This is a genomic window from Janthinobacterium algoris, assembly GCF_051380935.1.
Taxonomy (GTDB): domain Bacteria; phylum Pseudomonadota; class Gammaproteobacteria; order Burkholderiales; family Burkholderiaceae_D; genus Janthinobacterium.
This window is the reverse complement of record NZ_JBNYXZ010000020.1, coordinates 1-56,638: the sequence shown is the minus strand read 5'-3', so window position 1 is coordinate 56,638 and position 56,638 is coordinate 1. Positions and strand designations below refer to the sequence as shown.

Genomic DNA, 56,638 nt, shown 5'->3' with positions numbered 1-56,638 from the left:
CGCTGACGAGCTTGAGCGTGCAAAACTGCTGCTCAAGGGACCACGTGCTAGCTTCTCCGTGCCGAACCTATCACCGGTCGAAGCGCTGGGGATCCACGCCCGCAGCGACGCCGAACGGCGCAAATATGCAGAAATGTTCGCCAAGGCTATGCATGAGGACACCGAACGTGTACTGGCCTGGGCAACGGCCTACCAAATCGCGATTCAACGCCTGTATCCGAATGAGAAGGTTATCGACTTTTCGGGCTTGCAAGCCGCCGACATGTCCACGGGTACGACTGATGCCGCAAATCTACCGCGTCATGGCACACGGCCAATCCGGCGTGGCGGCGGGGGGGCACAATGATCACCCGGCGAAACTTCTTGGCGTTGGGTTTCGCTCCTATCTTGTGCAGCGCGTACGCCAGCAACGCCATCGCCGAAGGACGATGGCCACGTCCTGCTCCGATACCGCTTGGATACCAGCACGTGGCCAAGATAAAGCGTGTTCCTGCTGCTGTGCTGTATGCCGTTGCGCTGCAGGAGTCACAAATGCGTTTCGGAAAAAACGCCCTGCCTTATCCGTGGACACTCAACATTCAGGGCGTGCCGAAGCGATTCGACAGCTACCGTGCCGCTGTCGCTGCCCTGGTCGAGTGCTTACGGATGGGGATCTTGCTCGTCGATATTGGCCTGCTCCAAATATGCTGGCGGTACCATCACATCAAGCTTCGTAACCCGGCCCGTGCGCTGGACCCCTATCTCAATATGGAAGTGGGGGCAGAACTGCTCCAGAATCATTTCAAAAAGACCGGAAACTGGTTTCGCGCCGTAGCTAACTACCATAACGCCGATCCAGCCATTGGAGATCCTTATGCCACTTCGGTATTCCGGCATCTTGGTCGAATCCCATCTAACTGGGGGGAGCTATGATGGCTCGGCTCCCCTGCAAGGCAATGCTCGCCGTCGTCTCTGCCTGTTTCGGAACTGCGATTGCCGGTCCACAGGTACTAGCTGATACTGGGCGCACAGTGAGTTCCATCCAGTACCTGATACACGTCCTTGACAGTTCGGGAAGTGACACTGAGACACCTCTCGTCTCTTTTCCCGTGCGTGCCAACGGAATGTCACCCGGAAAGCTCGAGGACATTCATCACGCCATCGACATGCCAGAATGGCTCACGCGGCCCATCTTTATCGTGGGGAATGATCCGGTCTCGTCACAATGGCTCACCGAAAACCATGCTGCGCTGTTGAGTTATGGTGCTGCTGGAATTGTGATATCTGTGGAAGATGTTTCCGCATTCAAATCATTGCGCCGCGCCAGTTCGCTTCCGATGGTGCCGCATCCAGCGCCACATCTGACGCGACTATTGCAGGCAAACGGCATTAACCGCTACCCGCTGCTGCTCCTAGAGCATGGCGAAGTGTTGCAGGACCTGGGTGGGCAGGTTCCAGCTGGCCGGGACATCGGGAGCGGACGATGAGCAACCAATCGTACGTGCTGGAGCCTTTGCTCCGCCCCAAGGTCGAGTATCAAAGCGCGGCTGTGGCGGCAGCGTGCGGCATCTTGGCATTGTGCGCGCCTTGGGCCTTGATGCTGCCAGCAAGGCTGGGCTATGCAACCGGCGCTATCGCGCTCGGCTTTGCTGCAGTGAGATTTCAGCAGGCGCGAAGTGTCGGTAAGTATCAGTACGGGTTGAAGCACTACAAGATCACACACACGCGGTTGCACCGTATCGCGCGTAGCAAAGATATGTTGTACCTGGGCGAAGGGTTTCTGTGGACCCAGAAGCACACCCAGCGCAAACTCGACGCGAACCGCCCGGAAGCAGAGCCATTCGTCAACCTGTCTCGCAAGCGCCTGTTGCTCGATCAAGCCGTGCGACGATACGAGCGCTGGGTGTTCTCTGCCAGCGACAGTCGTAGCTCCCCATCAATGCTCCAGAAGCTTGCGACGCTCACGAGGAGCGATGTGCCATGGAATCCTGTACGCCCGCTGATCGATCTCGGCGGCTCAAGCGTGTTGCATGGCGTGGAGCCGAACGAGAAACCGGTAATACTGCGTCAGTCGGCGCGAACGGGCCACTTGCTGGTCAAGGGGACGACGCGCGTCGGCAAGACGCGCCTGCTCGAATTGCTGGCTACTCAGGACATCCATGACCATTATGTTGTCATAATCATCGATCCCAAAGGGGATGCCGAATTGATGATGCGTGTATACGCTGAGGCATCAAGGGCTGGAAGGCTCGATCATCTGTACCTGTTCCACCTCGGCTATCCGGATTTTTCGGCACGCTACAATGGGATTGGCAACTTTGCGAGGATCACCGAGATCGCCACCCGGACGACCAACGGACTGCCATCCAGTGGAAACTCGGCCGCGTTCAAAGAATTCTCTTGGCGGTTCACCAACTTGGTGGCGCAAGCGCAAGTGGCACTGGGCCAGGTTCCCACCTACAACGGCATCCTGCGCAACATCACTGACATCGAGCCGCTCTTCATTGCGTACGCCAAACTGTCGTTAGACCGCGCAGAAAAGGCAGGTCGCATCAGTGGTTGGGAAAATGTAGTCGCCAATTGTGCAACCGAAATAGCGAGGAAGAAAATTCCTGTTCCGCGCTCGCTCCAGGACCGCCAGCCGATCCTCGCGGCGACGATTATCGTGGCCAGAAAGTTCCAACAGAAGAACGAAGATCCGATACTCGATGGGCTTTCCACAGCAGTCAGTTACGAGAAATCGTTCTTTGAAAAGATCATTGCCTCGCTCGGCCCGTTTCTGGAGAAACTCACGACGGGCGCTATCGGTAAGTTGATCAGCCCCGACTATTTCAACATGGAAGATCCGCGGCCGATCTTCGACTGGATGCAGGTGATCCGGCAGGGCGGCATCGTCTATGCTGGCCTCGACGCGCTATCCGATCCTGTCATCGCGGGCGCCGTTGGCAATTCGATGCTCGCGGATCTCGTCTCGATTGGCGGCAAGATCTACAAGCATGGCATCGATCCGGACAGAGCTGACGGCAAGATCCTGCTTCCGCACATTTGCGGCCATTTCGATGAGGTCGAAGCAATCCTTGGCGACGAGTTCATTCCGATGGTGAATCGAATGGGCGGCGCCGGCATGCGTGTGACCGCCTACACACAGACCGTTTCGGACCTGCAGGCAAAGTTGAAAGACGCCGCCAAGGCAAAGCAGCTGCTGGGGAACTTCAACCACGTCATTACCTTGCGCACCAAAGACCTCGACAGCGCCAAATTCATCGCCGACCAGGTACCGAAAGTGGAAGTAGCCACCCTCACGCTGGTATCCGGCGTTACCGACAAGGCAGCAGAGGGTGACGGCATCGATTTCATCTCGAACAACCAGGACCGGGTGGCGACCAAGGAGGTGCCGCTAATCGATGTCGCCGACATCATGCAGCTGCCCACCGGCCAGGCATTTGCGCTTCTCGAAGGTAACCGCCTCTACAAGCTGCGGATTCCATTGGCCGATCCGACTGACGATACGTATATTCCCGCTTCGCTGAGAGCCGTCTGTGAAGATATGCGAAGCCGCTATCGCACTTCAGAACAATGGTGGAAGGAAAATGACTGGTTTGTCGACGCGGACGTGACGCTTCCGATCGCGACTCCCATTTACGTGCCCACGGAACTCGATGCTCAGATGGGACCCGGGCAGGAAAATCCTGAGCCTAACGCAGAGCAGCCTGCGCTGGCATCGCTGCGCGATGTCGGCGCTTCCGAGTCTACCGGCATGGCTGCGCCTTGCGATACACAAAGTAACGGTGAAGGAGATCAGGCATGACAGCCCGCGCAGCAAACGCCAAGACCGCTAGCGGGCCTGTTGGGCCGGTAAGCAGAGGGCCGGTCGGCATTGTCATTGAGATCGTCTTCGGCGGCGCGCTGGCAACGATTTTTGCTTGGGTGATAGGGGTCATGATTGCCTACGGTGGCATGCAGACCTCGTGGCTATGGGCTGACAAGGGGATCGATCACGCTCGGGGGCTCGTCGAGGAAAATCTTCGGTTCATCGCCGAGTATCCTCGGTCGGTCCTGATCGAAGATACCTTGGCGTTCGAACACAAGGTCATCGAAATCGTGTCCCGCCCCTTCATCGCGCTGGGGACGTTGAAATATTACGAAGACAGTTTGAGGCCGTTACCACGCTCAGCCGACAGTCTAGGCAAGACCTCGGTGTTGCTCAAACGGGAACTCGCCAAGGTTTTCATGGTGGCGATGTACATCGCTATGGACACGGCGATGCGGCTGTTCGTTGTGGTATTCGCGTTGCCCTCGTTCTTGCTCGCCTGCTTGCTGGGAATCGTCGATGGCCTGGTGCGCCGCGACCTGCGTCGATGGGGCGGCGGCCGCGAGTCGAGCTTTGTCTACCACAGGGCGAAAAAGGCCACTGTTTGGTCGATATCAGGCGGCTTCGGGATTTACTTGGCGTGGCCTTTCGGAGGATTCAACCCGGCGTACATGGTGCTGATCTTCACTGTGCTGGTAGCAGCTTCCCTATCCATGTATGTCAGCACATTCAAAAAATATTTGTGAGCGGGAGACGTGATGAAATTTCTATCCATGTTGCTGATAAAGGGTTCCCGGCCGGCCGCGTTGCTAATCATGTCGATCGCAATGACCGCCGCCGCCACCACGTATGCCGACGACGATGCCGAGCGGGAGAATCTGGCGCGGATCAGCTATGAACTGAGCCAGCTGCAAAGGATGATCAGCGATGCAGCCGTATCGGCAGAAAACAAAGGCGGAGCACGCTTCCGATATGACTTGCTCTCGCGTGATGTGGGGCTGGTTCAGGCCGGCGTCAACGATCACCTGCAACGGCCGCGCCAGCCACAGCGTGTGCAACCACTGGCGGGCGATTACAGAAACTAGAGCGTTGAAAATTGAGAGGACACCATCATGAACGCAGCCATGCACACTGCTTTCGACGCTGCATCAGGCGGTACAGCGGGTGCCGTGGCCATGTTCATTATTCTTGCAGTCGCCGCTTCCATCGTCGTCTGGGGGGCAAACGCCGTCCGCATGCTGCTCATCGAGGTCATGCATTACCCCAAGCTGTTTGGCCGCAATTGCTGGCTCGTGATGCGGGCCCTGATGATCGTGATGGTGTTTATCTATCTTCTGACGTAAAAGTTGTGGGCCGACATGGGACGGCTCGATCAAGCGTATCCAATTGGTGCTAAACGCGGTGGCGCCGATGTTTTTGATGACCGCGATATTGTTGATGTCAATCTGGGCCAGTGGCAAAAGGCGATTCGACGCTTGGCGCTTAGTTGGTCCTTAATAAGGAGGTTCTATGTCGTACTTGAAAAAAATGGAGACGGTATCAACCGGTGCTCTTTCACTCATCACGGAAAATCGGCGTTGCATCGCAGCAATGTTGGTGCTCGCTGCGGCGTTCGTGGCAGCGCCGGCAATGGCAGAGCTGCCGGCAGCCGTACAGCCCACAGGCGGTGCTGCGGCCGGGGATTACATGACGCTCTTGCGGCAATACTGGAAGCAGGGCATTGCCGTCATTGTGCTGATGGTGGGTTCCTGGGCGTTTCTCGAAGTCGGCGGCGGCGCCATCGCCAAATTTGGCGAATGGCGCATCGGCAAGGTCGAGTTGAGCGATCTGAAATGGTTCTTCTTAATCGGCGTCGTGATGTTGGTCACAGTGATTTACCTGCTGACAACGGCCAACGGCATCCTCTGACCTGGTTAAACCACGCGACCCTGGGCCTGATCATGGACGATATTTCCGACGGCGTGCAAGCGGACAAAACCCGTGGCCATGCGCCATTGACTGACAGAGCGAATCGGGAGCCTGCCATTCTTCGCGGTTTGACGTCCTCCGAGGCGCAGCTGGCCATTTTTATTGTGATGCCGATTTATACGGTGATCGGCCTGGTGGTCGTATTCGCAACGAAGATTTGGGCGCTGGGGGTGCTCATCGCATCGCTGGCGCCCATGCTCACTGTGTGGGTAGTGGCCGGCTGGCTGGCCAAGGTGAAGCGTAACAAACCTGACTACTATTATCAGCACCGCTTCAAGTTGTGGCTCGCGAAGAACGGCCTGCAAAAGAGTCGCTTCATCGACCATGACGGCTTCTGGGAGACTGGACGGGACGTGCCTGTCCCACGCCGGTCGGGCCAATTAAAGCATCTCGTTAAGAAGGCAGGAGGCTAGTCATGGCACGCTACACGGACGCCCTGGCGCAGGCGAACTGGTTCAACAAGTGCCTCCTCGGAGTGGTTGCCGCATCGACCACGGTGGCGGTGATCGCCATGTTTGGCTGGCGCAGCGCCGAGCGGGATGTCACAGTGCATATCCCGCCAGATCTGACGACGGGAGCAGTGATCAAAGTGGGCCGGAAGGAGGTGCCGTCCCCGAACGTGTATCTGTTCGCGTTCTATATATGGCAGCAACTTAATCGGTGGAGCTTAAACGGGCAACAGGATTATGGCAACCAAATCTACAAACTGCAGGCGTTTTTCACGCCAGCGTGCCAGCAGCAGCTGATCAACGATATGACAACGCGTGCGGGTCAAGGGGAACTTGACCAGCGCACGCGCTCCGTCATGGAAATTCCCGGACTGGGATACCGCGATGGGCGGGTGCTGGTTCATGCGGACGGGTCGTGGAACGTACTGCTTGACACTCAGATCATCGAGTCGTCGCGCGGCGTGCCGGTAAAGGACGCGTACGTGCGCTACCCGCTTCATGTGGTGCGCTATGACGTCGATCGCGAGATTAATCCGTTTCAGCTGGCGATCGATTGCTATTCGGCGCAAAAAAAGCCGGAGCGGCTTGATCCTGAGGCTGTGGCTGTGGCTATGAAGGGTAATCGCGCTGTGGTGCAGAACAGCGACGAGTATGCGAATCGCAGCTTCGCGGGAGGGGGCGTTCCGCAAACGCAGGGACCGACGACCATCCAGCCTCCACCTTCAGCCATTCCCAGCGGGCAGCGAAAGCTGACTCCCCAAGACCTGGCGCCGGCGACCTTGCCGCGCGTGCCCCGTTAATCGAAGGAGAGAATGGCATGAACGGCCGACTTTATTCAATGATGGTGTTGCTGGAGGCATCCCTGATATCCGCAGCCCATTTGGTACATGCCCAGCCCGCAACTGGCCGTCTTCCTACGCTGGAGTTGGGAGAAGTGGGCACGCAACCTGTCGAACCTATCGCAGCAGTAAATGTCACTTCTAACCCGGCGGTGAGGTCCAGCGGCAGCGACATGGCGCCAGAATCACGCGATGGTATGGCGGCACCGGCACCGGCACCGGCGAAGTCGGCCGGGCCGAACTCGAATCCCCCTCCACGCAAAGCAAAGGAGGCTCGACAACGTGCAGCGACGGACGGCAGCGTCAACACAAAGCCGGAACGCATCGAATTCAAGCGTCATCCGCTGAGAATTGTACTGGGGACGGCTGAAAGGTTGGTCACGTTCCCTAATCCGGTGGCGATCTCGCTGCCATCCGGCGCGGAAACAGACGTTGATATGCAAATTATCGGGCGGACTGCGTACTTTACGATGTTGGCGCAACGGAGTGCACCTATCAGGGTGCTGGTGGATGATCTTGTTACCGGACAAACAATTCCCATGGATCTGCTGGGAATGGGAACAGTCGACGGGCTAAGCTCAGAAGTCGAGGTCCATTATGAGGATCAGCTTCCGGCAAACCAGCAGCAGGTGGACCGCGCGGATGAGCAATCGCCTGCGCTCGATATGGTTCAGCTAACGCGGTACGCTGCGCAGACCGTCTACGCACCGCGGCGCCTGAAACCCTCTTCCGACGGCGTGCGCAGCATACCAACCGATAACAAGAGTATCGAAGGACTGTTTCGGGGTGTACGTACAAGAAGCCGCCCGATCGGGCAATGGCGTTCCGGGGATCTATATGTCACGGCCGTTCAGGTAGTCAATCTGGAGGGGCGTTCCGTCTCGTTGGACCTTGAGCAGATCAGGGGGCGCTGGATCGCTGCGGCCTTGCAGCATCATCGCGTCCTGGCATCAGGATCCGATTATGACAACACCACGCTGTACCTGGTCTGTGGCCAGCCGTTCCATTCATGCAGATGAGGTGATACTGTGCCAGCGATAACCCAGAACAAGCTCACACCGATCTTCAGCATATGCGCGCTGCTGATCGTGGGATACGTGCTGTTTGCCCGGTACGGGGGCGGCCAATCAGCGCCCGTCAAGGTGGCAGATCCGCTACTGGTGGTGCCAGTGGCGCCTGGTGACGAGGCGCCTGCCCGTTCGGGTGGGCTATTTGGCGTGGAGGCGCTGTCAGCGGCACCTCGCCGTGCGGATGCGGATAGTCCAAGCGAGACCTTGAAGACAGTCACGGCAAGCAACAACGATCTACGTGACAAGGTGCAAAAGGTCATTGATGCCAACGATCTGCTGAAGCAGGAAAATGCAAAGCTGCAGAACAGCCAAGCGACTATCGTTGCCCAGGTGACCGCCCAAGTGACCGAACGGGTCCTGGCTGAACAGCGACTGCATGCGAATGTGTCGCCGGAATCTGGGGATACCGAGCAAACAGGACAATCGAAGCCAGGAAAACAATCGCCCACTGCACTCGGTGGCATTGTGGAAGCGGCCACTGGCGGCTATTCGACGATGGTGAACTCGCTGGGTTCATCCAATCCCAAGGGTATCCCGAGTGGCTTGGGCTATGACGACTCCAAGACGGCTGATGCAATTGCAGCGTCCAACGGTAGAACCATTGCTACATACACCAGGCATCTGCCGGTGGGCTATAAAGAAGCGAAGGCAGGCGACGGCACCGTTGCCATCGTGAACTCGGTGGGGCGCCCGGTGCGCCAGGGTGAGCCAACACAGGAAACCGTGCGCGGTATCTCCAGCAGTCAGGAGAAGCACACGCCGCGTCCCTTTTACACCATTCCCGAAAATGCGACCATGACCAAGGCCACGCTGATGACCGCGCTGGTGGGACGTGTGCCTATCGATGGCAAGGTCCATGACCCCATGCAATTCAAACTCCTGATAGGCAGGGATAATTTGGCCGCCAATGGTCAACGCGTGCCGGATGCGGTAGCTGGCATCGTGATGTCCGGTATCGCGATCGGTGACATGTCGTTGAGCTGCTCAGAAGGACTGATCCAGTCCCTCACGTTTGTGTTCGACGACGGCACCATTAAAACCGTGTCGATGAAAAGAGATGGCGCGACTCCGACTCTTGGCGGGGCGGGCGGCGGTCAGGCTACTCAGTCGGTAACGCAATCGAACAAGTTAGCCTGGATATCAGATGAATACGGTAACCCTTGTGTCAACGGAAAATTTGTCACGAATGCCCCATCCTATCTTGCCGACATGGTAGGGATGAAGACACTGAGCATCGCCGCCCAGGCGACTGCAATGGCACAGACCACGACGGCGGAAAACCCATTTGGATCAACCACAGCTGTGACGGGAAACAAAGGCTCTTATGTACTGGGCCAGGCAGCGGGTTCCGGTATCAATGAAGTGAGCAACTGGATCATGCGGAGACTGAACAATTCGTTCGACGCGGTGGTTACGCCCGCTGGTGGTCGCTTGGTCGTGCACTTCGAACAGGAGATAGCGATCGATAAGGCCCCGGATGGGCGCAAGCTTGATTTCGGTAACAGCCAGGCCCCTGCCGCCGCCCTTCAATTGTTGGACTGACCCGTAGGTTCCACTATGAAGCTGACTTCCATTTTGGCCCTGCCCGCGATCGCTTGCCTTGTATCACTGCAGGGTTGTTCGATGTCTGGTCCGCGTGAGAGCCCACTCCCGAGAAGTGGGCCGAAAATGATCGACATCTACGAGCGACACGTCGAGGAGAACAGTGGTCACGCCGCATCTGCTCAATCGGACTTGCCACGCCGTCCGTATGACGAACCCGCGCGCTCAACTGCTTCCAGCGATGGTCCGGTCGGCGCAATGAACAGCCGCTTTGTCCGGCTACCGAACCCGGATATTGAGATGTACGTGTACCCGCATCTCGCGAAGGGAAAGTACCCGATTCCGGGGTATGCAACGGTTTTTCCGATGTTCGAATCGGTCCAGTACGCCCTGCCGGGGGAAGTTGCGCCCAGTGTGCGGGCGGTGTCGCGCCCGCCCGGTGGCACCGTTCCTTCGGAGCAGATTCCAGACTCTTACTGAGGTTGACCGTTTTTGGGGGGTATATGTTTGCATGGCGAGAATCGAAGGCGACCCGTGGGGTGGAAGTCCGCGCGGATGGGCGGAACGGGAGTGCGCGCGACGGCGCTGGGGAACAGCCCCTGACAACCGCAAAGCGCAGGCATATGGCAAGCCGATCGCCCTCGTTTACAGAGCTGTTGCCGTGGCGCGACTACGAACCATCGACGCAGGTGTTTGTACTGAACGACGGCGTGAGCGTGGGCGCGCTTTTCGAACTGACCCCGATACCGACTGAGGCCCAGGCGGAGGAGATGCTCAAGGAGTATTGCCGCAAGGTACAAGCTGCATTGCAAACCCTCCCGGAATCCGGGACGCCAGACTGGATCGTCCAGTTTTTCGTCAACGACGACCGCAATATTGAGCAACTCAAGGACGATCTGGAAGCCTACATTGATGAGGTTCATGCCGCGAACCCTGATCGTGGGAAGGCCATCAAAAGCTCCAAGCTGACACAGGCCGTGCTGCATGAATATGCCCTGCACATTGCCAACGTTTCCCAAGATGGCGGCTTGTTCGAGGACACGCAGGTGTCCGGTCACACCTGGCGCGGCCAGATTAGGCGGGTCAGATGTTGCCTGTACCGGACCTACCCGAGTGGCTATGTCGTCGCCCCTGGCGTCGAGTCGCCGTCCGACCTGCTCAACCGAGCAGCCGACAGTCTCGTGGCCAACCTCGAGGAGGCCGGTGCGCGGATGCGTCGATGCGGGGGAATCGAACTGTATCAGTGGCTGCTCCCGTTCTTCAACCGCAGCGGAAGATATGGCACTACTGCCGAACTATTGAGGGCTTTTCCCTATCCCGGAGACGCGCCATCCCAAACTGACGGTGAGGCGCCGGTTTTTGGGCGCGACTTCGCAACCTTCCTCAATCTCAGCTTGCCGGAATCGGACCCGGCTTGGGGAGGCTTTAAGTTCGACGGCGTGTTGATGAAAGCACTCACGCTGCAGCAGATCACCTCCAACCCCGAGGTGGGTCACCTTACGGCCGAAAGGAAGCACGCAAAGCATCTGTTCGCCCGATTTGACCGGATGCCCGAGAATGCCATGTTGTCGATGACGATCGTGATCACCCCGCAGGACGTGGTTCGCGACCAAGTGGAACGGATCCGTGATCGCTCTAAGGCCAAGAGTCCCGATGCTGAAAAGACCTCGGATGAATGCAAACAAATTTTGCGGCACATGCATACGGGTGACTGGCTACTGCCCACCTTTACGGTGCTGTACCTCTCCGGCACCAGCGAGAAAGCGCTACGCAAGGATATTGCAGCAGTCAACGCCAGGATGGGCACCTCGGGTTTGCGCTTCATCGAACCGGCACATGACCTGACTTCACTCGACGCCTTTGTTCGGGGGCTGCCTATGTGCTTCGACCCGCAATTCGATGCGAAGAACATGAAGCGTACACGGTACCTCTTTGCATCGCAGATCGCGGCCATGTTGCCGGTGTATGGAAGGCAAAGGGGCACCGGCCATCCCGGTTTTCCTTTCTGGAATCGCGGCGGCGAACCTCTTTGGATAGACCCGCTGAATCCACGAGACCGGAAAAAAAACGCTCATATGCTCACCTTGGGCCCGACCGGCGCAGGCAAATCGGCCACCTTGAATTTTTTGGCACTCTTCCAAATGGCTATCCACCGACCACGGCTGACTATCGCGGATGCGGGAAAATCTTTCCAGCTGCTCAAGGACTACTTTGAATCGATGGGTTTGACCACGCATTATGTTGAGCTCACGCCCAATAATGATGTCTCGCTTCCGCCGTTTGCCATGGGCGCCAAGCTGGTCAGGGATCCGGAAATCATTGCGGCTTACACCGCTGCGCAGACCTCGGCCGCCGTCGCCAAGAAGCTCGAAGAACAAATCGAGCAAAGCTTGATGGAGGTTGCGCTGGACCAGGGGGCGGATGCTGCCGGACCCGACGCCATGGACCAAGACGACGAGAAGCGCGATTTCCTCGGGGAGATGACCATTACCGCGATCATGATGATCACCGGCGGCGAGCAGCGGGAAATTGAACGCATGACGCGTGCAGACCGGTACGTCGTCAGCCGCGCGATCATCACCGCATCGATGGACGCGCAGAAAGGTGGTAAACCGCACCCCCTCACACAAGACGTGGCCAAGGCCCTCATGGACATGAATCAGGATGAGGCGCTGCCTCACGAGCGGCGCGAGCGCGCGTACCACATGGGTGAGTCAATGATGGTCTACACGATGGACCTGAGAGGCAAGCTCTTCAACCGCTATGGGCAACAGTGGCCAGATGCTGACATGACGTTGGTTGAACTGGGCACGCTGGTCAAGGACGGGTACGAAGACGCATTGGCCGTCGCCTACACGGGCCTGCTCGACCATGTACACGCCAACGGCGAGGCCCATCAGCATGAGGGTCGTCCTCATATTTTCCTGACAGACGAAGGCCACTTAATCACTACTAATCCGCTGCTAGGGCCAAAAATTGCCAAGGGCACGAAGATGTGGCGAAAGTTGGATCTTTGGTTTTGGCTCGCGACGCAAGATATGAAGGATTTTCCGGAATCGATGAGCCGGGTGTTGAACATGTGCGAATTCTGGTTACTGTTGACCATGGAAGCGGAAGAAGTGAAGCAAGTATCGCGGTTTAAGTCGCTCACTGACGAGGAACGGTTGTTGATGTTATCGGCGCGCAAGGAGCCGCCGAAGTACACCGAAGGGGTATTACTCAGTAGCACACATAAAGCGCTGTTCCGGAACGTCCCGCCTCCTTTGGCGATCTCGCTGGCGATGACGGAGGGGCACGAGAAAGCGCGGCGCAAGCGACTGATGAATAAATTGGGTATCACGGAGATGGAGGCAGCGGTACGCATCGCGCGTGAGCTTGCCGTACGTGCTACGTGAGCATGTTAGCGCGGCGATACGTAAAGGATTATGAGATGAATAGGAACAGGTCTGATCTGTGGACCGGCATTGGCGGCGCAATCGTGAGAGCCAGGGGACACTCGCCGATTGTCATCGTGGAGCGCGAGGAATCGAGGTTCAGGGCGGCTCTGGCCGAGCATTTCATCGACAAGGCACTAGTTGATCGCGATACTCGGCGTGTATGTCAGGCCTACGTGAGCATGTATGGGCACCCGCATCTCCCTGCCGGTGTTGTCAGTGGCGGTAGACGGAGCTCGTTGGCCGACCTGGCCGGCGCTCCGATTGAAGCGTTGTATGGGGCAGAACTGATCGCCATAGATGGGCCGGAAAGTATGCTGGCCACGATGCCGGCGCGGCTCAAGCGCTTCATCAGTTGCTGTGCACAACGGGCGGAGACGGTGGTGATATTGACGGAAAGCGCAAAACGTCTTGTCGACGCCGGGATCGATGGCACTCTGATGATTATCGGGGCGAGTACCGATCAGAAACTCCTTGCCCGGTCACAAAGTAACAGCGAAATGGGGACGAGGATCCAAATGACAGCGCTAATGCGACCCTGTTATATGCAAAAAGGGAGTAGCGATGATGGCAAGTAATCTCATATCGGTTTTGTTGGCTGTAGCGACCAGCGCGGTAGTGGTGCCGGGTGCGCGACTCGCGAACACGCATCCCGCGAGTGTCGCGATTGAGCGCACATCGGTCGACACGGATACCGCCCGCCCAGCTGCATCGGTGGAAGTTTTTTCAAACTCAGCAATCTACCTGACAAATATCCGCGACGCGCGCGTGTATCTGCTCGACGCGATGGAAGTGCTCGACAGTGAGCTTTCGGTTGGATTGCCAGCGAATGAACGGGACGCACAGGCCATTTTGCGCCGGCGCCTGCATGCCCTTGGTGCCGCGGCGCTTGCCAGCCGAACCAAGTCGGCGGCCGAGGGTATCGTTCAATCTGCACGGTACGGTGTTGACCGTATTCCTGCTGTCGTTGTCAATGGTGAGGCGGTGATCTATGGGGTGACTGATATCGATGTGGCGCGCGCCATTTTTCAACATAGTAGTCGGCAATAGTTTAAGTGGGGGGAGCAGGTGAACACTCTAATACCGGTATTCCTGACGGCTTTGGCACTGCCTGGGGCATGCGCTTGGGCGCAAACCAATACCGCGGAAATCGTGACAAACACCCTGAAGGCGGTGCCCGCGTGCAGCAACTACAGGGTGGCGGGCGTTTGTTTCTGGCTAAAGTGTGAAGCATTTCCACCGCATTGCCGCGTGATAAGCAATGTGAGAATCTCCCATTTTTCACCCGAGGTCGTTGTCAGCACCTGGCATGACGCGGCGAGCCATCCCTGGGCCGATTACGGGCGCACGGTCACCAAAACGGTAGGCGGCGTCGCGTCCGGCCTCGTCGGTATGGCAATCGATTCCGCAGGTACCAGGTTCACGGGCGAGCGAACAGACCGCAATATCCTCTATCGAGATGCCGATGCCATCGGCAATCCTACGTCGCTGATTGGCCTGGGCGCATCGGCCAACCCGAGCATTGCCGGCCGTTCCGAGCCAGCAATACCGGGCGTGGACGAGTTGAGAAAATTTTTGCAGAAATCGCCCTTAAGCAATCGCGGTGATACCGCTACCGCGTCAAGATTATTGGATATCGCGGCACTTCAACACGGGGCGGACGTTTACACACGCGGTGCGGCGGCAGTAACGCAAGTGCGTCAAACATTAGCATCTGGCGCATCGACTTTCACCGCTCCTACCGGCGGCGTGGCGCGTGCTACGGGGTTTGCGGCGCCGGCCGCCGCCAGTGGTTTGATGTGCCCGTCGACGTCAAAAGCTTTGATGGTGCACTTCCATTCCTATCTCGATGCGTTGGTATGGCGCGGCGTTGTGCCGGCCGAGCTGTTATACCCGCAAACTTATCTGCCTGGGGTGCAAGAAGTTGGTAGCTCAGGCCTCAACACGTGGGGTAGCCTGTACCCCCGGGTCGGTGCGGTGACGCAGCAGATACCGATCAAGGGTGCTGCGGTATTGGCGCAACGTGTGGCAAACATCATTTCGCAATCAGCACAGCCGCATGTGTACGCCGTGCTCTCTCCGGACTCGGGCTACCGGTACTTTGGACTCGGGCCGGTGCTACCCAACGATTCCAAAAACTCGAAATGGCAGCGCCTGTATCCGCATTCCTCCGTGACCTGCGAAGTGTTTGGTACGAATGACACATTGTCGCTGACCACTTGGGGCGATGGTCAAAGTTCGGGCGAAGAGGCCTATAGCTGGAATCTATGGCGGCGCCTGGAATGCTGCAAAGTCGAAGGCGTCTTTATCGGATCAATCGCATTTTGAACAGGGGGGGCAATGAACTCATTTTGTCAGTATCGTATGTTCGCCGTGCTGGTTGCGGCGTGTGCAGGCTCGGCACCCGTGATGGCTCAGACGCAGGATGTACCGAGATCGCAATCCCAGCTTTACTACCGCATCGGTGGCAGTGCGCCTGCCTCAAGATCACTGAATCCTAGCGCGCTGGCGGTCAAGATGGGATTTGGCCTCAAGCTCAACGCCAACTACACCTGCGGCAAGTTCGACGTCGGACTTAGTTGGGCTAATTTGATGAACGGCTTCAGTAGCCTCGGCACCCAAATCACGGGAGCCGTCAAAGCCGGGATCAGTGCCCTGCCACTTTACCTTCTGCAGCGAGCCCAACCGGGGTTGTATGAACTCTTCCAGACGTATGCCAAAAAGGCTGAGATCTCCGTGAATGCGGCACTGGACAGCTGCGAACAGATGGAAGCGCAGATCAAGCAAGGGAAGGATCCCTACGCGAAGTGGGTAGGGCTGGCCAAGGGCGAAGGGTGGAACGTGGAAGCCGGCACCAATGCGGACGTTGTCTCTGCGAAAAGCAAGGTCGAAACGGACAATGGACGACGAGGGATCACCTGGATCGGTAATAAGGTCGCCGGCGGTTTCGCGCAACCGGCCATTCGTCCCGTGAACGACATCGTTGTGGCAGGCTATAACCTGACGATGATGCAGCCAGTCACCGCCTCCAACACGGCGGACTATTCGTCTGGCGGCACACCGCTAGGAAAGGCATTTCCGCGGCCGCAGGACGCTGCAGATTTTGCCGTCACGGTGCTTGGCGACCAGTTGATTGCGACGTGCGACGAGCCTTCCTGCGCCCAGAAAGGTGCCGTTACCGCGATTGGCTTGCAATCGAAATATGACGCCGAGATCCCGACCGCGCTCAACCAGGTCAAGCTCGCGATCAGTACCAGCAATCCGACGTATGCGACCCTTGTTGCGTCCGGTGCGCCCGATGTTTCGATGTCGACGGATGTGGTACGCGCAATTCGTGAGCTGCCGGCCGATATGCAGGCGATTAGTTCCCAGCGTATAGCCAAGGAGATTGCGCTTGCCCGGACCATCGAAAAGGCGCTGGCAGTGCGCGCGGTGTTGATATCTGGCATGAGCCTTCCCGAGGTGCAGAAGCATGAGCCGGCCCTGGAGATCGCCAAAACGAAGGCTGATATGTTGAGCCAATTCATCCAGGATTTGCTGTTCGAGAGCCGGGTTCGCCGGGAAATGGTCTCGGACACCGCCGGTTCTCTGCTGCAGGCGTATCAAGGGCGGCGGGCCATATCGGCCCCTCTACCGACGCAGCAGCCGGCAGATAAAAACATCATGACCAACGGTCGAGTGAAGTGAGGCTGACATGTTCAACAATATCCATTTACTCAAACAAGCATACTTTCGGCTGAAGAACACTCCGTATTTTACCGTGCTGTGTCTCGCGGGAACGTTGCTGATGGCGATGCTTGCCCTGGCCGTGCTGGGCGGATCGGGCATGGTGCTAGGTTGGCTGGCAGACGAGGCTTGGGCGCTTCTCGAATCCTTGGCCATTAATTTCGTCCGGCACGTGAGGTGGTGAGGCTGATATGTCCGACAAGATTCGCTCCATTCAACGCGCACACCCCCGGCCGAAAAAGTCGCTGTATCGCGTCCTGCTGCGTGGTGCGGGCATGTTGCTGGCGACCATGCTGGCCATGGCAGTGCTGGGCGGATTGGGCCTGCTTCTTTTGCTGGTATCAGACGAAGCCCGCGCGCTTTTTCAGTTCATTGCCCGCTACCGCGTTTATGCCTACGGCTTGCATCTGGCTGTCACGATCTGCTTCTGGCTTGGATGGGCGAAGGTCGTTGCGTGGCTGGTGTCGCGCCGTTTTGTCCCGGAATCTGCGCGCCAGGCCTTGATCGAACGCAAGGGCCGGTGGTTTGCCGCGCTGCTGATGCTACAACTCATTTTGCTGGCGTCTTCGGTTGGCCAGTCTGCTTAGCGGAGGAAATATGGGTGTCGACAGTTACCTTGAGCTGTACACCACGCTCTACGGGTGGTTCTTCAGCAGCGTGATTTGGAGCGTTTTATCGGCGAGCGGGATCATCTACCTTCCGTTTCTGGTAACAATCGTGCAAGTCTGGCGTGAGGGGCACGAGATGGACGACGATGCGCAAGGCACGGCCTGGATGATCCGACGGATGGAAGTCGAGTTGTTTTCGGCGATTGTCGTGTTTGCACTTTGCCTCGTTCCCTCGTCCATCACGTCGCTGTCGAGCATGAAACTGTATTACGCGCCCACGCCGACTTCGCTTGAGCCGGCCCCGGTGAAGGCAACGCCGGGCGCATCGGACAGCAGCTACGGCCGCCCCGAGGTATTCGGCAACACTGTGCCAGGCATTTCGGCAATTCCTCCATGGTGGTATACGGTGCTCGGCATCAGCAGCGGCATTAACGCCGCCACTCGCGCTGGCATTCAGGGAGGCATTCGGGATTTCCGACAGCTTCAGGATCTGGCCCATATCGCCACCGTCCAGGATCCACAACTTCGCTCCTCAGTGCAACGTTTTTATAGCGAGTGCTTTGTGTCGGCCAGATCCCGATTCCTGACCGCCGGAAACCCGTCGGCTGTCGCAGCTGCGCAGATCGCGAAGTACGGGCAGGCGGATACTGACTGGATCGGAAGTCACGCATTTCGTAATGATCCTATGTTGTATGCCGATTTGTATGCCAGAAGCGAAGTGGCCGGCTTTCCATTCAATCCTGCTCGCGATGTGGATGTCAATACATCTGCGGGTAGCCCTGCTTTGGGAAGGCCGAGTTGCAAGGAATGGTGGGAAGCAAGTAGTTCCGGACTACGTGACCAGTTGAGCTCTACTATTGGAGGGCTTCAGGGGCTGGGTGCGGCGGTTCGGTCGCTGACACCTGGTATATCGGAAGAAGAGCACAGAGACTGGGAGGCTCGGCTGGCGTACCAGAAGACCGCGCCTACATACGTCGACAGCGAATCGATGACAAACGGCATCGGCGGCGAGACGGGGGGGATCGGATGGCTTATGCATCTGCCGGCGAACATCGCTGGCGCGGCCGGTACCGGCTGGCAGGCGTTCCAGGCGTCGGCGTCGATGAAGCCCTTGATCTATTTCATGACAATTGCGCAGCCGCTTATTCTGATGGCGATGTACATTTTCGTGCCCATCATCTTGGTGTTCAGCAGGTACAACCTGGCCGTCATGTTCATTGGTGCCATCGGAATTTTCGCAGTGAAGTTCTGGACAGTGTTGTGGTACATCGCGCGGTGGATGGATGACAATCTGATCGCTTCGATGTATCCCGGTATGAGCGGCAACGCGTTGCTGGAGTTTGCACTCGACAATCCGACGACCGAAAACACCTATAAACGCATTGTGCTCAACATGGCACTGATGCTAATGTACATCGGCATGCCGATTCTTTTCAACGGCATGATGGCGTGGATAGGTATCAACGTCGGCCACGGAGTGCAAAGGATGCTTGGCGATGCCGTCACCGCCGGACGGGATGCCGGACGAACAGGAGCCAATATCGCGACCGGTGTGGTCAAAGGGTTCAAAAAGTGAACGCTACTTCATTTCGTCGGGACGACCTTCCCAGCTGTAGCCATCGTTGTCCCACGAGTAGCGGCTCTCACGCGCATCCCTTGGGGAGCGCTCTTCGATGCCTCCCGCGCAAAGCGCTAGTAGCTCGATCAGAATCCTGCCAGCCCAAACCAATGCAAACACCAAAAAACCCGCGCACCAAAATAGCAGTCGAGAAATCTTCTTCGTTTTCATCACGATGTACCTCCCTCGCTTTCAAGCATACATCTTCCCTAGAGGATGTAAAGCTGAGGCTTACAACTCACATGGAGCCAACATGGACGACCAGTCAGAAGCTGTTGTAACCGAACCACCCTTTGCCAGCGCCGCAAAGGCGCTTCCGGAAAGCACTCCTATCTGGAAAGCAACTGAAGGCCAGATAGTCAACGCCTGGTGGATGTTCCTTTCGCTGGTCGGGTTCTGGCTGCTGGTGCCAGTACTGTGGACGGCATGGCGAATGATGCGGACTGCCTGCCATACCTACACGCTAACCACTCAACGTCTCAGGGAGCGTTCCGGTGTACTGACGGTCCAGGTGGACGAACTTGAGTTGTATCGGGTCAAGGATATCGCCGTTCATCAGCCTTTTGGCCAGCGGCTATTGGGACGCGGCCAGATCGTTTTGCTGACATCGGATCGATCGACGCCTCGTGTCGTGTTAAACGCGATCCCCGCGCCAGCAAAGGTAGCCGATCTTATCCGGGCACATGTGGAGCAGTGCCGTGTGCAAAAAGGCGTAAGAGAAATCGACTGATACAGATCAGACAATCATCACATAGGAGGATCTATGCTGCGATCTTTTATACCATCGCTCGCATTAAGCTTGAGCTTGCTCCACGGTTTGGCGGGTGCCGAATCTGCTGGCCCCGTGACACCAGACACCGGTCTAATGAAAGCGGCGATTGAGCGCCACACGAACATGGGCGTTGTGATCGATAGAATCACCCCAGCACCGATCGCTGGACTGTACGAAGTGGTCGCCGGCTCGGATATTTTCTATACCGATACCCAAGGACGCTTCGTGATTTTGGACGGCCGGTTGATGGATCTGGTAACCAAGGAAGATCTCACTCAGAAGAGGATCGATGCACTGAGTAGTGTGGATTTCGGCGCCCTGCCCTTTCAACTTGCGCTGAAGCGGACCCAAGGCTCGGGCAAACGCGCCATCGCAATCTTCGAAGACCCCACATGTCCCGCATGCAAGGTGGTACACAAGTTCCTTTTGCAGCTGCCAGATTTGACGGTGTATACATTCCCGTTGCCGATCGCTTCCCCAGGAGCGTTGCCGCTCGTGCGATCGATATGGTGCCAAGCTGACCGTGCCAAGGCCTGGGAAGCCGCGATGGCCGGTCGACATCCTCCTGTGGACAACGCATGCGATGCATCGGCGCTTGACGAAGTGATTGAGCTCGCCGCTCGGCTCAAGATTGCCGGCACGCCCACCATTGTCTTGTCCGATGGACGTCGAATTGTCGGCGCGTTGCCACCTGGCCAGCTGGTGAAGATGATCGATCAATTAGGCGCGGCGGCGCGTTGAATGGAGGCCATGATGAAATTGGTAAGCCGCTTCCTGCTCGCCTTGCCTTTTGCGCTGTGCGCGCTGAACGGCATTGCCAGGCCATTGGATGCCACCGGCGCTTGTCCCTCTGCGGGCACGCTGGTGGTGGCCGATTCGCATGTCGATCTTCGATTGACGGCCGAGATCCTGCGCCGTGCCGCGCAGCTGCCGCCTTGGTTTTCGCGCATGGACCTGTCAAAGAGCACCTTGCGCCTATATAAGAAGGCGAACTCAACGGTTCTCGTGCTCACCCGTTGCAACCTGACAGCCTGCGACGCTGAGCGGGCATACATCGGCTTCGCGGCACGGTCTAGCACCTGGGGGGCGAGCATCTATCTGGGCGGAGGGGGAGTCGAGTTGGGGCATCCTGTGATTCCAGGTGCCGCGGAGGAGATCATGGCGGACGAGATTGCGCCAGCCGTTATCTGTGCACAAAACCTGGATTGGGGAGATTAATCATGCGACTCCCATTGAAGCCAGGTTTCAACCTTGGGCGTACAACTTGGCGCTCCGGCGTAGTAAGCTGGCTAATATTTGGAATGATCGGCTTGGCCATGGCTGCCACGGGCTTCGCTGACTTTCTAAAAGCAATTGCACAACGTGAGTCCAGCCTCAATCCTGGTATTGTTAATAGCCAAGGCTATGCTGGTCTATTCCAAATAGGCACCTTGGCGATGACAGACGCCGGCTACTATCGATCGAACGGTAGCGCGGTCAACAGCTGGAAAGGGACATTCACAGGTAAAAATGGTGTGACGTCGCTGAACACGTTCCTGGCCAATCCCGACCTGCAGGTCAAGGCAATCACGGATTACTATGGGAAACTTCAGGGTTACATCAATTATTTTGGTTTGTCCCAATACATTGGTAGAACGCTCAATGGCACCCAGATCACTGCCTCGGGTTTGATCGCAGGTGCCCACCTGGTCGGAATAGGTTCCCTCAAGCAGTATCTCGACAGTGGCGGAGCCGTTATACCCCGGGACGGCAATAATGTGCCCGTGACGCAGTACATCGCACAATTCGGGGGCTTTGCGCTCGCTACAGTGGCGCCGTCGTTTGCGGAGGTGCTCGCTGCGAACCCTACCGGTTCCGCTGGCTCATTTCCACTGCCAACGACCCCTGGCGCAGGATCGCCGTCGTCACCGATATTTCCAACGCCGCCGTCCTTCTCGAACCCGGATGCTGCGTTCGCTGCTGGCAGTGGCTACTCCATGGCTGAATTCGCTCAATTGTTCAGGTTGCTGTTCGGAGCCGTACTCTTTCTATGGGTGGCTTACACGTTTGTCGGCGCATATCGCGGATATGCATCAGGAAAGCGGCCCCCTGTTTATGTCGGCAAGACACAGGTTAGAGTTGTCATTGTGCTACTCGTGCTTTTGGTGCTGTTGCGGTGACGTATACCAATCGTCTTTCTTGGTTTCAGACTGCAATGGGATTTGCAGTAGGACGTCCATGCGCGTGGCGACTACCCCGCAGCTATTCCCATACTTGCGCATGATTAACTTTTAGGAAGAATGCCCTGCACAGCTTATATTTGAGTCGGATTAATAGTAGGAGTCGATAATGTGCAATGAGTGCTGCATGACCTTCTAACAGGTATTCAAGTCCCCAGTGATTCATCAACTGGATAAGCTGGCCGGACTGGCGGTATGGAATGAAAAACTCAACCTGATTTCGCCCAACTTGACCAAGTCTTCGCAGCTCAGCAGCAATCGCTCAGTGGTAGCTAGTTGGGCGCCTGATCCGACAGGGAACTCGATTCACAGTCTCGCTGGTATGGGTACTTCCTTTTAGCGTGGCCGTTTCGGCTTCTGCTTGGACATCATGTTCTTTTCAGTGTAGTCGATGACCTTGGAGAACTGTTCAGCTTCGCCGTGGCGGCCTTCCACGCGCATATCTCGGCTCACCTGTTGTGCCTTGGCCAGTGCCTTGCTCGTCATATCGTTGAGGCTCTTAGGCGGGTTGCGTTTGCGCTCGTCCAGCGTCGCCTGGAGCGCATCTGCCGCTTTCAAGTCTTCCGGAATGCCTGATGCACGCAAGGTTTTGATGAGGCGTGGCATCATGCCGTACCGATTGTCGTATGCCAAGAACAGTTTAAATATGATTCCCATTACGTCCTTTATGTTGGTTTTGAGAAATTTTACGTTCACTTTATACAGCACTGTAGCCGGTTACAGAAACTTTTTTTTGGTGTGACAAAGGCGCTCCACGTCATGGTCATGGGCGGCCATTGCTTGGTCGTCCGTATCATGTCCCGTTTAACGAACGCCACATGACAGTGTCGTCCGCCAAAGAAGCTGCATCGACAATCACATCGTCTCGTGGTTCACCGAAGTCGGCTTGCTGCTACAAGACGATTGAGAGGCAGATTGACATGTACTTTAGATAAGCCTAACATCGTTACATGATGATCTTTTCAGATCACCAAGTGCAAGTTGCTCCCGCTTCCTTGCACGTGCCCAGCGCACGGGAGTTTCCCTCAATCTCGAGAGCATTCCGCTCTTAGCCTTCCATTCCTATTTGCACAATGCTGCCCATCCTGGCGGATGAGTGGTTTCGTGCTTCCTTTGTTCAATCTGGCCACTTCTTGTGGCCATTTTTTTGGAGTTCAACATGAAAAAAGGATCCAACTATTGCGATGACGTCGCGAAGAAATTGACCACCCTCCTGGAGCAAGGCGCGGCTCCATGGCAAAAGCCTTGGGCACCATCTTCGCGCGGCACAGCACCGTACAACATTGCTTCCGGGCGAAGATACAAAGGTATCAATTCCTTGAACCTCATGGCCCAGCCATTTGAAGATCCCCGGTGGATGACGCTCAATCAGGCGAATTTTAAAGGAGCGCGCGTTAGAAGACACGAGCGTGGGACAGCAATTCGGCGGTGGATCTTTTCGGAGGTTGCCGCGCCCGAAGATTCGGATGATTGTGTTGCATCCGATAGTCCGCAGCCGGCCGGGCGGAAGCCTAAAATGTACTTTACAACGATTTTCAACGCTGAACAGGTAAGCGGGTTAGATCCCCTGCAGCCAGCTCAGCTTGAATTTGATCCAATCGAGAGGGCCGATCGGATACTGCAGCTCTCTGGTGCTACCGTCAAGCATGACCAGCGTGATAGAGCATTCTATGCTGTTGTCGATGATGTAATACACCTGCCGGCGCGCCGCCAGTTCAATTCCGCCGTGGAGTATTACGCCACGGCGTTACATGAACTGGGGCACTGGTCTGGGCACACGTCCAGGCTCAGCCGTGATCTTTTTCATTCATTTGGTAGCCCGGAATATGCATATGAAGAACTGTGTGCGGAAATCGCGAGCATGATGCTTGGTGACGAGCTCGCGTTGGGCCATGATCCGAGTCAGCATGCCGCCTATGTTGGTAGCTGGATCAAGGTAATTCGCGACGATTCACAGGCCATTTTTCGAGCCTCTAACGCTGCGGAGAAGATTCGTTCCTTTGTGCTGGAACTGGGGAACAGCGAGGTCAAAGTCGCTGACGAGCGTTCGCTATCAAGCAGTGAAGTAAACAATCTGTCTTCCCTAAATAGCGGCGGGTGGCAGTCGGCACGACGAGCATAAAATCTGGTTGACACCGTCGTCAGGTCGTCCTATTGTTGATATTGAATTTGCTCGCACCTGAGCAACTGCGGTGGGTCAAACTCTTGCAACCCACACGTCCTGGCCGAGCATGCCAGGATCAGAGTCTCTGTAGCGCTTCTACCACCCCGATCGGGAAGACCTCTTCTCGATCCCCTGGGGCTCGGATGGTCTTCCTTTCGCTTTTTTTTGACTGGAGATCATCATGATGACCAATAACAGCCGCAACAATTCTTCGAAAACTACTGGTTCGGCGCGTCAATCCGAGCAGGAAAAAGCTCCTGAGCCCTCAGGATACTTTGATTTGCACACTAAAGGCTGCGGCTATATGAACCGGATCCGTTGGGTAGCTCCCAAAGGTAGCGGCCGCAAAGCAGAGCAGTTTCTGGCGTGCGCCATCAACGCGTTACATGGAAAAATCGCTGATCCGCACTACAGTTACTTGGATCTGCGTGTAAGTGGACAAGAAGCGATCGATCTCGTTTCTGATCTGATGGCGGATTGCGACGCTGATCGTAAGATATTCGTCGCCTTCACCGTTGGCGACATCTATGCGCATACGTACATTCGCGATATCAAGGAGCATGGTCGTAAAACTGGTGAGCAGGAAGCGGCCGCCGTCATCAAAGGGCGCCTTCTCCTCATTACCCATATTGCAATCGATGACGTCGTGGTATTTCAACGCGATCGCGAAGAGCGTACCGATGATTTGTCCGCCGGCGTGCATGGTGGACAGGACGCTGGCGACGTTGATAGGCGCGATGACGATGGCCAAGCGGATGAGCAACATAATCCGCTGGACGGCGCCATGCCGGACGGGCCAGCCGGTAGTGTTAGGCCATTCCCTTCACGCATAGGCGGGGTGGCAAGGCAGTTAGCCAGGGATTCACGCAACGTTCCGGAACCAGCGTTCCGCAGCAGTTCCCGTGGTCGCGTGTAGTTTCAAATGGAGAGTATGCAGAACCTTAGCAGCTCGATTTTTATGGTCTGATCCGAATCCCCTCAATACGAGGGGATTCTTTCCATTGCATACTTGAGGAGAGTCCGCTATGGAAAGAATGGCACCGATTTCACCACGTGTTTTCCAGTTTTTGACGTATCAAAAACTGGGTCTTTGCAACGCGTCAACTCCTGGAACGCGTACGGTCTTCGGACCTGGAGTCTTTGTGCAATGAGCGATCCGGTCCGGCCAATCCCGCAAGTTGACGGCATGGATCGTGAGCTCCGAGTTTGGAGTCTCGAAGCAAAGTCCCATCTGCAGCCAGTCTGGAACTGGCTGCTTTCGCATTAAAGTCAGGGTCGAGTCACAGTTCCCACTCCTTTAATCCAGCCAAGAGCAATCAGTACGTCCACGCGGCTTTCGAATTGCGGCGGCGCAAGCGGCCACACGCTCGCTATTCGAAAGCCGCGGGTTCCGCTGGAAGCTGAAAACTGGGCAGCAGCCGCCCCCAGAGCTGTAGCCTTTGCTGCTAGAATTTCTCTAGCGCAAACCTGTCGCCACCCTTGGCCTTCGCATCCGGGTGACCCGAGAAGCACCGTCGCAAAATGACGATCACCGCCAGATCTTCATTGGCACTGGCCGCTGCGGAGAAGGCAAATTTCAAACTGCATCAGTCCCAGATGGGTTCCTGGAAGAGGCATTCGTCTCTTCCAGGAAAGCACATGGCTACTTTCGTCACTCATCTTCCCGGCACGGTCTTGGCGCTTTGCGCCAAGCGCCCCCTCACTTTTATTACTGCGTACGATTCAGTCGAAGGTAATTTATTTAATCCGTTCGCTACCAGATGCTCGCGTTGATCGCAAGCGCATAACAGTTCCTTGCATGACATTTTTTTCAAGGACCTGATGCCCACCTCACGCTAAGTTAGCTGCATGTGGCAGGGCAATCCACCAACGACTTTTCTGCGGCAGCGTCAAGAAGTTATCTCGACGCGAAATCTGTCATGGTGTTTCGATTTTTTTGTGATGAAAGGAGATTAACGATATGGATACGTTTTCAAGTCGGCTTCCGGTTTCAGTGATGCGGCCGACGAAGGAGCAGGTACGGCGCTGGATGGAGGATCGGCGGTGTTCTTCGTTGCCGCCGCCATCGCAGAGCGAAATTCGGCGTCAGCTCGGCTGGGAGCTCGTCCATCCAGAAACATGGTTGACGCGATAGCCAGATTACTTTTGCAGGAGGTTATGATGAAAATAATCACAAATGATTTTCATGGTGCGGCCGTCGCGCCAGATGCCAGCTGCGGTTCGAAAAAACGTGCTGTACAGCGCGAGAGAAAAGAGGACGTCCGCCCTCACGTCGCAAAACGCGTCGAGAATTTGATCGTGGCGGCGGGTCAGATCACGGGTACAGACTTGGCGGCAGAGATGAGAATGTCAATGGACCAGCTCCGCAAGTACACCAGATATCTGCAAGTCGGCGGCCGTGCTCATAAAATGCGCGGCCTGCAGTACCCGACCGGCGTGTGGATACCTGGTCCTGAAACCGCCCACGAACATGAGCGGGGCCAGGTGCCATTGCACTTGCGGGTGAAGCACTGGCAGCGCTCCGCCTGTCGAATTGAACTGGCAGAAGCGCTTTTGTTTAACCGCTTTCCCACACTGACTACTACGCTGCTTGAAGACACCAAAAGGATGGCGAATACTATTCGTTTTCCTAAAGCCGAGTAGATCGGGATTTGTCGGTAGCGTGTACAGGTCCGACCCAATGTTGCCTGTTGGATTTTCTAAGCGCGGCATGTCATTGTAGTGGACGATTCTGGCCACTGCGACTACACTGACTTTCGAGGTACGCTGAATTTCGATTCGGCGCAAGCTAGTCAACCCCTGAAACTAGCGCAGCTTTTTGCTCGGGGTACATGTCCACAATCACCGCTCCTTAGGCCAGCCCTAAGGGCGACGCTCCGGGAGTTTTGCTGACCAAAGGAGCTTTTATGTCGAGCTTTCAATTTGATTCGTTAGGGTATTCCGAGCGTCTTCAAGAAGCGGGTGTACCCGCTCCACAAGCTGCTGTTCACGCAAAGGTCATGGCCGAAGTTCTGTCCAGATCTGTCGCATTTCCGGAAGATATGATGAGACTTGAATCGTCACTATTGCAGAAGATCGAAACCTCGTATCTGAAAATGACAACCGAGCTGGAGAAGCTTCGTAGCGATACGACTTTGCTCAAGGCAATGGTGGGTTTCCTGATCAGCTTGCAGCTTCCGGTTCTCTTTAAACTTTACTTCGGCTAGTCGCCGACGTAATCCCCGCGTAGGAAATCTTCTACGCCTTGCATGGCCTGTACCGGCATCTTTTGGTATGTGAGCCTCTTTTGACCTTCCTTGTTCAATGATTTTCCAGCGCATTTTTGCGTGGAGTTAATCATTTGCGCACTGTTTTTAATAAGTTTGTAGCTGACGTATGTACCCGGCCGGGAAGAACGCCTTCCCATCCGGGACTGCGTTCTCCCGGCCAATTTTTTACCTTTAGGAGAATGCTATGTCATCGATGACCCATGAACAAATATCCGTGGTGGAAAACGAAAGCGTGTTGCTTGCTGTCGATGCATTTGCCGGCACGGGCAAGACCACTACTCTTGTTGAGTATTCAAAATGCAGGCCAAATAAACGAATCCTGTACATCGCCTTTAACAAATCGGTCGCTTCGGAGGCTTGCGCGCGGTTTCCGGAAAATGTGCAGTGCCGAACCACCCACTCCCTGGCATACACCCGGGTGGGGAAACGTTATCAGGAAAAGCTTGGCAGTCCCAAGGCTTGGGAAATTGCCCAGACTTTCCAGTGCAATACCAAAAGGGCCAAGGATGCATTGCAGACCTTGGCCAACTGGTTTTGCTCGGCGGATCCTTTGGTCTCCGAGGAACACCTGGATGTGGAGCTGCAGGGTGATCCTGCCGGCGCGGCCGGTATCGTGCAACTCGCCGACAGAGTGTTTGCTGCGATGAAGGATAAGCGTTCACCGATAAAGATGCCACATGACGGGTATCTGAAGATATGGGCGCTCGAACTTCCAAACTTGGCATTCGACATTATCTTGCTCGATGAAGCTCAGGATACCAATCCGGTAACCCTGGACGTGGTGATGCGACAGGACTGCCAGAAAGTATTGGTGGGTGACCGGCACCAAGGAATTTATGGCTTTCGTCGTGCGGTCAACGCGATGGAAAAGGTGCAGGCCAAAGCCCGCGTTGCATTGACACAGTCGTTCCGATTCAGTGAGCAGATCGCGGGTATCGCAAGTGCGCTGCTCGCTGACTTTAAGGGAGAAGAAAAAACCATTGTGGGCCGCGCGGATATGAGTAATGCCTGGTCCATCAATCGGTCGCAACCATTTACGATCATCGGCAGAACAAACGCTGGCTTGTTTAGCAGTGCGGCGGAGCTGGTACTGGACAACGACGTGAAGTTGCATTTCATTGGTGGGTTCGACAGTTATGTCTTCGGGAAAGTTCTCGATGCCTATTTCCTATGGGCTGACGAACGGTCGCGGATCATAAGTCCAAGCATCGGCAGGTTCAATTGTTTCGCCGATTTCCAGCGATACGGGGTGGAGGCCGGGGACCTGGAGATTGCGGCGTTGGTGAAAACCGTCGAGCAATACCAGCGCCAGATTCCACGCATCTACGAAGCCATGAAAGCATCGCAGGTCAGTCTGCAAGAGAAGGCGGACGTCACTTTGACGACAGCTCATCGTGCAAAAGGTTTGGAGTTCGAGCAAGTGTATATGCAAGACGACTTTATCGAGCTGCCACCGGAAAAGCAATACGATCCGGAGGAAATCAACCTCCTGTATGTGGCCTTGACCCGCGCAATCCATGCAGTGCGGTTGCCCGAGAGCCTTACCCGGTGGCTAGGGGACCGGGCGCAACGGCAGAATTCGGCGAAAGGTACCGAAACTGTCGACGGCATCGAGCAGTGGCATTCACTGCAGGGCGAGATGTCCGAACGTGAGGCATGGGTACGGGAAAACGTCGAAGCGTTCGATCGGACTTCGGCAGATGTGATTCGGTTTCTGCTCCAAAAAGTCGACATCCTGAGGGATGCGTTGGATTGATGTTAAGTGGAAGGCGCCTCGTACGAGCCGTCTTCCCTCTTTTTATTGCTTTAAATGAAACTATTTGAGTCCGATTTTGGTGAATATTTGGGCAATTTCGACAGCTGTGCAATATTTTGCTTGTAAACCAAGGAAAGTTATATACGTTTTTGACTGTAAACGTTAATATCCGGTCGCGTCATCGCTTTCTGTGTTTTTTTGCAAAAAGCGGCGACAATGCCAAAAACCACCAATCACCGAGGTAAGCGCATGTCCGCCAAACGAATTCTGCCTGCACGAAACGTCGTCGATATCGACGGGTTGATCCGCATCGCTGATCGCGCGGAGGCGACCCTGCTGCAGCTGCGTGACGATTTGTTGGCGCCATGGCCACGGAAAACGTCCCCCATGATATCTGGCACGCGGCTGGCTCAAATGTGCCACATCGAGCGCACGAAGCTCAATCATTTTTGTAGCAAGGGCATCATACCACCCGGTCAGTTGAAGGGTAACGGCCGTAGTCGCATGTTCACCCTGGCCGAGGCGCGCGCCATCGTGCAGCAGATCGGCCCGCACAAGCGGCGTCCGGCCGGCACCTTGGGCCTGGTTGTCTGTTGTGGCAACTTCAAGGGCGGTGTAGGCAAGACCACCACCACGGTTGCGGTGGCGCAGGGGTTGACTTTGATGGGGCATAGCGTTTGCCTAGTCGATCTGGATCCGCAGGCTTCAACCACCACCTTGATGGGTTTTGTGCCGGATGCGGAGGTGAGCGAGGATATGACGGTCATGCCGGTCGTCTATGGTGACAAGGAAGATCTTCTCTATGCTGCACTGCCGAGCTACTGGGACGGTATTGATTTGATTCCATCGTCGCCGGATCTGTTTGGCGCCGACTATTACTTGCCGAACAAGCAAGCCGGCGATCCGAATTTTCAGTTTTGGGACGTCTTGAACAAGGCCATGCAGCCGTTGCGCGAAAAATATGACGTGATCATTATCGACACGCCTCCTACATTATCGTATCTGGCGCTGGCCAGCTTCATGGCTGCCGACGGCATGATCATCCCCCTGCCCCCGGAAACGCTGGACTACGCGTCGTCGACGCAATTCTTCAGGCAGTTTTCCGAGTTGTTCAACTCGATGCGGGAAGGCAAGGATATCGACAAGGAATTCGAGTTCATCAAGATCGTGTTGTCGAAGGTGAAGTCGTCAGTGTCCATGACCGATATTGTCAAAACGTGGATCAAGCAAACTTATCCGGAACTGCTAGGAACGGCCGAGATTCCGGAGACCGATCTGGTGAAAAACGCTTACGCGGAATTCAAGACTATTTACGATCTCGAGAGCTATGACGGCAGCCAGCGCACGTATAACCGTGCGATTGAGGCGTTCAATGCCGTCGTGGCGGAACTCGACGTGTCCCTGCAAACTTGCTGGGCGCACCGCGAAATGAAGGAAGTAGCATGAGTACCAAAGACGACAAGCGCCCACCACGCGTCAACAAGTTGGCGCAGCGACTGCTTGGCCAGACAGCCAACCTGGAACGCAATGTCAGCGAAAATCCTCCGACGCCGATCGCCAACCAGCGCAATGTAACTATGCCCGGCCAGCTGGGCGCTTTCCGCCTTGATGCACTGAAGTACCAGGCAAAGATTGAAGAACTACAGCGACAGCTCGACGAGGCGCTGGCCAAGCAGGCTGATGGCGGCTCTGACGCCGAGTCCGCTGAGCTTCGCGTGCGTCTTGCGCAACTGCAGGAAGCAAGCCAGGCCGAAGTCGAGTCGCTTAAAGCCGCGCTTGACGAGGCGGCCCGCAGCGCGGGTGTGCCCTTCGAGGCGCCAGTGGCCCGCATCCGCAAGATTCCTGGGCGCCAACGACAGCTGACCAATGCGGAAAGGGAAGCACTATACGCCAACCTCGATAGCAACAAGTTGGTTACGCCCGTGACGCTGCGCCCTGCCCCGGACGGCTGGTATGAGGTGGTTTCCGGACATAACCGGTTTGATTTTTATGTCGACCGTGGCCGTTCAACCATCCCTGCCGTGCTGGATCTGTCGGACGATGAACACGCTGACCGTGATGCTTTCTATGCGAACTTGCTTCACAACACTCTGTCGGATTATGCCAAGTATGTAGGCTTCAAAAAACTGCTGGACGAAGATCAAACGCTGACCATTGCCGATGTCGCAAAGCATGCTGGCGTGCCTCGAACTACTGTTTCCAACCTGATGGTGTTCGGCGAACTGCCGACTGCGGCGATACCGCTGCTCGATGCACAGCAGGATAAGCTTGGCCGCAATGCGGCCGCCGAGTTGGCTGCGCTCCATGCCAAAGGCCATACGGAAGGGGTCATGGCAGCGATTGAATCGATCATCAGCGGCACTTCCTCCCAGTCCGAGGCAGTGGCGATGGCGACTAGGTCAACCCGGCGTGCGGTTACACCGCGCGTAGCGCCGGCACCGGTGACCGTGCGTTCGGGACGTGCAACTTACTGCAAGGTCCATCAGGCCAAAAAAGTGCTGCGTCTTGAATTTACCAGCGATGCGGATGCCGAACTGGCGATGAACGAAATTACCAAGGCGTTACAAGCCTTGGCCGATGGCAACAAGAAATAACCGGTCGATCAACGAAATATAAGGACTGCGATGACGAGCTAATCTGAAACGCTAACAATTTGATGCCCTAAAAAGCAAAAGGCCCGGCGGGAACCGGGCCTCTGCTAATGCTCTGGCAGTGCCAAAACATGAATCACGTACTCTTCAGCCGTGATTCTAGTTCGGTGCTCAACTCAGTGCAAGGGATTTTTTACGCCTGTCACTTGGCAACTGGAGCTCCCATGAAGAATCATGGCCGAGGTGAGTACCTGCTCGCCCAAAAATTTGAGCGTTGTACCGTGCTTGCGCTACATGCTGGCACCGTCTTGCCGCCCCCTGGGAGCAAGTGGTGAATAGCGTCGCCGAGCCCGATGTTCGATACTTCAAGCACGGTACCGCCCTGCACCGGGTGCTGCAAGAGGCGCCCTATATTCCGCGCTGCAGCGACAACAAAACAGCCACCCGCACTCGCCCGCGCGAGTACGCGGTACGCTATCCGTACATGCAAATCAATCGGCCAGGCCTTGTCAGCTGGCTGATCTTTGACCTCGACCATGCAAATTCCATGGTCTGGGAAGATGCGGGCCTGCCGGCGCCAAATTTGATCGTACGCAATCGCGTCTCCGGCAATAGCCACCTTTATTATGCGATTACTCCGGTGTGCACGACCGAGGCCGCGCGCGACAAGCCTATCGCCTTCATGAAGGCAGTCTATGCGGCATTTTCGATAGCGCTGCGCGCAGATCCCAATTTTCACTCAGGGCCGGTGGCCAAGACGCCAGGACATCCATGGTGGTCGACCGAAGAACTACATAACTCCGTGTACGAACTGGGCGCCCTGGCCGACTACGTCGACCTGGCCGTGGCTGCCCCTTGGGCCAAGAGAGTCAAGGTAGACGACATTGCACACTCTCGCCATTGCCTGTTGTTCGAGTATTTGCGTCACTACGCATACGCCATCGTCAACCGCGAGCGTCAGAGTGGGAACTACGACAGTTTCGTGCGCTGGCTCGATGCCAAAGCCCACGACTTGAATAGATTCACGCAGCAAGGTTTTGCCCAGGACCTGCCAGTATCGTCGCTGAGGGCAACGATTCGCTCGATCGCGCGCTGGACGTGGAGCAATTACACGGGCAGCGGCCGGTGCAAGCGCGGCATCATGCAGCTTGACCCGGACCTGCCGCTTCCGGCACGCCAAAGCCTGGCTGCAGAACGCACCCACAGCGAACGGCAGAAGAGTACTGCGGACAGGATCCGTGCCGCCTGCAGGTTGTTGCTACAACGCGGAGAGAGTCTCACCCAGATCGCGATCGGACGCATCGCCGGCGTGACCCGGCAGACGGTGGCCACCTATAAAACACTCGTTGAGCAAGCCCGCCAGTCTCTGAAAACCCCAGGTACACAGACCGCCGTCGCAGCTCCGGCGGATGTTAAGTTTGCTACACATCAGGTACCTGCAGTGGGGGTTGCTTTTTTGCAACTTGTTCCGCTTGTGCGTATTGATGGGGGGGGCGGTCAGACTGCTGTAGTTCCGGAAAGTGGGCAGCAGGCCGAGGACGGATGATTTCCTCAGTATCGTGAGATTTGGGTTGGTGGTGGTCACAGCAAGTAGCCGGTTGCGTACTGTTTGTGTTGGGGTTTTAGGATGTTGAATTTATGGGTTTCTAAGTTAGCCGGGTGTGGCGACGGGGGTTTCGTCGGGGCGCAAGCAAGCGGGGATGCCCGCGCGCGAAGGCAGCCTTCGGAGTTTTTTTGTTCAGCGGTGTTTTTTGGCTGAAGCCGGCTCTTGCAGAATTAAACAATCACGCATACACTGTACATCCATACAGTATTATGTTAATAACGATTGTGTTTTCTCATGGCTTTGCTCTGTTCTCAAGTTTGCTCTGAATTCTCTGCGGAGGTCACTGATCCCCTGGTGATTTCGCACGTCTGGCGTGCAAGTGAGCTGGCGGTGTCACACGACGTCAGTTGTTCGTCCGGATATTCGTTGTTGGATGAAGAATTGCCTGGTACTGGTTGGCCGCGCTCGTCGCTTATTGAGTTGCTTGTTCAGCAATCGGGTATTGGAGAGTTGCAGCTGCTTAAGCCATTGCTTGCTAAGTTATCGAATAAGCAAAGAATTGTGTTGGTTCAGCCTCCTTATATTCCGTATTCGCTTGCGTTCAAGATATGGGGCATTGATGTTGACCGATTGATATGGGTTCGGGCCCCCAGTACTGGAGACGCTTTGTGGACGACGGAACAAATACTAAAAAATGGTAGTTGTGGTGCCGTAGTGTTTTGGCAGAACCATATCCGCTCCGATTCCCTTCGGCGCTTGAATTTGGCGGCCCAGGGTGGAGAAACATGGTTCTGGCTGATTCGTCCGATGGCGTGCGCAAGTGAAGCCTCGCCTGCGTCTCTTCGGCTGGGAGTTCGACCAGCGATGGGCGGTGTCCACGTTGAGGTCCTAAAGCGACGTGGTCCTGTTTCCGATAAAACCTTATTTATTCCGCTTGCTGATATGCCTACTGGCCGTCACCCCGTGCATCATGAAAACGCCCCTGCTGTTAACTTTATACCTGCCGCTGTTACCGCTCGAAACGCTCCGCCCGTCTTGGTCTGAGGCAGGCTTCGATGTGGTTGTGGATGGTGGAAAAGTGTTGGTCGCTTCGACAGAGGCGGTCGATGCCGGCGTGCGAATTGGCATGCGGTCTGGCGGCGTGGAGACTATTGCACCTGGTGCGATCATTTTGGATCGCGATACAGAAAAGGAATCGCGTGCGCTCGATTCCATTGCGATGGCGATGCTGCAGTTCACGCCCGAGGTTGCGTTTACCGATGATTTCAGCCTGTTGCTTGATGTCGGTGCGAGTCTTGCGTTGTTTGGTGGTCCGCTTTCATTGTGTCGGCGGGTACGCGATAGCATCCGTCGCCTCGGATTTACCGGGCAGTTGGGTGCGGCGCCGACGGCGGAAGGTGCCTGGCTGCTTGCTCACGTAAAGAGTGGACGTCATTCTCCGCGTAGAAGGTGCCTGCAATCCGCGACTCTGGCTTTCCGTCTCGACGGGTTACCCTGTTCACTTGTTCCATCCGCCGCACCATTCCTTACCTGGTTCGATGGTATTGGCGCTAGTACGCTGAGCGATGTGCGGAAGTTGCCGCGGACTGGACTGCTACGGCGGACGAGCAAACAGTTATTGCATGCCCTAGATCGTGCGTATGGTGATATCGAAGAAATGCATCGTTGGATATTGGTGCCGGCGCAATTCTCCGCGCATATCGAAACCTTCGATCGAATCGAGCATGCGGAAGCGTTGCTGCATGGCGTCACGACCTTGATCTTGCAGCTCACAGGCTGGCTTGCTGCACGCCAGCTGGCCGTTATCACTTTCAGACTGCAGCTGGAGCACGAGCGCGGCCGTTCTGCGGTGCCGCCGACGCCTGTCGAAATTACGTTGGCCGAGCCGGCGTGGAAAGAGACTCATTTGTTGCGGTTGTTGAGGGAGCGCTTGGCCAAGACAGAATTGAGCGCGCCGGTCATTGGACTACGACTGGAAGTGGTGCAGCTGGAACCGAGACAGCCGCTAACCGATCAGCTATTTCCAGAGCCCGGCGGCTCGCCGGCTGATTTCACTCGCCTGTTGGAACTGTTGTCCGCCAGACTAGGTGCGGAAAACGTTTTGGTGCCCGTGCTGTCTCCTGACCATCGGCCCGAGCAGTGCAACAGCTGGGGGCCGGCCACGGCAAAAATGACTTCTTTCACCGAAGATGAATTGGTATTGGATCGTCCGTGTTTTGTGCTGCCCAAGCCGATACAGCTGCTGACGCGTGACGAGCGGCCATTTTATTTGAGCCCTCTCAGGTTGATACGCGGACCTGAGCGACTTGAGGCCGGCTGGTGGGATGCGAAGTCGGTCGCGCGCGACTACTATGTTGCGCAAGGTACCGATGCGACGTGTTACTGGATTTACCTTGAACGCACCGCGGATAGTCGCTGGTTTCTCCATGGGCTTTACGCCTGACGGATGTGCGCCATGGCGATCGCCCTCCCCTCCTACGCAGAATTGCAATGCGTGAGTCATTTTACGTTTTTGCACGGCTCGTCTGCTCCCGAGCAGCTGGTGCAGCGCGCCGCTGGTCTTGGCTATCACGCTCTGGCGATCACCGACGAATGCACGGTGGCCGGTGTGGTAAAGGCACATCTCGCCGCTAAAGAGGCCGGCCTTAAATTGCTGATCGGAAGCCAGATGCTGGTGACGCCGGAGGATGGTACACCGCCCTTCTCTCTGCTGATCCTGGCCATGAACAGGAACGGCTATGGCAACTTGTGCGAGCTGATCACCGTTGCGCGCCGGCGCGCGAAAAAGGGAGAGTATCTTGTGCGGCCTCGCGATATCGCGTCGCCGCCGCCTGACCTGGCGGCGTTGCGTGGTATGCCCGATTGTCAGCTGATACTGCTGCCACGTTATGGCGCGGGGCTCGAAGTCATCGAACGGCAGGGGGCCTGGCTGTTGCAGTGTGCGGCCGGTCGTGCGCGGATCGCGCTGACCTTGCACTTCCGATCGCGTGACCAGGAGCACAAGGATATCGTCACTGCCGTGGGCGCCCAGTTCGACTTGCCCGTGGTGGCCACCGGCGACGTTGTGATGCATGTACGTTCCGCCAAGCCCCTGCAGGACACCATGACAGCGATCCGGCATGGCGTGCCCGTCGCACGCTGTGGCTATCGGTTGGCGTCGAACGCCGAGCAGCATCTTCGCTCAAGGGTTAGGCTGGGAAACCTTTATTCGCGAGCCGTGCTCGACGAGACGATCCGCGTCGCAAATCTGTGTACATTTTCCCTGGACGAGTTGCGTTACGAGTACCCGGTGGAGATTGTGCCTGAGGGGATGACGCCAAGCGGGTATTTGCGGCAGCAAGCCTACCTTGGTGCGCACTGGCGGTATCCTGCCGGCGTGCCGGCCAACGTCCAGTCACTCATTGAGCGGGAGCTCGAATTGATTGCTGAGATGTCCTACGAAAGCTATTTTCTCACGGTCTACGATATCGTGCGCTTCGCCCGGGCGAACAAGATTCTGTGCCAGGGCCGCGGTTCGGCGGCCAACAGTGCCGTGTGCTACTGCCTGGGCGTGACCGAGGTTGATCCATCACGTGGCACCCTGTTGTTCGAGCGATTTATTTCCAAGGAACGCAATGAACCTCCCGACATCGACGTGGACTTCGAACACCAGCGTCGCGAGGAGGTGATCCAGTATATCTATCAAAAGTATGGCCGCACCCGAGCAGCACTCACGGCCGTTGTCATCAGCTATCGCCCGAGGAGCGTGTTGCGTGATGTCGGTACCGCGCTCGGCGTTGACCTGTCCATAGTCGACAAGGTGGCCAAAGCCAACCACGGATGGGGAGGGCGGGCCGAACTGGCGGAGCGCATGCACAGCTGCGGACTGGATCCTGAATCCGACGTCGCCCAGAAGTGGGCTTTCCTGGCTGAGCACATGATGCGCTTTCCGCGTCACATGTCGCAGCATCCTGGCGGTTTCGTCATTTCGCACAGCAAGCTGTCGCGTCTAGTGCCGGTGGAAAATGCCAGTATGGAGAACCGTACCATCGTGCAATGGGATAAGGATGATCTGGATGCGGTTGGCTTGTTAAAGATCGATATCTTGGCGCTCGGTATGTTAAGTGCAATGCGTCGCACGTTGGATCTGGTATCAGCCAGGCGCGGCGAGCGGTTCGAGTTGGCAGACATTCCGAAAGAGGATGCGGCGACGTACGAGATGATCTGCCAGGCCGACACAGTCGGCGTGTTTCAGATCGAGAGCCGTGCCCAGATGTCGATGCTGCCGCGGCTGAAGCCTAAGGTGTTTTACGACCTGGTGATCGAGGTTGCCATTATCCGCCCAGGCCCGATTCAAGGGGGGATGATCCATCCCTACCTGCGCCGGCGCGAGGGGACCGATCCCGTGTCTTACCCCAGTCCGGAAATGGAGGCGGTGTTGTCGCGCACACTGGGTATCCCGATCTTTCAGGAACAAGTGATGCAGATCGCGATGGTCGCTGCCGGTTTCACGGCCGGGGAGGCAGATCAGCTGCGCCGTGCCATGGCCGCATGGAAGCGGAAAGGGGGCCTGGAGCAGTTCGAGGAGAAGCTCAAAACCGGCATGGCGGCGCGCGGCTACAGCGACGATTTCGCTAACGGCATCATTGGCCAGATCCGGGGATTTGCCGAGTATGGTTTTCCTGAGTCGCACGCAGCCAGTTTTGCCCTGCTCGCCTACGCGTCGAGCTGGATGAAACGCCATGAGCCGGCCGCGTTTCTGGCGGCGCTGCTGAACAGCCAGCCGATGGGTTTCTACAGTCCATCGCAATTGGTACAGGACGCCGTACGTCATGGCGTCGAGGTGCTTGGCGTGGATATCAATATCAGCAGATGGGAGGCCACGCTGGAGGCTTCAACTGGCGCCCAACCTGCGGTACGCCTGGGGCTCAACCTGATTCGAGGTATGGAGCGTGAAGCCGCCTGGCGGATTGAAGAGGCGAGGGCTGTGCGACCGTTCAAGGATCTGCATGATTTGGGCGTACGTGCGGCGCTCGATGCGGCGCAACTGAAGCTGCTGGCCAGTGCAAATGCGCTGTTGGAGATTAGCGGCAATCGGCGCCAGGCGATATGGAATGCGGCGGGGAGCGTTCCTGACCGGGGGCTATTGCGGGAGGCCCACATCGTTGAGGAAGAGTTGATGATTGCGCCGGCCACTGAAGGGCAGGAGCTGGTGGCGGATTACCGCCATATGGGTAAGCGTAAAGCCAGCGCCGTCTTTACCTCGACTACTCCTGCCAGCATGATTTGAGGTTGAGACACAAATCGATTGTGTCCACAAACTCGATTATGGACACAATAATTCAAGCAGTCGCAAGACCCTCAAAACGTGGCAGCTACCGGCGCCACTCCGATGAATTCAAGCGGGCCGTCGTCACCCAGTCGCTGCTGCCGGACGCATCCGTTTCGCGCATCGCCCGCCAGCACAACCTCAACGCCAATCAGGTATTCGCTTGGCGTAAACTGTTCGGAGAAGGCCAGCAGGAATCTGGCAATAATGTCTGCACACTGCTGCCGGTGACGGTGGTGGCGCCGGTCATGGCACAGCCCGTGGCCGAGCAGGCGCCAGCGTGCGGCGGCATCATCGAACTGACCGTTGGCAAAGCGCGGCTGCGGCTGGAAGGCGCCGTTGACACTGCCGTGCTGCACCTGGTGTTGCAGCGGCTGCTGCCATGATCGGCCTGCCGGCCCACACCCGGATCTGGATCGTCGCTGGCATCACCGACATGCGCTGCGGCTTCAACGGCCTGGCGGCCAAGATAGAGACGACGCTGCAGGCCGATCCATTCAACGGCCATATGTTTGTATTTCGTGGCCGGCGCGGCGACATCATCAAACTGCTATGGTGGACTGGCGACGGCCTCTGCCTGCTGGCCAAGCGGCTTGAGCGGGGCCGTTTCATCTGGCCGCAGGCCAGCAGCGGCACGGTCACGCTGACGCAGGCCCAAATGTCGATGCTGCTCGAAGGCATCGACTGGCGCCAGCCGGTACGCACCTGGCAACCATCGTCGGGCTTGTAAACGTCGGCGCCCTCGCGTAAACTTGGCCCATGCTCAATTCAGCCGATCTGCCCAACGACATTGATGCCCTGAAGGCGTTGCTGCTGGCGGCCGAGCAGACGCTGCGTGAGCGCGACACCGTCATCGCCGCGCACGACGAGCTGGTGTCAGGACTGCGCGCGCAACTGACGACGACCGAGGTCGAGATCGAGCATCTGAAGCTGATGATTGCCAAGCTGCGTCGCATGCAGTTCGGTCGCAAATCCGAGAAGCTGGATCACCAGATCGAACAGCTGGAACTACAATTGGAAGACCTGCAAGCGACCGAGGGTGAGGCCGAGCGCGAGCGGCCGCCGGCAGACAAGGCACCGCGCACCAAGTCGGCGCGCAAACCGCTGCCGGAGCACCTGGCGCGCGACGAGCGCGTGTATCAACCGCAGGCCGAGGCTTGCCCGGCGTGCGGTGGCGGGCTGCGCAAGTTGGGTGAGGACGTCGCCGAGCAACTGGAGTTCGTGCCGGCCAGCTTCCGCGTGATCCGTCATGTACGTCCGAAGTTGGCGTGCAAGTGCTGCGACGCCATCGTGCAGGCACCGGCGCCAAGCCGGCCGATCGCGCGCGGCATTGCCGGACCGGGGCTGCTGGCCCATATCCTGGTGGCCAAGTTCGCCGACCATCTGCCGCTGTACCGGCAGTCTGTCATCTATGCCCGCGAAGGTGTCGAACTGGAACGTGCGCTGCTGGCGAACTGGGTCGGGGCGGCCAGCGCGCTGCTGCGCCCGCTGGTCGAGGCGATCCGGCGCCATGTGCTCGCTGGCGCCAAGCTGCACGCCGACGACACCCCGATTCCGGTCCTGGCGCCCGGCAATGGCAAGACGAAAACAGCGCGGCTGTGGACGTACGTGCGTGACGATAGCGCGTCGGGCGACACGACACCGGCTGCGGTCTGGTTCGCCTACACGCCGGATCGCAAGGGCATCCATCCGCAAACCCACCTGGCCAGCTTCAGCGGCGTGCTGCAGGCTGACGCCTATGCCGGCTTCAATGCGCTGTACGTCGACGGCACCATCCAGGAGGCGGCATGCTGGGCGCACGCACGGCGAAAATTCTACGACCTGCACGCGGCCAGGCCATCTGCCATCACGACCGAGGCGTTGCGCCGCATCGCCGAACTGTATGTGATCGAAGCCGAGATTCGTGGCAAACCACCGCACGAACGACAGCTGGTTCGCCAATCAAGAGCGCGCCCTTTGCTCGATGACTTATACCATTGGCTGCGCGCCACACTCGAAAAACTGTCGCGCAAGTCGGACACGGCGTCGGCAATCCAGTACGCGCTGAACCTATGGCCGGCGTTGCTGCGTTACTGCGACGACGGCATCATTGAGATCGACAACTCGGCCGCCGAGCGGGCGTTGCGCGGTGTCGCCATCGGCCGCCGCAATTACCTGTTCGCAGGTGCCGACAGCGGCGGCGAGCGTGCCGCCGCGATCTACTCGCTGATCGGCACGGCCAAGCTCAACGGTGTTGACCCCGAAGCGTGGCTGCGCCATGTGCTGACCAACATCGCCGATCATCCGGTCAATCAGGTCGACGACTTCCTGCCTTGGAACTGCGCCTCGCAGCTCCCTTCGGCTTAAACAACACGCCGCTTCCCAGCGGGGTGATGCCATCATCTAGCAAATCAACGCCAGGCTCAAGACGGCGCAGGCTTTACGCTTACCCATATGGGGTTGACGCTGGGCCGTCATCCGCTTGCGCTATTACGCGAGCGGCTGCACGCGATGCGATTTATGCCTGCGGAAATTCTGAATTTGTATAACGATGCGCGTCTCGCGCGTGGCTGCGGCTTGGTAACCGTGCGGCAGCGCCCGGAGACTGCGAAGGGCGTCGTGTTCTTGACGATTGAAGACGAGACAGGAAACGTGAACGTCATCGTCTGGCCGAGCCTTTTGGAGCAGCAGCGTCGGGAAGTGATGAGCGCGCGTCTTCTGGGTGTGTATGGCCAATGGCAGTGTGCGAATAATGTCAGGCACTTGGTGGCGAAACGGCTGGTGGATCTTACCCATCTGTTAGGGGATCTGGATACACGCAGTCGCAACTTTCATTGAGCCGGCTTTTTATCCCAACGGTTACTTAGATGTTTGGTAAATTTCAAACATCATGCGTCGACCAATTCTGCTTGCCTGAGTGAATATGAAATAGTAAGTCTTTGATTTTATTGGGTGTTCTAGTAGAACAACCTTGTATCGTGCTGCGATTGGCCTCAGTTCTTGGCGTTGACCAGTAGCGATTGCGTGCTACGTTGTAATTCGCGCTCTCCACTTAATTCTCTAGAATCGGTTTGATGAACTACGCTCTTTCTGCTGACGGCGCCAAGGTGCTACTTCTATCGTTCCGACACTGACGTCGGCGCCCATCTCGAGCGAGCGCCGATGGCTGTGTCGAAACCGTTTTCCCCCCGATGACGAGCTTATTGTTTAGCGGCTACGATGAGTTCCTGTTGCGCTTTGAAATATGCTGGCCCCAAAACTTCTGCATCCCAAAATGGATTCTCGCCACGTGGCCCATCGTGCTTCGCGAGTGCCAGGGCTGTTCCCTGCGCTGCACACTGATGCTCTTCCGATATATTGAACTGCCCGGCGCCCTCAAATCGATGGGAGATCGCATTCTCAAGGGACAACACCAGCAAGTAACGATTACTCTCGCTAAGCTTAGGATACTCTCCATTGGCAGCTTTCTTCAGCACCGCACTGATTTGCTCGTATTTTTTGGCTAGGGCCTTCGAATTACTGAAACGGGAATAATCCACGTCGAAACTGACAACTGCATCTAAATTGCGCTGCCAGAATTCCTCTGGAACTTTCATCCAACCCTCCTGATATACTAAGTCTTTGATTTTATTAGGTGTTCAAGTAGAACAACGTTGAATTCCTTCAAAATATTGCCGGCGTAAGGTACCCGGGAGGTACCGCGGATGGCCCGGATGGCTAGCCTGGGTCTTGCGCAGGCAGTGCTGATTCGGCACCATGGCACGAACCGCTAGGTCGCGTCCATCCAGCTGACGGGCGCCATCCGGCGCCGATTTTCCTACTTTGCAAATTTTTGATCAAACGCTTGGTCGCGCTCTGACGCAACCTGCTTGTCCCGGCGATCCATTGCGAGGTAGCCAACAATGGCTACCAGTAGCACTACGATTAGTCCGATATAGATCTTCCGCATAATTTTCCGATATGTTAGGTGATTCGTCGGCCACTGGGCGAGAAGGTCAGACGCGCCAGCCGTTCTCCGCGACATTGGCTGCACCGGCCAGTGCATCGCCACGTTTGATCGCACCCGCGCTATCCGTCGTCACCCGCGTGAACACCGCCGGGTTTCCCACGACGTATTTGATGATCCAGCATTTTTGAGTAGCCACGATTCTTTTCCTTGCTTTTAGGGCATCAAGTCATTGGCATGCGACGTTCTTTTGCATTAGCCCAAAGGTTCAACTCAGTTGCGATTTCGGTGGCTATTCCGCCGCTTTGTTTCGTGGCTGCAATTCGCGCTGCTTTCGCCTGGACTCGATCTGCCTCAGCGACCGCTTGCAACCATGCAGCATGGTAAACGTCGGTGCTTGCATGTTGTAAAGGTGGCGGGAACCGCTTTACAACGTCTTCGATTACCACACGAGCCCCATCAAGCAGAGGGAAAAACCCCAATAAGTTACCTTCCACATCCCGTGGATTGCATAAACCGTAAAGAAGTGCGGGAACTTGTGTTTCATGCACTGTGGCAATCTTTGCGGGAGTAGCCCATTTGATGGCGTTCTCTTTGCCCGACAGTGCAGCCCATACCTCGGCTTCCACCATGGCATCCTCGTAGGCCAGATCCAAGCCTACGGCACGCGCTGCGCGCCAGGCATCATCGCTATCGGCCCAAAGCTGGCGGCCTACGGCGGCCCCGTCCTCTCCTTCAATCTGTTGTTCGAAAGCGGAGGTGAATTCAGCAAGCCAAGTTGCGTTGATCGTCATAGCGTCTTTTCCGGTATCAAATCAGTTCGTCGGCCGGATCAGTTGCCCGGAGTTTTTCCGCTCAACTCAATGTGCGAAAGGTGGCGCCTTCGAGCGGTACGGTTTTAATCGCAGCCGCGTAATCCTCAAATCGCGCGAAGCTGTAATAGTATGGAGGGTGGACAATGCACATGCCACCAGGTTCCCGTGCGATCCCCGTAGGGAGTTCGCCAGTGCGGCTACAGAATGCAATCAAGTTCGTAAGCTGGCGCACTGCGGCCGCTCGCTCCCGATCACGTCCTTGGAATGCAGTACCGGCCCCGAGGTAGCCACCGGAGCCCATTACGTGCCCCTTGTGGATCTCACCCGACTTGGTGGTGATTTCAAACATGATGCTCATGATCTTTTCCGGTATCAATTCAGTTCGGCGGCCGGATCAGTTGCCCGGAGTTTTTCCAACACCTGCTGGTAGTTTTGATGCAGATCTGGCCAACCGGTTCCAGGGCGCAGGGCAGATGCGTCCAAACGACCCATAGCGACCGCCAGGCGCACGCCAGGATGTCGATGGCCCACGGTTGCCATCCAGCCCGCACATGCAACCTCGGCGCCATCCTTGGACTGGTGGCAGGCGAACATGCTCGCACCGAAGTCTGGTCCCATGTTGCGGGTATCCGGACAGCAGTTCGCCAGGCCTTCCGCCAAACTTAAATCAAAGTTCGGGATGTCTGTCGCGTCCCGGTTGACGCGCCAGGGGCACGATGGGCAAGGCTTAGCGAGAATGGTCAGCGTACAAGACGACATAGCGATTTCCTCGATCTTCCCATATCGCCTTCAAGCAGGTGATGGAAAAAGAAACTTCTCCAGTTGCCCTGTTTCGGAAGCGCATTCGATGTAGCCCTTTCTTTTATACCAGGTGGTTAGTTCTAGGTCGGACATCGCCTCTTCACAAAGAGATCTTGGAATTAGACGAATGCTTGAGCGGCCAAGCTTGGCCGCGATCATTTCGGCCTGCGAGAGTAGCAAAGACCCAATGCGGTCATTCCTTGCTTCTTGAAGTACGAAAACTTCATAGACAAAGCTAAATGGCAGTTCCCAATCTTCAAAGATTAGCAAGCCGACCTCAACCTCGTGGCGTAAGGCAACAAAATCCTGTGTCCTCGGGGTACTTCCCTGCGCGAGCCGAAATTGAAGAACGTCGCTCTTTATCTCTAATTCATTGAGGATTGCAACAAATTTAATCATATTATTCTCGCTGGCCGTCTAAGCCCACTAGGCAGCGTCAGACGCAGCCCTCAGTGAGGCTGGTCGTTTTCCATTGTCGTTAGTTTAGTCGGGCATGCCACGCATGCGATCCTCAATCTCCCGTCGTTCGGCGATTTTTTTCAGGTGCGGTACAACTTGAAGATCGTAGACGGCTCTTTGCGCCGGGCTGAGAGAGTCGTAACCTTGATCGATGCACTGCTTCGCCACTCCGCACGCTGCAGATTTTTCGTCGATCATCCCTTCGTCAACTGCATCTTGCAGCAGTTCGTGAGATTCGTAGTCGTAGTCCATATTTTCCTAGACCTTCGTGGCAGGAAGACGGTCGTACTTCACTGCACCGTTTGAAAGCAGCGTGAACACAATATCGGATTGTTTAAAAATGTCCGCTGTCACGCCGTTGTAAATCGAATCGCACAACCATGCTGCCATTGCTGCATTAGCAGCATGCATCTCGATTTCAGTCGTCGGTTTTTTCGCTTTTGCCGCCGCGATCAGCTCTTCGGCGAAGAAGGGAACCGCACCTTCTGTCCAAGCCCGTCCGCGCTTACGCGCCTCCGCTTCTCTCGACTCGGCCATAATCGTCAAGCGCAACGCGTCGACTTCCGTCTCTCCTACCAACTTAGTTTGCAGGGTCTCATCCATACGATAGACACTTATCAACATACTATTCCCTATTGTTCATCAAGTACTTCAAGCGCCTCTTCGCCAGCAAGCGTTGGCATCAATTCAAATTGCGACTCCCAGAGGTTCCCGCTATCGCGTACAAACAGCAAACCAGCGGTCTCCAGATCCTTCGCGGCTTTAGAGAGCTGCTTGCGCTTGACACCAGTCGCCTCGACCGCTTCAGCCAGAAGCTTACGAGCAGGCGATCCGAGCGTCACTAGAATTGCTGCCGATTCCCGCGCTTGCTCCATCGACTCATGGGCGATCAGTATCATCTGGATATTCCTTCCTACTTTTTCCCGGCACTCGTAGCGCGCAATCCCGAAATGCTTTCAGGCTCGATCAACGCATAGAGCCTATCCATATCGCGCCTCGCTGCTGCTTTGTCGACCATACTCGCCAGCTCTAGCCAGAGCTGCCAAATGCCGTGGCCCATATCCAAGCGCTGACGGAATTCAACTTTTTCAACCATCGTCGAAGCTTGATCTGCGCACTCGCGTAACTTGCGTTCGGCGGTGCTTGTAAGGGTCGAGTAATCCAACATTAGATATTCGCTTTCTTTTTTTCCGGCGCCGGCCGGTACGGGGCGCCCTGGGCGCATGGATTTTCCTCGCTGGCCAGCACCGTGCTGACCTTCTCATTGCGGAAGGCCCGTCTTGCGGGCCATTAAGTGCAGCTGGGCGTTTTCCTCGGTCAATACTGTTGTCTAAGGTTGACGCCAATGCGTCCCATGAGTGCTATACCCGCGTCCATGGCAATAGAGAGCTGAACCATGGCCGATTGTTCGTCGACAGCAGCCGACACATGCGCTGCGGACGCTACGGCCTGTTGGATATCCTGTCGCAATTGGTCATCTACGACCCGAGCGGTAAGAAGGGATATCTTTCTAAACGTAGTCCCCATCTCCGCGTCCAGCGCATCGTCAAGAATATTTCGCCCCCATGTGGTCCCTGAGCGGAACGCCACTAGGTCCTGAAAATGCGCGTGAGAGACCAATCGCAATATGTCGCTAACTGCCGTCTGTAATTCCAGCAATGTTTCCCGTTGAAACGTGCGGTTTTGTTCGTCCCGAGTACGCTCAGCAATGGCAATTTGCTGTGTAGATGCGTTGCGCGCAGTTATCCAGGTAGTGCCGATACTGGCAAGTGCACCAATCAACGTACCAATAAGTCCCCACACAGCGTCCATTTCGCTCCTCTAATTTAATTTGCTCGCTGTGCAGCACCGCGGTGGCCTTCTCATTGCGTCATCTCGTCAATGCGGGCCGTGTGGTGCTGCTGGGCGTTTTCCTTGGCGGCCTAGTCTACATCAAATACTCGCCGCAGGTACCCGGCGAAACCTCGCGTTGCTATCTGTTCATGGCCACTGACCGCGCCACGCGCTGGGTATTCTTGCACATCTCCAGTGACATGAGCGACAAAAGCAGCGTCAACTTTCTGCGCTGGCGCAAGCTGACCTTACCGATCAGGGTCATCAAACTGCTGACCGACAACGGTTCGCAATTCACCGAACGCTTCACAACGAAAAACAGGAAGCCCAGTGGCCAGCACGCCTTCGATAAAGTCTGCGCCGGCATGGACATCGAACACCGTCTAGCGGCACCCCGGCATCCCCAGACGGATGGCATGGTTGAGCGATTCTATGGCCGTATCAACGAGCTACTGGGCAGACTCGATTCGATAGTAGGGCCGACCTGGAGTCGTCTATGTTCAACTAATTAAAGCTTTACAACTACCATATTGCACAATAAGCCATCAGTGCAAAAACACCCCTCCAGGCCCTCAAAAAATGGCAGCAAAAGAAGCCGGATATATTAGTGAAACGCGTTGATGATTAAATAGGACTGGACACATAGTGGGTCGATTGCATTAGCATCGCAGTTTACCTTCTCCGCCTGCGGGATTCTTCGATGTGACACATAGTCAGATTTTGGCTGTGTAAGAGTAAAATTTTAAGCTATTCAAAGGAATTACTTGCATGAGAAAATTATGAAACTGTGATTATTGAATAGAATTCTTCGTTAAATATTCAATAAAATTTCCTCATTGATAAATTTAATTTTTCCTCTGCCTGCCCGACATTTAAAGGAAATTCATTATGAATAATGAAAACATTAGTTTTCTCAGGAATTTAAGTGTATTCAGTGATATTGATCGAGCGAACGCACTATCGGATATTCCATCACAGATTTCGAGCGAGTTTGCACTATGAACGACACTAAAGGTAGGTTGGTTGTCATCGGTTCAGGCATCAAGGCGGTCGCGCACTTTACGCTGGAAGGCCAAGCGCACATTCAGCAGGCAGACATCGTGCTCTATGCTGCAGCTGACCCAGTCACCGATTTATGGATCGAGTCGCAGAATCCTAACGCTTTCGATCTCTACCAGTACTACGCGGACGACAAAGGCCGGGTAATCACCTACGTACAGATGATCGAGCGAATAATGGCGGAGGTGCGCGCGGGCAAGTACGTGTGTGCGCTGTTCTACGGTCACCCTGGAGTGTTTGTAACTCCGTCGCATAATGCGATCGAGATTGCCCGCGCGGAAGGTTACGACGCGGTAATGCTACCGGCGGTATCTGCCGAGGACTGTCTCTACGCCGACCTTGGGGTGGATCCGAGCGTTCCAGGCCTTCAAATCTACGAGGCCACCGACTTCCTGTTGCGCCGGCGAAAAGTAGATACCACCGCCAACTTCATGTTATGGCAGGTTGGCTGTATCGGAGATCTAGGATTCAAGTTCTCCGGTTACGAAAACGACAAGTTTGATGTCCTAATCGACTACCTCGAAGAACTCTACGGCCCTGATCATCTGGCGATAAACTATGTTGCCAACATGTTTTACGGTCCACCTCAAATCGATCGCTACGTGATCGCCGACTATCGTAATCCGGATGTGAAGGCCAAGGTATCCGGTATATCCACCTTCTTCATCCCAGCGAAGGATGGAATCCAGTCAGATGCGGGTATGCTTGCCAAACTTGGACTAGCAAAGGTGAGCGAGGCGAGGCGTAACCCGTTGATTTGCGACCGCGAGGACTATCCGGTGTTGGCCGAGATTGCTCGTCGCAATAACCATAATCACAGAGTGCCTCCAGGGTACAAGTACAGTTTCGCCTCGGAGGCGCTTTATCAGACGTTGCTTAAGCTTGCACTCGACCAAAGAGCCCAGCGGGAATTTCGTGCCAGCCCCAAGATATACCTCGAAGCGTGCGTGGGACTCACTGCTGACCAGCGACGATCGCTATTGCATCAGCATACTGGAGTCACACGGATGATGTTTAAACGCGATCCAGATCTGGAGGCGGTTCGCTTCGTTGGTGCTGCACTGCTTGATCCGGGGCTTGCACGCGAGTACTACAACCGGCAGGTCGCTGCAGCGCAGGCCGTCGCCGACCGCACTATACCGGTTGGAGAGTATGAAAGCGTAGTTGCATCCTGGCTGCGACAGCAAGGCTATGCGGCGACTCCTTCAGCGGTGACTCGCACCATGGCGGATGTTCACACCAGCAAGGACAGTCTGATCGAGGCCTGATCGCACCTAAGTATTTCCATTTACAGACATATTGGAGAAGACAATGGCCACATTTGATCCGTCCGGAACTTACATGACTAGCTGGCTGCAGCCTGATGGAACAACCTACATTCCCGGTCCGGTGGTGATCGACGCCACCAACCAGTCGATTTCGGTCAATGGATCCCCGATCACCTCGCCGTCGTTCAGCGCAACTGGCGTTAGCTGGTCCAACTCGAGCGGCAACGCAACATCGGCACAGCTGACCTTTTATCAGAACGCTGGTATCAACGGCTTTGTTGCACAGTTCGCGCAAGGGAGCGACCCACTTCCGGCAGCCAGCAACCTATTTGGCAACGCAGGTGCCGCGACCCAACAGCTGTCGACCTGGAATGGAACGTACAACTTGTTCAGCCTCACAAGCAGCGGCGATAGCTCACAGCTCAACGAAAAGTTGGTGATTAACGCGCCGCAGGTTACGTACGGCGGGACAGTCGTCAAAAATTCGGTATATTCTGGTGAAAAGGGACCGAACGGCGAAATCAACCAGCTCGCTTGGTTCAGTGAAGGAGGCAATCCTCAGAACGCGATCTTACAGTTCTCGAATTCCCAGGCCCCTACGCTGACACTTTATGGGGAATTATGGGATGGCGACGCACAACCAACTTACGTCAACCTCTCGGGCACGACTAAATCCACCAGTGCCCCGCCGAACATTGCAGTCATTTGTGCGTTGATTAGCAATACGACGACTGAGGTTACCACCGAAGTGACGACAGAGGTGACGACAGAGGTCGCGGTGGCAGTGGAAGTCGCGGTTACCGTGATCGAACTTCTGGCCGAGGAAGAAGACGTCCCCTCGCCCGGCTCCGCTAAGGCGTTCCGTCCCAAGGAGGATTCGGCGGCCGCAGCAGCACTGCTTGCAAAAGCTCTAGCGCTTGCGGCCTAGACTGCGGCGTTGGTTTCGCGCAATCATCAACGGTAAGAGGTGTCATGGAATCTGTTAAGTACCCAGTCCGATTTCGCAGCGAGGAGATGGTCGAGGTAGCAGGGTGCGCCGTGCCACTGTCGTCCGTCTTCACCTATGATGTCGCTCGATGGAACCTGCGCGCGCTTGTGGAGGAATTCTTTGGCACTGACGAGCTCGAGAAGTTGCACCTCGATTCTCGATGGAATCCTCAGGATGCTGACCACAAATTGCCAAACCACTTTGTTACCCGTAACTGTTGGAACATAAGCAAGGCCTTGCGCGAGGCTGTGATAGATTGCTCGATGCCCATCATTCATTCGCTTGTCTTCGATCACATTGCAGCTTTCGCGGGCCCGATCCGCAGTTGTCAGCCTGAGGCGATGATGCGGGTCAACTTTCATGGATCAAGGGCGATCCTCCGCTTCCACCGAGATGTTGAATATGGGCAGCGGCCCAACGTGGTCAATGTTTGGCTTCCTGTGACACGTGTCTTTGGCAGCAACTCGATGTATGTCGAGTCCGCACCCGGCCTGTGCGATTTCAAGCCGGTCGAACTCGATTACGGCGAAGCCTTCATGTTTTATGGAACCGAAATGGTTCATGGCACCCTGGACAATCAAAGCGGTGGTACGAGGATCTCGTACGACTTTCGTTTCTCGTTTTAGGATATCGGGATCCACTTCATGTCGAGAAACTGATTGTCGAAGTAAATAGCCACGATGTCAGCAGGAAATATCGGATTAACAATACATCATGGAGTTTAAGCTTCGATGGATCATGACCGACCGCGTATGGCTGGCAGGCGAGATTGCGTATAGCTTGTTTGATTGCTTGGTCATTACCGTTTAATGAGGGCACAATCTGCGCCACGCCTTTTCGCCCGATGGCGCTGGCGGTGGCCAGCGCCGCATCCGCAAAGTGGATGCTTGAGGGACATAGTGTGCCTCAAAGTGTCCCTAGGTGTAGCGGTTCGCATTCCAAATCAGTCATGCTCGCATTCCACGCGGTTTTCGGCTCACAATAACTGCAAATGAAAAGGCGCTCATGCTCACGCTATCTGCAAATGAGCTTGCATTCGTCGGCGCCGGCTCGCGTTTCATCGCCGCCGGCTCACGCTAACTGCGAATGACGGCTCATCGGCAAGCCCGCCGCCAGCGACGGGGTTGGCGCGCGGCGCCGGCAGTCTACGTCCCCGAGCGCGGGGCGCCAACGTCGGGGACACCACGGAGCGCCTGTAGCGCCTTACTCCCGGATTATCAAAAGCCGCTGATCGGCTACTTGGGCTCCTGGGCCAAGGGTTACGACAGAGTGCCAACCGATGGCTTTTGGATCGAGCATGAAAAGCCGTGTATGGACGGCCAGCACGACATAGCTCTTAGAGCTGTCGCCCAAGATCAATTGCATGAATTCGCCTATACGTGGAACGGGTGCGCCTTCCGGCAATTCGAGCCCTCCGTCGGTGAACTCATAGCCAGCGCGTGGCGTCGCGTCGTCTGGCTCCATGTATTGCAGTGAAATTGAATGTGCCATCCTATCCCCCTTCATGTGGGTTAAAAGTAAGACAGTATGGCCTCTTATCGGGATCCCGCCCATCGCTATATCGGCAAGCCCGCCGCCAACATGCGCTCGCGGATCTCGGCCGTGCGCTTCGGTTCCAGCTGGTTGCTGAACATTGCGCGGATCTCCGCCGCCTTGGCGTCGAACTGTTCGGTCATGTCCTTGAGCCGGTAGCCGTGGCGCGCCAGCGTCGGCTCCAGGTCGTCGAGCTGGCGCGACAGCACCGTCTCCACCAATTCCGCCGTGACCGGCTTCTCGCCAGTCTGATAGCCAGCTTCGAGGGCCAATGTCAGATGCAACTGAACCTGTAGCGGCGTGCGCAGCTTGGTGCCCAGTATGTCGATCGCCTCGGCTGTCAGGATCTCCCCCGGCTCGGTCTTGTTGCCGGTGCAGACGCCGAGCAGCCAATGGAAGTAGTCGCGCTGGCTGCCGGCGATGCCGTCCAAATTGAATATGTCGGTGCGGTAGCCGATTTCCTCTATCGTCGGTCGGCGCAGGTCGTTGCGTAGTTTGGGATGTCCGACCAGGATCACCGACAGGCGGCCGCCGACGTCCTCCACGACCTCCATCAGGCGCTTGAAACCGATGAGCGTATGGCCGTTCAAGTCGTACGCCTCGTCGATGAACAGCGCAACGGGGCGCTTGCCTTTTTTCACCAAATCCTGCAGCTCGCGGTCGCGCCGCTCTCCCTGCTTGGGGATCTGCACCTGTTTGTCCTGCGACAGATCGTAGTAGAGAGCCGAGATCAGCGTGGCGAGTTTGATGCTGTGCTTCTCCACCGAGACCGACTTGGCGACGGACACGCGGTTTTCATCCTTCAGGATCTGCTGAAGACGGCGCAGCGTGACGGTCTTGCCGCTGCCGACGACGCCACAGACGGCGATCAGGCGCCCCTGCATGACCGCCCCTTTGATGTCCTTGATGAGCTGCTGGTGGTGCTCGGTCTCGTAATAGCCGGCTTGGCTGAGCGCCTGCGTCAGCCCGTAATACTGCATCACTTCAACCCGCATGGTGCTCTCCTGTTTGCTTGTTTCGGAAATAGTCCCGCACGCGTGCCAGCACGACGCTGCGGTTGAGCGTCTCGGCCAGCAATTGGTTGATGAAGGCGCGGTCCTCCGGCGCGAGCTTGGCCAGCGGCCGCGCCAGGTCGTCGGCGATGGCCAGCTTGGCGGCGATGGCGCCGGTGAAGTGGTAGGCGTGGGCCTCGGCGTCGAATGGTTGGTGCGGCAGCGACACGGCGGCGGCCGGCGACGAAAGGTGCACACCGCTTCCGGCCAAAGCGCTGATCGGCAGATCGAGCTGGTTGGCGAGCGCGCGGATGCGGTCGGCGCGTTCGTCCGCCTTGCCGCGCTTGAACGCGCGGTAGCGGTGCAGCGGGATCGGGCCGGACACAGGGTGGTAGGGCCCGAACTTCTCAGCGTCGAACTCGACGTACATTTCGTCGTCGAACAAGCCCCACAGCAGAACGACAGTCTCGCCGGCCATGTCCGGCTCAACCTGGTAGGCGGTGCCGCCGATGGCGATGCGCGCGTCGACGCCGACCTTGCGGCTCTCGGGTTCGCGCGCGAACCGACAGTACTGCTCCCATGCGCACATGTCGCGCACGCCCTCGGCGGGCAGGTTGGCCAGCCAATCGGCCAGGCGGGAGTGCTTCTCCGAACGATGGCTCTGGTCGTTGTAACGCAGCAGGTAGCGCATCAGCCACTCGTTGGCCTGGCGTTCCGTTTCCGGCTTGTGGAAATGGTAAAGCGTTTCATGAGCCTCCTTCACCGTCCTGAAAGGGCGCTCGACCTTGCCTTTCGAACGGGCCGTCGTGCGCGTTCCATCCTTGCCAGCCGGGATGTGGGTGAGCCATTCGATATCGAGGGCCAGCATGACGTTTTGAAACACCCGGCTCTTGGCCACCGGCCCGTTGTCCAGATAGATCATCTTTGGCCGGCCCTGGAATGGAAACGCGGGATCGGCCTTGACGGTCATGGCGTTGAACAGGAAACGCAGCGCGGACTCGGCGTCCTCGCCATATACGCACTGGTACTTTTGGTAGCCAACGCCGCTGCGGTCATCCACCACTCTGAACAGCATCAAGGTCGGCACGCCCTTTGACGGATCGATCCAATCGGGCTTGTCAATATGCTTGAGGTCGGATGACGACATATCGAATTGCCAGCAGTCGTTGCTGTGCTCTGCCTGGAAGCGCACGGCTGGTGGTTCGCGCAACAAGTGGGGCTGGTCAAGCCGCAACAGGGATAGGTAACGATTGACGGTCGGGCGCCGCAGCAGACCCTTGGGCACCTTGACCAATCCCTGAACCGTCTCCACCCCATGGTCCTCCATCAGCTCGATGGCCCGCCCGGTGGACAGGTGGCGTCCGGCCTTGTTGGTGGTGCGCAGTTTCAGCGCCGCGATAAGTTCGCAATAACGCTCCAACTCCGCTTGCGGCAACATCCGCGGCTTGCCGTGGTCGGCGCGGTGCGCGGCGTGCGGCTTCTGAAACGCTTGCAGCGCCCGATAAACGGTTGTCGCGGAGACGCCGTACAGGCTGGCCACGGCGGCGATCTGGGTGACACGCTCCGAACTCGTGCGCGGCAAACGATCCAGCCGCTGCCGCAACTGCAGCAGCGAGTCGATAGGGATCGTCTTATGCCGGCCGACCATGGCGGGCCAGCGCGCGGTACACGGATGCGCGGTCAACGCCGAGTCGCCGTGCGATTTCCGTCGCGCCCAGCTTCTCATCGTTGTGAAGGCGTTGGACTTCGGCGGAATCCACCGACGGCTTGCGGCCATGGTAAACACCGCGTACCTTGGCGGCGGCGATGCCCTCGAGCTGGCGCTCACGCCGGAGGTTGGTTTCGAATTCGGCAAACACTCCCAGCATGTCCAGGAAGGCTTTGCCCGCCGCGCTGCGGGTGTCGATGGGTTGCTCGGTCGCCTTGAGGGTGACGCCGCGCTCCTTCAACGTGTACACGATGTCCTGCAGATCCTTGATGCTGCGCGCGAGGCGATCGATCCTCGTCACGACCAGCGTGTCACCCCGCCGCAGGAAATCGAGCAGCGTCGCCAGCTCGGTGCGGCCGGCGCGGCTGGTGCCGCTCGCCTTCTCAGCTCGAACAACGTCGCAACCAGCGGCGCGCAGCGCCTGCTCCAGGAGGGCGAAGTCCTGGTCGCTGCTGGAAACGCGGGCATATCCGTAGAGCGCCATGGGTCGGGTTCGTCTCGATAGGCTTTAGAACTGCTAAAATTACCATGTCGATAGCGAAAAAACAACTCTAGTGAGACGAAATATTCGTCTCACGCAAATGGCCCGTTTGGGTGTGCCTATACGATACGCTCTACGGTTCCATTTCACCGTAGTGCGTATCTGACGCAAACTGCCCTCTCCACGACTATTCTAAATTCTGTCCTTATCGGGTCCCATGGCGAATAAAAAAACTAACCTACTGACCAGACGAGAAGTTGAAGTTTTTTAAATGCTTGGCAAAGGCATGAGCACACGGGACGTTGCAAAAGTGCTATGGTGTCTGTAAGCCAACTGCGGGGGCAATCCCAGCAGGTCGCTGGATTTCGAAAGCCAGTTCCGGCAAGGCCGAGGTCAAATAAACGACCCGTACAAGCTTGTTCAGGAATTCCCATATCTGTAGTGTCTGACATTGGAGCTCGAAAATGAACTTTGAACTATCAACATCAGTAGTTAGTGCTAATGCGGCGCGAAACGCTCCCTTTTCGCTCAAAGAATTGCAGAAAATTGCGAAGCGCTATGCGCCTATCGTACACCTGCATCCGGACGAACAATTTTTCATGTGCTCGGTCGAATGGTATCTTCAAAATGCGACTTTGAATGGTCCCGATGTCAGTATTCCTTCTCCGACTATCAAGGATTTACCCGTGGGATCCACTGATGACGGCAAATGGACGTTGACATTGCAAAGCGTGGCTAAGTCAGGCAATGCGGCGATGGCAAAAACTTACGTGAATGTTCGCGCAGGCACCAATAGTCAATCTACAGACATTCAGTATTTTTTCTTCTATGCATACAATGGCCCAGGCAATCTGCATATAGAGAATCTTGTTTATCACCAAGACGTTGACCTGCAGCCTTGTGGCGAGCACTGGGCAGACTGGGAGTCCATGACAGTACGCGTGGACAATACTACACACCGAGTACTTGGTGTCGGCCTGTCCCAGCATGGCCACACCCAATGGGTGACGGATCCTAGTCAATTTGGGCGTGTTGGTGACCAGTTCGTAATTTATTCCTCAAAAAATGGGCACGCGAATTACAAAGCCCCGGGCCCCAATCCGACTGACTCCGGCAATTACGGGTTATTTAACTTTTTTCTGCGTAACGATACAGCCGACGGAGGGCAGATTTTCAATTCGTCCGAGAAGCTGGAGTTCATAGCGATCGACTATATGCCAGAATTCGCACGTGCTCAGTGGCTCGGTTTCCCATATCGTTGGGGCACAGGCGACCGCTCCTTCCTGCCTTTTTCACGTGTGCTGCAGATTGTAACGACCGCATTGTTTCCCTACGCATGGTGGATTCCGCCCCCTGTAAACGTGCCGTTGGCTGCCGTAATCGCAAGTATAGTAGTAAGCGCAATAAGCCTGGATAATACAGAAGGAGTTCACAGTCCGTCGCTAGACGACGCAGTACCGCCAAGCACACCGTATTTCAGCAATTCCATGGGCGCCATCGTCGTCGACAATGGTCGTCCTTATGTGTACGTCCTCGGCACTGATGGTAACCTATGGTGCAACTTGTGGGATGGCAATAACTTCCAGTGGAGCAACCAACGAACACCGTCTGGGGTCGCTCTAAACAGAGCGATGGGGGCCATTACGGTTGATGGTGGACGCCCATATGTCTACGTGCTCTGCAGCGATGGAAATTTATGGTGCAATTGGTGGGATGGCAAAAATTTCCAGTGGAGTAACCAACAAACGCCGTCCGCTGTTGCTCTCAGCAGTTCTATGGGGACCATTACGGTTGGTGGTGCGCGCCCTTATGTTTATGTGCTCGGCAGCGATGGCAACTTGTGGTGCAACTGGTGGGACGGCAGTAACTTTCAATGGAGCAATCAACAAACGCCGTCCGGTATTACGCTCAGCACTTCTATGGGGGCTATTACGGTTGATGGTGGGCGCCCATATGTCTACGTGCTCGGCAGCGATGGCAACTTATGGTACAACTGGTGGGATGGCAATAACTTCCAGTGGAGCAACCAACAAACGCCGTCCGGTATCGCTCTCAGCAGTTCTATGGGGGCCATTGCGGTTGATGGTGGTCGCCCTTATGTCTATGT

Annotated in this window: 59 protein-coding genes and 2 pseudogenes (1 of these 61 cut by a window edge); 45 read left to right on the top strand and 16 right to left on the bottom strand. The window is 56.4% G+C overall.

Going from position 1 to position 56,638, the window contains the following annotated elements:
- The 25 genes from ACQ4W7_RS24230 to ACQ4W7_RS24110 all read left to right on the top strand — a co-directional run.
- A protein-coding gene (locus ACQ4W7_RS24230; RefSeq protein WP_436533893.1) for an integrating conjugative element protein crosses the window boundary here: on the top strand, nt 1-346 show its 3' portion. Its footprint begins 197 nt before the window's first position; only the last 346 of its 543 coding nucleotides appear in the window; its start codon lies off the left edge, out of view; the stop codon is at nt 344-346.
- A gap of 122 nt (nt 347-468) precedes the next feature.
- Nucleotides 469-912 carry a transglycosylase SLT domain-containing protein gene (locus ACQ4W7_RS24225; protein WP_436533891.1) on the top strand — a complete coding sequence of 148 codons (444 nt, stop codon included), beginning with the start codon at nt 469-471 and terminating at the stop codon, nt 910-912.
- A gap of 23 nt (nt 913-935) precedes the next feature.
- Nucleotides 936-1,466: a PFL_4695 family integrating conjugative element protein gene (locus ACQ4W7_RS24220; protein ID WP_436533889.1), complete on the top strand. Its 531-nt coding sequence runs from the start codon at nt 936-938 to the stop codon at nt 1,464-1,466.
- Nucleotides 1,463-3,787 (top strand): type IV conjugative transfer system coupling protein TraD, encoded by a 2,325-nt coding sequence (traD, locus tag ACQ4W7_RS24215; protein ID WP_436533886.1) that lies wholly within the window; start codon nt 1,463-1,465, stop codon nt 3,785-3,787. The genes ACQ4W7_RS24220 and traD overlap by 4 nt, the downstream gene beginning before the upstream one ends.
- Nucleotides 3,784-4,536: a TIGR03747 family integrating conjugative element membrane protein gene (locus tag ACQ4W7_RS24210; RefSeq protein WP_436533884.1), complete on the top strand. Its 753-nt coding sequence runs from the start codon at nt 3,784-3,786 to the stop codon at nt 4,534-4,536. The genes traD and ACQ4W7_RS24210 overlap by 4 nt, the downstream gene beginning before the upstream one ends.
- Before the next feature lie 12 nt (nt 4,537-4,548).
- Entirely contained in the window at nt 4,549-4,875 is a 327-nt protein-coding gene (locus tag ACQ4W7_RS24205) for an integrative conjugative element protein, RAQPRD family (protein ID WP_436533882.1), read from the top strand.
- 27 nt (nt 4,876-4,902) lie between these two features.
- The gene (locus tag ACQ4W7_RS24200) at nt 4,903-5,133 is read left to right on the top strand and encodes a hypothetical protein (RefSeq protein WP_436533880.1); all 231 of its coding nucleotides are present in this window, start codon (nt 4,903-4,905) and stop codon (nt 5,131-5,133) included.
- A gap of 166 nt (nt 5,134-5,299) precedes the next feature.
- A complete protein-coding gene (locus tag ACQ4W7_RS24195; protein WP_436533878.1) occupies nt 5,300-5,698 on the top strand; it encodes a TIGR03745 family integrating conjugative element membrane protein in 399 nt (132 codons plus the stop codon).
- Between the two features lie 32 nt (nt 5,699-5,730).
- A complete protein-coding gene (locus tag ACQ4W7_RS24190) occupies nt 5,731-6,171 on the top strand; it encodes a TIGR03750 family conjugal transfer protein (protein ID WP_436533876.1) in 441 nt (146 codons plus the stop codon).
- Nucleotides 6,172-6,173: 2 nt separating this feature from the next.
- A complete protein-coding gene (locus ACQ4W7_RS24185) occupies nt 6,174-7,007 on the top strand; it encodes a PFL_4703 family integrating conjugative element protein (protein WP_436533874.1) in 834 nt (277 codons plus the stop codon).
- Between the two features lie 17 nt (nt 7,008-7,024).
- Complete coding sequence (locus ACQ4W7_RS24180; RefSeq protein ID WP_436533872.1) at nt 7,025-8,065, top strand: TIGR03749 family integrating conjugative element protein; 1,041 nt, start codon at nt 7,025-7,027, stop codon at nt 8,063-8,065.
- 9 nt (nt 8,066-8,074) lie between these two features.
- Complete coding sequence (locus ACQ4W7_RS24175; protein ID WP_436533870.1) at nt 8,075-9,658, top strand: TIGR03752 family integrating conjugative element protein; 1,584 nt, start codon at nt 8,075-8,077, stop codon at nt 9,656-9,658.
- A gap of 15 nt (nt 9,659-9,673) precedes the next feature.
- The gene (locus ACQ4W7_RS24170; RefSeq protein ID WP_436533868.1) at nt 9,674-10,138 is read left to right on the top strand and encodes a TIGR03751 family conjugal transfer lipoprotein; all 465 of its coding nucleotides are present in this window, start codon (nt 9,674-9,676) and stop codon (nt 10,136-10,138) included.
- Between the two features lie 23 nt (nt 10,139-10,161).
- Nucleotides 10,162-13,053, top strand: coding sequence for a conjugative transfer ATPase (locus tag ACQ4W7_RS24165; protein ID WP_436533866.1), 2,892 nt, complete (start codon nt 10,162-10,164; stop codon nt 13,051-13,053).
- 278 nt (nt 13,054-13,331) lie between these two features.
- Nucleotides 13,332-13,670, top strand: a complete 339-nt coding sequence (locus ACQ4W7_RS24160) for a hypothetical protein (RefSeq protein ID WP_436533864.1) — start codon at nt 13,332-13,334, stop codon at nt 13,668-13,670.
- Nucleotides 13,657-14,142: a TIGR03757 family integrating conjugative element protein gene (locus tag ACQ4W7_RS24155; RefSeq protein ID WP_436533862.1), complete on the top strand. Its 486-nt coding sequence runs from the start codon at nt 13,657-13,659 to the stop codon at nt 14,140-14,142. Before ACQ4W7_RS24160 ends, ACQ4W7_RS24155 begins: the two co-directional genes overlap by 14 nt.
- 102 nt (nt 14,143-14,244) lie before the next feature.
- On the top strand, nt 14,245-15,420 hold the full coding sequence (locus ACQ4W7_RS24150; RefSeq protein ID WP_436533860.1) for a TraU family protein: 1,176 nt from the start codon (nt 14,245-14,247) through the stop codon (nt 15,418-15,420).
- Between the two features lie 12 nt (nt 15,421-15,432).
- A complete protein-coding gene (locus ACQ4W7_RS24145; RefSeq protein ID WP_436533858.1) occupies nt 15,433-16,779 on the top strand; it encodes an integrating conjugative element protein in 1,347 nt (448 codons plus the stop codon).
- A 7-nt stretch (nt 16,780-16,786) separates the two neighbouring features.
- Entirely contained in the window at nt 16,787-17,002 is a 216-nt protein-coding gene (locus ACQ4W7_RS24140) for a hypothetical protein (protein ID WP_436533856.1), read from the top strand.
- Nucleotides 17,003-17,009: 7 nt separating this feature from the next.
- Entirely contained in the window at nt 17,010-17,405 is a 396-nt protein-coding gene (locus ACQ4W7_RS24135) for a hypothetical protein (protein WP_436533854.1), read from the top strand.
- Between the two features lie 10 nt (nt 17,406-17,415).
- Entirely contained in the window at nt 17,416-19,002 is a 1,587-nt protein-coding gene (locus tag ACQ4W7_RS24130) for a conjugal transfer protein TraG N-terminal domain-containing protein (protein WP_436533852.1), read from the top strand.
- Nucleotides 19,003-19,297: 295 nt separating this feature from the next.
- On the top strand, nt 19,298-19,774 hold the full coding sequence (locus tag ACQ4W7_RS24125) for a PH domain-containing protein (RefSeq protein ID WP_436533850.1): 477 nt from the start codon (nt 19,298-19,300) through the stop codon (nt 19,772-19,774).
- A gap of 33 nt (nt 19,775-19,807) precedes the next feature.
- Entirely contained in the window at nt 19,808-20,557 is a 750-nt protein-coding gene (locus ACQ4W7_RS24120; RefSeq protein WP_436533848.1) for a DsbC family protein, read from the top strand.
- Nucleotides 20,558-20,566: 9 nt separating this feature from the next.
- Nucleotides 20,567-21,034, top strand: coding sequence for a hypothetical protein (locus ACQ4W7_RS24115; RefSeq protein ID WP_436533846.1), 468 nt, complete (start codon nt 20,567-20,569; stop codon nt 21,032-21,034).
- A 2-nt stretch (nt 21,035-21,036) separates the two neighbouring features.
- The gene (locus ACQ4W7_RS24110) at nt 21,037-21,975 is read left to right on the top strand and encodes a DUF3262 family protein (protein WP_436533844.1); all 939 of its coding nucleotides are present in this window, start codon (nt 21,037-21,039) and stop codon (nt 21,973-21,975) included.
- 396 nt (nt 21,976-22,371) lie between these two features.
- Here ACQ4W7_RS24110 and ACQ4W7_RS24105 read toward each other — a convergent pair whose 3' ends face one another.
- The gene (locus ACQ4W7_RS24105; protein WP_436533842.1) at nt 22,372-22,692 is read right to left on the bottom strand and encodes a hypothetical protein; all 321 of its coding nucleotides are present in this window, start codon (nt 22,690-22,692) and stop codon (nt 22,372-22,374) included.
- 502 nt (nt 22,693-23,194) lie between these two features.
- Here ACQ4W7_RS24105 and ACQ4W7_RS24100 point away from each other — a divergent pair.
- From ACQ4W7_RS24100 to ACQ4W7_RS24030, 15 genes and pseudogenes are all read left to right on the top strand, one after another.
- Nucleotides 23,195-24,157, top strand: a complete 963-nt coding sequence (locus ACQ4W7_RS24100; protein ID WP_436533840.1) for an ArdC family protein — start codon at nt 23,195-23,197, stop codon at nt 24,155-24,157.
- A 223-nt stretch (nt 24,158-24,380) separates the two neighbouring features.
- Complete coding sequence (locus ACQ4W7_RS24095) at nt 24,381-25,115, top strand: DUF3577 domain-containing protein (RefSeq protein WP_436533838.1); 735 nt, start codon at nt 24,381-24,383, stop codon at nt 25,113-25,115.
- A 1,241-nt stretch (nt 25,116-26,356) separates the two neighbouring features.
- Nucleotides 26,357-26,842, top strand: a complete 486-nt coding sequence (locus tag ACQ4W7_RS24090; protein ID WP_436533836.1) for a hypothetical protein — start codon at nt 26,357-26,359, stop codon at nt 26,840-26,842.
- Nucleotides 26,843-27,105: 263 nt separating this feature from the next.
- A complete protein-coding gene (locus ACQ4W7_RS24085) occupies nt 27,106-27,405 on the top strand; it encodes a hypothetical protein (RefSeq protein WP_436533834.1) in 300 nt (99 codons plus the stop codon).
- 247 nt (nt 27,406-27,652) lie between these two features.
- On the top strand, nt 27,653-29,224 hold the full coding sequence (locus ACQ4W7_RS24080) for a UvrD-helicase domain-containing protein (RefSeq protein ID WP_436533832.1): 1,572 nt from the start codon (nt 27,653-27,655) through the stop codon (nt 29,222-29,224).
- 249 nt (nt 29,225-29,473) lie between these two features.
- Nucleotides 29,474-30,670, top strand: a complete 1,197-nt coding sequence (locus ACQ4W7_RS24075; RefSeq protein ID WP_436533830.1) for a ParA family protein — start codon at nt 29,474-29,476, stop codon at nt 30,668-30,670.
- Nucleotides 30,667-31,818 carry a ParB/RepB/Spo0J family partition protein gene (locus ACQ4W7_RS24070; protein WP_436533828.1) on the top strand — a complete coding sequence of 384 codons (1,152 nt, stop codon included), beginning with the start codon at nt 30,667-30,669 and terminating at the stop codon, nt 31,816-31,818. Before ACQ4W7_RS24075 ends, ACQ4W7_RS24070 begins: the two co-directional genes overlap by 4 nt.
- Before the next feature lie 328 nt (nt 31,819-32,146).
- Nucleotides 32,147-33,361 carry a replication initiation protein gene (locus tag ACQ4W7_RS24065; protein WP_436533826.1) on the top strand — a complete coding sequence of 405 codons (1,215 nt, stop codon included), beginning with the start codon at nt 32,147-32,149 and terminating at the stop codon, nt 33,359-33,361.
- Nucleotides 33,362-33,655: 294 nt separating this feature from the next.
- Complete coding sequence (gene imuA, locus ACQ4W7_RS24060) at nt 33,656-34,405, top strand: translesion DNA synthesis-associated protein ImuA (protein ID WP_436533824.1); 750 nt, start codon at nt 33,656-33,658, stop codon at nt 34,403-34,405.
- The gene (locus ACQ4W7_RS24055; RefSeq protein ID WP_436533822.1) at nt 34,332-35,804 is read left to right on the top strand and encodes a Y-family DNA polymerase; all 1,473 of its coding nucleotides are present in this window, start codon (nt 34,332-34,334) and stop codon (nt 35,802-35,804) included. The genes imuA and ACQ4W7_RS24055 overlap by 74 nt, the downstream gene beginning before the upstream one ends.
- Before the next feature lie 3 nt (nt 35,805-35,807).
- On the top strand, nt 35,808-38,630 hold the full coding sequence (locus ACQ4W7_RS24050) for an error-prone DNA polymerase (protein WP_436533820.1): 2,823 nt from the start codon (nt 35,808-35,810) through the stop codon (nt 38,628-38,630).
- 38 nt (nt 38,631-38,668) lie between these two features.
- On the top strand, nt 38,669-39,055 hold the full coding sequence (gene tnpA, locus ACQ4W7_RS24045; RefSeq protein ID WP_436533818.1) for an IS66-like element accessory protein TnpA: 387 nt from the start codon (nt 38,669-38,671) through the stop codon (nt 39,053-39,055).
- Entirely contained in the window at nt 39,052-39,399 is a 348-nt protein-coding gene (gene tnpB, locus ACQ4W7_RS24040) for an IS66 family insertion sequence element accessory protein TnpB (protein WP_436533816.1), read from the top strand. Before tnpA ends, tnpB begins: the two co-directional genes overlap by 4 nt.
- Before the next feature lie 29 nt (nt 39,400-39,428).
- Nucleotides 39,429-41,015 (top strand): IS66 family transposase, encoded by a 1,587-nt coding sequence (gene tnpC, locus ACQ4W7_RS24035; RefSeq protein WP_436533814.1) that lies wholly within the window; start codon nt 39,429-39,431, stop codon nt 41,013-41,015.
- A gap of 87 nt (nt 41,016-41,102) precedes the next feature.
- Nucleotides 41,103-41,486, top strand: a pseudogene (locus tag ACQ4W7_RS24030) (OB-fold nucleic acid binding domain-containing protein); the annotation flags it as partial.
- Between the two features lie 362 nt (nt 41,487-41,848).
- Here ACQ4W7_RS24030 and ACQ4W7_RS24025 read toward each other — a convergent pair.
- The 11 genes from ACQ4W7_RS24025 to ACQ4W7_RS23975 all read right to left on the bottom strand — a co-directional run bounded on the left by ACQ4W7_RS24025 (nt 41,849) and on the right by ACQ4W7_RS23975 (nt 46,481).
- Nucleotides 41,849-42,244: a hypothetical protein gene (locus ACQ4W7_RS24025; protein WP_436533812.1), complete on the bottom strand. Its 396-nt coding sequence runs from the start codon at nt 42,242-42,244 to the stop codon at nt 41,849-41,851.
- A 399-nt stretch (nt 42,245-42,643) separates the two neighbouring features.
- Complete coding sequence (locus ACQ4W7_RS24020) at nt 42,644-42,793, bottom strand: hypothetical protein (RefSeq protein ID WP_436533810.1); 150 nt, start codon at nt 42,791-42,793, stop codon at nt 42,644-42,646.
- A gap of 25 nt (nt 42,794-42,818) precedes the next feature.
- On the bottom strand, nt 42,819-43,388 hold the full coding sequence (locus ACQ4W7_RS24015) for a hypothetical protein (protein WP_436533808.1): 570 nt from the start codon (nt 43,386-43,388) through the stop codon (nt 42,819-42,821).
- Nucleotides 43,389-43,449: 61 nt separating this feature from the next.
- Nucleotides 43,450-43,767, bottom strand: a complete 318-nt coding sequence (locus ACQ4W7_RS24010; RefSeq protein WP_436533806.1) for a hypothetical protein — start codon at nt 43,765-43,767, stop codon at nt 43,450-43,452.
- A gap of 14 nt (nt 43,768-43,781) precedes the next feature.
- Nucleotides 43,782-44,168, bottom strand: coding sequence for a DUF6283 family protein (locus tag ACQ4W7_RS24005; protein ID WP_436533804.1), 387 nt, complete (start codon nt 44,166-44,168; stop codon nt 43,782-43,784).
- Nucleotides 44,169-44,198: 30 nt separating this feature from the next.
- Entirely contained in the window at nt 44,199-44,609 is a 411-nt protein-coding gene (locus ACQ4W7_RS24000) for a GNAT family N-acetyltransferase (RefSeq protein ID WP_436533802.1), read from the bottom strand.
- A gap of 84 nt (nt 44,610-44,693) precedes the next feature.
- Nucleotides 44,694-44,921, bottom strand: coding sequence for a hypothetical protein (locus tag ACQ4W7_RS23995; protein ID WP_436533800.1), 228 nt, complete (start codon nt 44,919-44,921; stop codon nt 44,694-44,696).
- 6 nt (nt 44,922-44,927) lie between these two features.
- Nucleotides 44,928-45,272 (bottom strand): hypothetical protein, encoded by a 345-nt coding sequence (locus ACQ4W7_RS23990; RefSeq protein WP_436533798.1) that lies wholly within the window; start codon nt 45,270-45,272, stop codon nt 44,928-44,930.
- Nucleotides 45,273-45,301: 29 nt separating this feature from the next.
- Nucleotides 45,302-45,568, bottom strand: a complete 267-nt coding sequence (locus ACQ4W7_RS23985; RefSeq protein WP_436533797.1) for a hypothetical protein — start codon at nt 45,566-45,568, stop codon at nt 45,302-45,304.
- Between the two features lie 14 nt (nt 45,569-45,582).
- Nucleotides 45,583-45,894: a hypothetical protein gene (locus ACQ4W7_RS23980; RefSeq protein ID WP_436533795.1), complete on the bottom strand. Its 312-nt coding sequence runs from the start codon at nt 45,892-45,894 to the stop codon at nt 45,583-45,585.
- Nucleotides 45,895-45,986: 92 nt separating this feature from the next.
- The gene (locus ACQ4W7_RS23975; protein ID WP_436533793.1) at nt 45,987-46,481 is read right to left on the bottom strand and encodes a hypothetical protein; all 495 of its coding nucleotides are present in this window, start codon (nt 46,479-46,481) and stop codon (nt 45,987-45,989) included.
- Nucleotides 46,482-46,594: 113 nt separating this feature from the next.
- Here ACQ4W7_RS23975 and ACQ4W7_RS23970 point away from each other — a divergent pair.
- The 4 genes and pseudogenes from ACQ4W7_RS23970 to ACQ4W7_RS23955 form a co-directional block, all read left to right on the top strand.
- Nucleotides 46,595-47,130, top strand: a pseudogene (locus ACQ4W7_RS23970) (DDE-type integrase/transposase/recombinase); the annotation flags it as partial.
- A gap of 370 nt (nt 47,131-47,500) precedes the next feature.
- A complete protein-coding gene (locus ACQ4W7_RS23965) occupies nt 47,501-48,829 on the top strand; it encodes an SAM-dependent methyltransferase (RefSeq protein ID WP_436533791.1) in 1,329 nt (442 codons plus the stop codon).
- A gap of 43 nt (nt 48,830-48,872) precedes the next feature.
- Nucleotides 48,873-49,757, top strand: coding sequence for a hypothetical protein (locus tag ACQ4W7_RS23960; RefSeq protein WP_436533789.1), 885 nt, complete (start codon nt 48,873-48,875; stop codon nt 49,755-49,757).
- A gap of 44 nt (nt 49,758-49,801) precedes the next feature.
- Complete coding sequence (locus tag ACQ4W7_RS23955; RefSeq protein ID WP_436533787.1) at nt 49,802-50,443, top strand: 2OG-Fe(II) oxygenase family protein; 642 nt, start codon at nt 49,802-49,804, stop codon at nt 50,441-50,443.
- 577 nt (nt 50,444-51,020) lie between these two features.
- Here ACQ4W7_RS23955 and ACQ4W7_RS23950 read toward each other — a convergent pair.
- The 4 genes from ACQ4W7_RS23950 to ACQ4W7_RS23935 all read right to left on the bottom strand — a co-directional run bounded on the left by ACQ4W7_RS23950 (nt 51,021) and on the right by ACQ4W7_RS23935 (nt 54,534).
- On the bottom strand, nt 51,021-51,182 hold the full coding sequence (locus tag ACQ4W7_RS23950; RefSeq protein WP_436533785.1) for a hypothetical protein: 162 nt from the start codon (nt 51,180-51,182) through the stop codon (nt 51,021-51,023).
- 191 nt (nt 51,183-51,373) lie between these two features.
- Nucleotides 51,374-52,345, bottom strand: a complete 972-nt coding sequence (locus tag ACQ4W7_RS23945) for an ExeA family protein (RefSeq protein WP_436533783.1) — start codon at nt 52,343-52,345, stop codon at nt 51,374-51,376.
- Complete coding sequence (locus tag ACQ4W7_RS23940; RefSeq protein ID WP_436533967.1) at nt 52,335-53,969, bottom strand: IS481 family transposase; 1,635 nt, start codon at nt 53,967-53,969, stop codon at nt 52,335-52,337. Before ACQ4W7_RS23940 ends, ACQ4W7_RS23945 begins: the two co-directional genes overlap by 11 nt.
- A 4-nt stretch (nt 53,970-53,973) precedes the next feature.
- A complete protein-coding gene (locus ACQ4W7_RS23935; protein ID WP_436533781.1) occupies nt 53,974-54,534 on the bottom strand; it encodes a recombinase family protein in 561 nt (186 codons plus the stop codon).
- A gap of 461 nt (nt 54,535-54,995) precedes the next feature.
- On the opposite strand from ACQ4W7_RS23935, the gene ACQ4W7_RS23930 reads away from it, so the two are divergent.
- Nucleotides 54,996-56,638: Vps62-related protein (locus tag ACQ4W7_RS23930; protein WP_436533779.1), on the top strand; the 1,643-nt coding region annotated here is incomplete at its 3' end.

Excerpts from the sequence above, each read along its gene's own strand:
- ACQ4W7_RS24110 (WP_436533844.1), top strand. The coding sequence starts at position 21,037 with ATGCGACTCCCATTGAAGCCAGGTTTCAACCTTGGGCGTACAACTTGG.
- ACQ4W7_RS23975 (WP_436533793.1), bottom strand. The coding sequence starts at position 46,481 with ATGGACGCTGTGTGGGGACTTATTGGTACGTTGATTGGTGCACTTGCC.
- ACQ4W7_RS24135 (WP_436533854.1), top strand. The coding sequence starts at position 17,010 with ATGTCCGACAAGATTCGCTCCATTCAACGCGCACACCCCCGGCCGAAA.
- ACQ4W7_RS23935 (WP_436533781.1), bottom strand. The coding sequence starts at position 54,534 with ATGGCGCTCTACGGATATGCCCGCGTTTCCAGCAGCGACCAGGACTTC.
- ACQ4W7_RS24025 (WP_436533812.1), bottom strand. The coding sequence starts at position 42,244 with ATGAAAGTTCCAGAGGAATTCTGGCAGCGCAATTTAGATGCAGTTGTC.
- ACQ4W7_RS23990 (WP_436533798.1), bottom strand. The coding sequence starts at position 45,272 with ATGGATGAGACCCTGCAAACTAAGTTGGTAGGAGAGACGGAAGTCGAC.
- imuA (WP_436533824.1), top strand. The coding sequence starts at position 33,656 with ATGGCTTTGCTCTGTTCTCAAGTTTGCTCTGAATTCTCTGCGGAGGTC.
- ACQ4W7_RS24165 (WP_436533866.1), top strand. The coding sequence starts at position 10,162 with ATGTTTGCATGGCGAGAATCGAAGGCGACCCGTGGGGTGGAAGTCCGC.
- ACQ4W7_RS24010 (WP_436533806.1), bottom strand. The coding sequence starts at position 43,767 with ATGAGCATCATGTTTGAAATCACCACCAAGTCGGGTGAGATCCACAAG.
- ACQ4W7_RS24080 (WP_436533832.1), top strand. The coding sequence starts at position 27,653 with ATGTCATCGATGACCCATGAACAAATATCCGTGGTGGAAAACGAAAGC.
- ACQ4W7_RS24055 (WP_436533822.1), top strand. The coding sequence starts at position 34,332 with ATGAAAACGCCCCTGCTGTTAACTTTATACCTGCCGCTGTTACCGCTC.
- ACQ4W7_RS23965 (WP_436533791.1), top strand. The coding sequence starts at position 47,501 with ATGAACGACACTAAAGGTAGGTTGGTTGTCATCGGTTCAGGCATCAAG.
- tnpC (WP_436533814.1), top strand. The coding sequence starts at position 39,429 with ATGCTCAATTCAGCCGATCTGCCCAACGACATTGATGCCCTGAAGGCG.
- ACQ4W7_RS24155 (WP_436533862.1), top strand. The coding sequence starts at position 13,657 with ATGATGGCAAGTAATCTCATATCGGTTTTGTTGGCTGTAGCGACCAGC.
- ACQ4W7_RS24170 (WP_436533868.1), top strand. The coding sequence starts at position 9,674 with ATGAAGCTGACTTCCATTTTGGCCCTGCCCGCGATCGCTTGCCTTGTA.
- ACQ4W7_RS24105 (WP_436533842.1), bottom strand. The coding sequence starts at position 22,692 with ATGGGAATCATATTTAAACTGTTCTTGGCATACGACAATCGGTACGGC.
- ACQ4W7_RS24005 (WP_436533804.1), bottom strand. The coding sequence starts at position 44,168 with ATGTCGTCTTGTACGCTGACCATTCTCGCTAAGCCTTGCCCATCGTGC.
- ACQ4W7_RS24095 (WP_436533838.1), top strand. The coding sequence starts at position 24,381 with ATGATGACCAATAACAGCCGCAACAATTCTTCGAAAACTACTGGTTCG.
- ACQ4W7_RS23980 (WP_436533795.1), bottom strand. The coding sequence starts at position 45,894 with ATGCGCCCAGGGCGCCCCGTACCGGCCGGCGCCGGAAAAAAAGAAAGC.
- ACQ4W7_RS24015 (WP_436533808.1), bottom strand. The coding sequence starts at position 43,388 with ATGACGATCAACGCAACTTGGCTTGCTGAATTCACCTCCGCTTTCGAA.
- ACQ4W7_RS23955 (WP_436533787.1), top strand. The coding sequence starts at position 49,802 with ATGGAATCTGTTAAGTACCCAGTCCGATTTCGCAGCGAGGAGATGGTC.
- ACQ4W7_RS24145 (WP_436533858.1), top strand. The coding sequence starts at position 15,433 with ATGAACTCATTTTGTCAGTATCGTATGTTCGCCGTGCTGGTTGCGGCG.
- ACQ4W7_RS24190 (WP_436533876.1), top strand. The coding sequence starts at position 5,731 with ATGGACGATATTTCCGACGGCGTGCAAGCGGACAAAACCCGTGGCCAT.
- ACQ4W7_RS24185 (WP_436533874.1), top strand. The coding sequence starts at position 6,174 with ATGGCACGCTACACGGACGCCCTGGCGCAGGCGAACTGGTTCAACAAG.
- ACQ4W7_RS24125 (WP_436533850.1), top strand. The coding sequence starts at position 19,298 with ATGGACGACCAGTCAGAAGCTGTTGTAACCGAACCACCCTTTGCCAGC.
- tnpA (WP_436533818.1), top strand. The coding sequence starts at position 38,669 with ATGGACACAATAATTCAAGCAGTCGCAAGACCCTCAAAACGTGGCAGC.
- tnpB (WP_436533816.1), top strand. The coding sequence starts at position 39,052 with ATGATCGGCCTGCCGGCCCACACCCGGATCTGGATCGTCGCTGGCATC.
- ACQ4W7_RS24130 (WP_436533852.1), top strand. The coding sequence starts at position 17,416 with ATGGGTGTCGACAGTTACCTTGAGCTGTACACCACGCTCTACGGGTGG.
- ACQ4W7_RS23985 (WP_436533797.1), bottom strand. The coding sequence starts at position 45,568 with ATGATACTGATCGCCCATGAGTCGATGGAGCAAGCGCGGGAATCGGCA.
- ACQ4W7_RS24140 (WP_436533856.1), top strand. The coding sequence starts at position 16,787 with ATGTTCAACAATATCCATTTACTCAAACAAGCATACTTTCGGCTGAAG.
- ACQ4W7_RS24180 (WP_436533872.1), top strand. The coding sequence starts at position 7,025 with ATGAACGGCCGACTTTATTCAATGATGGTGTTGCTGGAGGCATCCCTG.
- ACQ4W7_RS23960 (WP_436533789.1), top strand. The coding sequence starts at position 48,873 with ATGGCCACATTTGATCCGTCCGGAACTTACATGACTAGCTGGCTGCAG.
- traD (WP_436533886.1), top strand. The coding sequence starts at position 1,463 with ATGAGCAACCAATCGTACGTGCTGGAGCCTTTGCTCCGCCCCAAGGTC.
- ACQ4W7_RS24100 (WP_436533840.1), top strand. The coding sequence starts at position 23,195 with ATGAAAAAAGGATCCAACTATTGCGATGACGTCGCGAAGAAATTGACC.
- ACQ4W7_RS24075 (WP_436533830.1), top strand. The coding sequence starts at position 29,474 with ATGTCCGCCAAACGAATTCTGCCTGCACGAAACGTCGTCGATATCGAC.
- ACQ4W7_RS24050 (WP_436533820.1), top strand. The coding sequence starts at position 35,808 with ATGTGCGCCATGGCGATCGCCCTCCCCTCCTACGCAGAATTGCAATGC.
- ACQ4W7_RS24220 (WP_436533889.1), top strand. The coding sequence starts at position 936 with ATGCTCGCCGTCGTCTCTGCCTGTTTCGGAACTGCGATTGCCGGTCCA.
- ACQ4W7_RS23945 (WP_436533783.1), bottom strand. The coding sequence starts at position 52,345 with ATGCGGGTTGAAGTGATGCAGTATTACGGGCTGACGCAGGCGCTCAGC.
- ACQ4W7_RS24205 (WP_436533882.1), top strand. The coding sequence starts at position 4,549 with ATGAAATTTCTATCCATGTTGCTGATAAAGGGTTCCCGGCCGGCCGCG.
- ACQ4W7_RS23950 (WP_436533785.1), bottom strand. The coding sequence starts at position 51,182 with ATGCAATTGATCTTGGGCGACAGCTCTAAGAGCTATGTCGTGCTGGCC.
- ACQ4W7_RS24115 (WP_436533846.1), top strand. The coding sequence starts at position 20,567 with ATGATGAAATTGGTAAGCCGCTTCCTGCTCGCCTTGCCTTTTGCGCTG.
- ACQ4W7_RS24090 (WP_436533836.1), top strand. The coding sequence starts at position 26,357 with ATGATGAAAATAATCACAAATGATTTTCATGGTGCGGCCGTCGCGCCA.
- ACQ4W7_RS24120 (WP_436533848.1), top strand. The coding sequence starts at position 19,808 with ATGCTGCGATCTTTTATACCATCGCTCGCATTAAGCTTGAGCTTGCTC.
- ACQ4W7_RS23995 (WP_436533800.1), bottom strand. The coding sequence starts at position 44,921 with ATGGACTACGACTACGAATCTCACGAACTGCTGCAAGATGCAGTTGAC.
- ACQ4W7_RS24070 (WP_436533828.1), top strand. The coding sequence starts at position 30,667 with ATGAGTACCAAAGACGACAAGCGCCCACCACGCGTCAACAAGTTGGCG.
- ACQ4W7_RS24210 (WP_436533884.1), top strand. The coding sequence starts at position 3,784 with ATGACAGCCCGCGCAGCAAACGCCAAGACCGCTAGCGGGCCTGTTGGG.
- ACQ4W7_RS24085 (WP_436533834.1), top strand. The coding sequence starts at position 27,106 with ATGTCGAGCTTTCAATTTGATTCGTTAGGGTATTCCGAGCGTCTTCAA.
- ACQ4W7_RS24195 (WP_436533878.1), top strand. The coding sequence starts at position 5,300 with ATGTCGTACTTGAAAAAAATGGAGACGGTATCAACCGGTGCTCTTTCA.
- ACQ4W7_RS24200 (WP_436533880.1), top strand. The coding sequence starts at position 4,903 with ATGAACGCAGCCATGCACACTGCTTTCGACGCTGCATCAGGCGGTACA.
- ACQ4W7_RS24000 (WP_436533802.1), bottom strand. The coding sequence starts at position 44,609 with ATGATTAAATTTGTTGCAATCCTCAATGAATTAGAGATAAAGAGCGAC.